Source organism: Rhizobium sp. R634, assembly GCF_002211305.1.
In the GTDB taxonomy this organism is placed as follows: domain Bacteria; phylum Pseudomonadota; class Alphaproteobacteria; order Rhizobiales; family Rhizobiaceae; genus Rhizobium.
This window is the reverse complement of sequence record NZ_LOKW01000013.1, coordinates 1-43599: the sequence shown is the minus strand read 5'-3', so window position 1 is coordinate 43599 and position 43599 is coordinate 1. Positions and strand designations below refer to the sequence as shown.

At 61.6% G+C, this 43599-nt stretch carries 45 protein-coding genes and 1 pseudogene; 27 read left to right on the top strand and 19 right to left on the bottom strand.

Annotated features, from left to right (window positions below):
• Nucleotides 1-274: 274 nt before the first annotated feature.
• Nucleotides 275-1696, bottom strand: a complete 1422-nt coding sequence (locus ATY77_RS17190) for a PLP-dependent aminotransferase family protein (RefSeq protein WP_088688290.1) — start codon at nucleotides 1694-1696, stop codon at nucleotides 275-277.
• 170 nt (nucleotides 1697-1866) lie between these two features.
• On the opposite strand from ATY77_RS17190, the gene ATY77_RS17185 reads away from it, so the two are divergent.
• Together ATY77_RS17185 and ATY77_RS17180 are read left to right on the top strand one after the other, a co-directional pair.
• Nucleotides 1867-2730, top strand: coding sequence for a DMT family transporter (locus tag ATY77_RS17185; RefSeq protein WP_088688295.1), 864 nt, complete (start codon nucleotides 1867-1869; stop codon nucleotides 2728-2730).
• 159 nt (nucleotides 2731-2889) lie between these two features.
• On the top strand, nucleotides 2890-3342 hold the full coding sequence (locus ATY77_RS17180) for a DUF4168 domain-containing protein (protein ID WP_088688294.1): 453 nt from the start codon (nucleotides 2890-2892) through the stop codon (nucleotides 3340-3342).
• Between the two features lie 105 nt (nucleotides 3343-3447).
• Here the strand turns inward: ATY77_RS17180 and ATY77_RS17175 are convergent, their stop codons facing one another.
• Complete coding sequence (locus tag ATY77_RS17175) at nucleotides 3448-4062, bottom strand: 3'-5' exonuclease (protein ID WP_088688289.1); 615 nt, start codon at nucleotides 4060-4062, stop codon at nucleotides 3448-3450.
• A 56-nt stretch (nucleotides 4063-4118) separates the two neighbouring features.
• The gene (locus ATY77_RS17170; RefSeq protein WP_141103945.1) at nucleotides 4119-5549 is read right to left on the bottom strand and encodes a hypothetical protein; all 1431 of its coding nucleotides are present in this window, start codon (nucleotides 5547-5549) and stop codon (nucleotides 4119-4121) included.
• Nucleotides 5550-6305: 756 nt separating this feature from the next.
• Between ATY77_RS17170 and ATY77_RS17165 the strand changes: the two genes are divergently transcribed.
• Nucleotides 6306-7112, top strand: coding sequence for a dienelactone hydrolase family protein (locus tag ATY77_RS17165; protein ID WP_245314355.1), 807 nt, complete (start codon nucleotides 6306-6308; stop codon nucleotides 7110-7112).
• A 15-nt stretch (nucleotides 7113-7127) separates the two neighbouring features.
• Here the strand turns inward: ATY77_RS17165 and ATY77_RS17160 are convergent, their stop codons facing one another.
• From ATY77_RS17160 to ATY77_RS17145, 4 genes are all read right to left on the bottom strand, one after another.
• Complete coding sequence (locus tag ATY77_RS17160; RefSeq protein ID WP_088688286.1) at nucleotides 7128-7514, bottom strand: cupin domain-containing protein; 387 nt, start codon at nucleotides 7512-7514, stop codon at nucleotides 7128-7130.
• A 121-nt stretch (nucleotides 7515-7635) separates the two neighbouring features.
• Nucleotides 7636-7902: a DUF2277 domain-containing protein gene (locus ATY77_RS17155; protein WP_088688285.1), complete on the bottom strand. Its 267-nt coding sequence runs from the start codon at nucleotides 7900-7902 to the stop codon at nucleotides 7636-7638.
• Nucleotides 7903-8016: 114 nt separating this feature from the next.
• Complete coding sequence (locus ATY77_RS17150) at nucleotides 8017-8931, bottom strand: ankyrin repeat domain-containing protein (protein WP_088688284.1); 915 nt, start codon at nucleotides 8929-8931, stop codon at nucleotides 8017-8019.
• 132 nt (nucleotides 8932-9063) lie between these two features.
• Nucleotides 9064-10272: an ROK family protein gene (locus tag ATY77_RS17145; protein WP_088688283.1), complete on the bottom strand. Its 1209-nt coding sequence runs from the start codon at nucleotides 10270-10272 to the stop codon at nucleotides 9064-9066.
• A gap of 202 nt (nucleotides 10273-10474) precedes the next feature.
• On the opposite strand from ATY77_RS17145, the gene ATY77_RS17140 reads away from it, so the two are divergent.
• The 5 genes from ATY77_RS17140 to ATY77_RS17120 all read left to right on the top strand — a co-directional run bounded on the left by ATY77_RS17140 (nucleotide 10475) and on the right by ATY77_RS17120 (nucleotide 17280).
• Nucleotides 10475-11761 (top strand): ABC transporter substrate-binding protein, encoded by a 1287-nt coding sequence (locus ATY77_RS17140; RefSeq protein WP_088688282.1) that lies wholly within the window; start codon nucleotides 10475-10477, stop codon nucleotides 11759-11761.
• A 453-nt stretch (nucleotides 11762-12214) separates the two neighbouring features.
• Nucleotides 12215-13099 (top strand): sugar ABC transporter permease, encoded by an 885-nt coding sequence (locus ATY77_RS17135; protein WP_088688281.1) that lies wholly within the window; start codon nucleotides 12215-12217, stop codon nucleotides 13097-13099.
• On the top strand, nucleotides 13099-13950 hold the full coding sequence (locus ATY77_RS17130) for a carbohydrate ABC transporter permease (RefSeq protein ID WP_088688280.1): 852 nt from the start codon (nucleotides 13099-13101) through the stop codon (nucleotides 13948-13950). Before ATY77_RS17135 ends, ATY77_RS17130 begins: the two co-directional genes overlap by 1 nt.
• 37 nt (nucleotides 13951-13987) lie before the next feature.
• Nucleotides 13988-15133 (top strand): ABC transporter ATP-binding protein, encoded by a 1146-nt coding sequence (locus ATY77_RS17125; protein WP_088688279.1) that lies wholly within the window; start codon nucleotides 13988-13990, stop codon nucleotides 15131-15133.
• A gap of 14 nt (nucleotides 15134-15147) precedes the next feature.
• Entirely contained in the window at nucleotides 15148-17280 is a 2133-nt protein-coding gene (locus ATY77_RS17120) for a beta-galactosidase (RefSeq protein ID WP_088688278.1), read from the top strand.
• Between the two features lie 251 nt (nucleotides 17281-17531).
• Here the strand turns inward: ATY77_RS17120 and ATY77_RS17115 are convergent.
• From ATY77_RS17115 to ATY77_RS17100, 4 genes and pseudogenes are all read right to left on the bottom strand, one after another.
• Nucleotides 17532-17768, bottom strand: a pseudogene (locus ATY77_RS17115) (SDR family oxidoreductase); the annotation flags it as partial.
• A gap of 287 nt (nucleotides 17769-18055) precedes the next feature.
• Nucleotides 18056-19015 carry a hypothetical protein gene (locus ATY77_RS17110; protein ID WP_141103944.1) on the bottom strand — a complete coding sequence of 320 codons (960 nt, stop codon included), beginning with the start codon at nucleotides 19013-19015 and terminating at the stop codon, nucleotides 18056-18058.
• A 6-nt stretch (nucleotides 19016-19021) separates the two neighbouring features.
• Nucleotides 19022-20173: a DUF3696 domain-containing protein gene (locus tag ATY77_RS17105; protein WP_088688276.1), complete on the bottom strand. Its 1152-nt coding sequence runs from the start codon at nucleotides 20171-20173 to the stop codon at nucleotides 19022-19024.
• Nucleotides 20142-21335, bottom strand: a complete 1194-nt coding sequence (locus tag ATY77_RS17100) for a DUF262 domain-containing protein (protein ID WP_088688275.1) — start codon at nucleotides 21333-21335, stop codon at nucleotides 20142-20144. The genes ATY77_RS17105 and ATY77_RS17100 overlap by 32 nt, the downstream gene beginning before the upstream one ends.
• Before the next feature lie 449 nt (nucleotides 21336-21784).
• Between ATY77_RS17100 and ATY77_RS17095 the strand changes: the two genes are divergently transcribed.
• The 8 genes from ATY77_RS17095 to ATY77_RS17065 all read left to right on the top strand — a co-directional run bounded on the left by ATY77_RS17095 (nucleotide 21785) and on the right by ATY77_RS17065 (nucleotide 29716).
• Entirely contained in the window at nucleotides 21785-24568 is a 2784-nt protein-coding gene (locus tag ATY77_RS17095) for an EAL domain-containing protein (RefSeq protein ID WP_088688274.1), read from the top strand.
• Nucleotides 24565-25374 carry a hypothetical protein gene (locus tag ATY77_RS17090; RefSeq protein ID WP_245314354.1) on the top strand — a complete coding sequence of 270 codons (810 nt, stop codon included), beginning with the start codon at nucleotides 24565-24567 and terminating at the stop codon, nucleotides 25372-25374. Before ATY77_RS17095 ends, ATY77_RS17090 begins: the two co-directional genes overlap by 4 nt.
• A 280-nt stretch (nucleotides 25375-25654) precedes the next feature.
• Nucleotides 25655-25789, top strand: coding sequence for a hypothetical protein (locus ATY77_RS33390; RefSeq protein WP_280950748.1), 135 nt, complete (start codon nucleotides 25655-25657; stop codon nucleotides 25787-25789).
• Nucleotides 25790-26083: 294 nt separating this feature from the next.
• The gene (locus ATY77_RS17085; RefSeq protein ID WP_088688273.1) at nucleotides 26084-27106 is read left to right on the top strand and encodes an NAD-dependent epimerase/dehydratase family protein; all 1023 of its coding nucleotides are present in this window, start codon (nucleotides 26084-26086) and stop codon (nucleotides 27104-27106) included.
• 84 nt (nucleotides 27107-27190) lie between these two features.
• The gene (locus tag ATY77_RS32910; RefSeq protein WP_088688272.1) at nucleotides 27191-27433 is read left to right on the top strand and encodes a hypothetical protein; all 243 of its coding nucleotides are present in this window, start codon (nucleotides 27191-27193) and stop codon (nucleotides 27431-27433) included.
• Nucleotides 27421-27645, top strand: coding sequence for a hypothetical protein (locus tag ATY77_RS17075; RefSeq protein WP_141103943.1), 225 nt, complete (start codon nucleotides 27421-27423; stop codon nucleotides 27643-27645). The genes ATY77_RS32910 and ATY77_RS17075 overlap by 13 nt, the downstream gene beginning before the upstream one ends.
• Nucleotides 27646-27760: 115 nt before the next feature.
• Complete coding sequence (locus ATY77_RS17070) at nucleotides 27761-28897, top strand: glycosyltransferase family 2 protein (RefSeq protein ID WP_088688270.1); 1137 nt, start codon at nucleotides 27761-27763, stop codon at nucleotides 28895-28897.
• A gap of 126 nt (nucleotides 28898-29023) precedes the next feature.
• Nucleotides 29024-29716, top strand: a complete 693-nt coding sequence (locus ATY77_RS17065; protein ID WP_088688269.1) for a type 1 glutamine amidotransferase domain-containing protein — start codon at nucleotides 29024-29026, stop codon at nucleotides 29714-29716.
• Between the two features lie 38 nt (nucleotides 29717-29754).
• Here ATY77_RS17065 and ATY77_RS17060 read toward each other — a convergent pair whose 3' ends face one another.
• Nucleotides 29755-30624 carry an SDR family oxidoreductase gene (locus ATY77_RS17060; RefSeq protein WP_088688268.1) on the bottom strand — a complete coding sequence of 290 codons (870 nt, stop codon included), beginning with the start codon at nucleotides 30622-30624 and terminating at the stop codon, nucleotides 29755-29757.
• Nucleotides 30625-30681: 57 nt separating this feature from the next.
• Nucleotides 30682-31251: a TetR/AcrR family transcriptional regulator gene (locus tag ATY77_RS17055; protein WP_088688267.1), complete on the bottom strand. Its 570-nt coding sequence runs from the start codon at nucleotides 31249-31251 to the stop codon at nucleotides 30682-30684.
• A 175-nt stretch (nucleotides 31252-31426) separates the two neighbouring features.
• Between ATY77_RS17055 and ATY77_RS17050 the strand changes: the two genes are divergently transcribed.
• A complete protein-coding gene (locus ATY77_RS17050) occupies nucleotides 31427-31870 on the top strand; it encodes an SRPBCC family protein (protein ID WP_088673451.1) in 444 nt (147 codons plus the stop codon).
• 415 nt (nucleotides 31871-32285) lie between these two features.
• Nucleotides 32286-32795, top strand: coding sequence for a cytochrome P460 family protein (locus tag ATY77_RS17045; RefSeq protein ID WP_088688266.1), 510 nt, complete (start codon nucleotides 32286-32288; stop codon nucleotides 32793-32795).
• Nucleotides 32796-32808: 13 nt separating this feature from the next.
• Here ATY77_RS17045 and ATY77_RS17040 read toward each other — a convergent pair whose 3' ends face one another.
• Together ATY77_RS17040 and ATY77_RS32905 are read right to left on the bottom strand one after the other, a co-directional pair.
• A complete protein-coding gene (locus ATY77_RS17040) occupies nucleotides 32809-33738 on the bottom strand; it encodes a hypothetical protein (RefSeq protein WP_088688265.1) in 930 nt (309 codons plus the stop codon).
• Between the two features lie 399 nt (nucleotides 33739-34137).
• Nucleotides 34138-34311: a hypothetical protein gene (locus tag ATY77_RS32905; RefSeq protein ID WP_088673453.1), complete on the bottom strand. Its 174-nt coding sequence runs from the start codon at nucleotides 34309-34311 to the stop codon at nucleotides 34138-34140.
• A gap of 127 nt (nucleotides 34312-34438) precedes the next feature.
• Here ATY77_RS32905 and ATY77_RS17030 point away from each other — a divergent pair, with 127 nt between their 5' ends.
• The 3 genes from ATY77_RS17030 to ATY77_RS17020 are packed head-to-tail and all read left to right on the top strand — an operon-like array spanning nucleotide 34439 to nucleotide 35495.
• Nucleotides 34439-34639 carry a hypothetical protein gene (locus ATY77_RS17030; RefSeq protein WP_088688264.1) on the top strand — a complete coding sequence of 67 codons (201 nt, stop codon included), beginning with the start codon at nucleotides 34439-34441 and terminating at the stop codon, nucleotides 34637-34639.
• A 1-nt stretch (nucleotide 34640) separates the two neighbouring features.
• A complete protein-coding gene (locus tag ATY77_RS17025; RefSeq protein ID WP_088688263.1) occupies nucleotides 34641-34850 on the top strand; it encodes a hypothetical protein in 210 nt (69 codons plus the stop codon).
• A gap of 60 nt (nucleotides 34851-34910) precedes the next feature.
• Nucleotides 34911-35495 (top strand): hypothetical protein, encoded by a 585-nt coding sequence (locus ATY77_RS17020; protein WP_141103942.1) that lies wholly within the window; start codon nucleotides 34911-34913, stop codon nucleotides 35493-35495.
• Nucleotides 35496-35870: 375 nt separating this feature from the next.
• Here ATY77_RS17020 and ATY77_RS17015 read toward each other — a convergent pair whose 3' ends face one another.
• The gene (locus ATY77_RS17015; protein WP_088688261.1) at nucleotides 35871-36761 is read right to left on the bottom strand and encodes an SDR family oxidoreductase; all 891 of its coding nucleotides are present in this window, start codon (nucleotides 36759-36761) and stop codon (nucleotides 35871-35873) included.
• Between the two features lie 91 nt (nucleotides 36762-36852).
• On the opposite strand from ATY77_RS17015, the gene ATY77_RS17010 reads away from it, so the two are divergent.
• The 4 genes from ATY77_RS17010 to ATY77_RS16995 all read left to right on the top strand — a co-directional run bounded on the left by ATY77_RS17010 (nucleotide 36853) and on the right by ATY77_RS16995 (nucleotide 39509).
• Nucleotides 36853-37677: a helix-turn-helix transcriptional regulator gene (locus tag ATY77_RS17010; RefSeq protein ID WP_088688260.1), complete on the top strand. Its 825-nt coding sequence runs from the start codon at nucleotides 36853-36855 to the stop codon at nucleotides 37675-37677.
• 51 nt (nucleotides 37678-37728) lie between these two features.
• Complete coding sequence (locus ATY77_RS17005) at nucleotides 37729-38049, top strand: DUF1778 domain-containing protein (RefSeq protein WP_088688292.1); 321 nt, start codon at nucleotides 37729-37731, stop codon at nucleotides 38047-38049.
• Complete coding sequence (locus ATY77_RS17000; RefSeq protein WP_088688259.1) at nucleotides 38046-38888, top strand: SDR family NAD(P)-dependent oxidoreductase; 843 nt, start codon at nucleotides 38046-38048, stop codon at nucleotides 38886-38888. The genes ATY77_RS17005 and ATY77_RS17000 overlap by 4 nt, the downstream gene beginning before the upstream one ends.
• Before the next feature lie 303 nt (nucleotides 38889-39191).
• Nucleotides 39192-39509: a hypothetical protein gene (locus tag ATY77_RS16995; protein WP_141103941.1), complete on the top strand. Its 318-nt coding sequence runs from the start codon at nucleotides 39192-39194 to the stop codon at nucleotides 39507-39509.
• A gap of 69 nt (nucleotides 39510-39578) precedes the next feature.
• On the opposite strand, the gene ATY77_RS16990 is transcribed toward ATY77_RS16995, so the two are convergent.
• Nucleotides 39579-39953 carry a hypothetical protein gene (locus ATY77_RS16990; RefSeq protein ID WP_245314353.1) on the bottom strand — a complete coding sequence of 125 codons (375 nt, stop codon included), beginning with the start codon at nucleotides 39951-39953 and terminating at the stop codon, nucleotides 39579-39581.
• A 149-nt stretch (nucleotides 39954-40102) separates the two neighbouring features.
• Between ATY77_RS16990 and ATY77_RS16985 the strand changes: the two genes are divergently transcribed.
• A complete protein-coding gene (locus tag ATY77_RS16985; RefSeq protein ID WP_141103940.1) occupies nucleotides 40103-41266 on the top strand; it encodes a hypothetical protein in 1164 nt (387 codons plus the stop codon).
• 188 nt (nucleotides 41267-41454) lie between these two features.
• Here ATY77_RS16985 and ATY77_RS16980 read toward each other — a convergent pair whose 3' ends face one another.
• Together ATY77_RS16980 and ATY77_RS16975 are read right to left on the bottom strand one after the other, a co-directional pair.
• Nucleotides 41455-42300 carry an NAD(P)H-binding protein gene (locus tag ATY77_RS16980; RefSeq protein WP_088688255.1) on the bottom strand — a complete coding sequence of 282 codons (846 nt, stop codon included), beginning with the start codon at nucleotides 42298-42300 and terminating at the stop codon, nucleotides 41455-41457.
• 209 nt (nucleotides 42301-42509) lie between these two features.
• Nucleotides 42510-42983, bottom strand: a complete 474-nt coding sequence (locus tag ATY77_RS16975) for a VOC family protein (protein WP_088688291.1) — start codon at nucleotides 42981-42983, stop codon at nucleotides 42510-42512.
• Nucleotides 42984-43200: 217 nt separating this feature from the next.
• On the opposite strand from ATY77_RS16975, the gene ATY77_RS32900 reads away from it, so the two are divergent.
• On the top strand, nucleotides 43201-43341 hold the full coding sequence (locus ATY77_RS32900) for a hypothetical protein (RefSeq protein WP_190233579.1): 141 nt from the start codon (nucleotides 43201-43203) through the stop codon (nucleotides 43339-43341).
• The last annotated feature ends 258 nt before the right edge of the window (nucleotides 43342-43599 follow it).

The window sequence follows — 43599 nt, the reverse complement described above, 5'->3', positions numbered from 1 at the left end:
CCAAGCGACTATTCGGTCGTACGTGACGATGACGAAGATCCCAGGCTCATTCACGGTTGTAACCGGAGGGAGGGCGGGCGACTTCGTCACGCCTCTGGCCGGGTGGCCACCCGGCCAGAGGCGCAATCGCTTCCATCGCACAAAATCTCTAACGTGCAGATACAAGGGAGGAAAGGTTGGGCGCCAGACCATGAGGGAGGGAAGGTTGGGTGCCAGACCATGAAGGAGGAAAGGTTGGGTGCCAGACCTCAAAGATTCCGCAAATGGCTACCTCTCACCCTCTCTGCCTCCCCAACACATCCCCCAGCACCTCGAACACGCGCCCATCCAGCGTCTGAGACACATTGAACCGCATGAAACCCGTCGCGGTCTGCGACAGGCTGAAGGCATTGCCGGGCGCCAGCACGATCCGTCTTTCCAGTGCCGCCCGCGCCACATCAGCCGCGTCGATGCCCTCCGGCAGGCGGCACCAGAGGAACATGCCGGCCTGGGGTTCCAGCCAGGGCGTGATGCCGAGGCCTTTCAATTTGGCCGAGACCTCCGTCATCGCCCGGGCGAGGCGCTGCCGCAGCGTCTCCACGTGCTTGCGGTAGCCGCCGTCGCTCAGGACGGCGAGCACCAGCTCGGCGGTCATCCGGCCGCCGCCGAAGGAGGTGGCGATCTTGAGGTCGGTGAGGCCGTCGATCCATTCCGGCTTCGCCGCGACGAAGCCGCAGCGGGCCGACGCCGAAAGCGTCTTCGAAAAGCTGCCGATATGGATGACGCGGTCGAGCCCGTCGAAGGCTGCGAGGCGAGGGGCCGCCGCATATTCGAAATCGGCGAAAATATCGTCCTCGATGATGGTGAGATCGAACTGGTCGGCGAGTTTAAGGACGCGATGGGCCGTGACGGGAGAGAGCGTGGCGCCGGTCGGGTTGTGGATGGCGGAGTTGGTGATGTAGAGCCGCGGCCGCTGTTCGGCGACGACCTGGGCGAATTGCTCGATGTCGGGACCGGAGGGCGTATAGGGCACGCCGACGATCTTGGCGCGGTGGGCGCGCAGCAGCGCATGGAAGTTGAAATAGCAGGGGTCGTCGACCAGTACGGTATCGCCGGGTTCGAGCAGGAAGCGGCAGATGAGGTCGATCGCCTGCGTGCCTGACTCGGCGAGCATGATCTGATCCGGCGAAGCCTCGATGCCGTGTTCGCCCATGCGCCGCGAAATCAGCTGGCGCAGCGGCGGCAGGCCGAGCGGCGAGCCGTAATCGGCGAGGGCCGCCCCATCGCTGCGGGCAAGCGTTCGGAGCGCCCGGCGCATGCCGTCGCCCGGCAGCCAGGAGGGCGGCAGCCAGCCGCAGCCGGGCTTGAGATCGGCGTCGCCCGCCTCCAGCGATTGCCGCGAGATCCAGAAAGGATCGACGGCGCGGTCGAGCTTCGGACCGGCCTCGGCCAGCGCGAAGGGTGCCGCCTGGTTGGCGACATAAAAGCCCGAGCCCGGCCGCGACACGATCGCGCCCTCGGCGACCAGCCGCTCATAGGCATCTACGACGGTCGAGGTCGAAAGCTTCATGCTCGCCGCAAGCCCGCGCACCGAGGGCAGCTTTGCCCCGGGCGTCAGGCTGCGCCCGGCGATGCGCTGCCGGATCGTCGCGATCACCATCTCGACGCGCGTGCGTCCCGCCAGTTCTTCGTTCATCCGTACTGCTTTCCGCATCATAACAGTTTTGCGAAATCGTATCAGACCGTCACTGTAATGACCATCCGTACAGGCCGATAAGGGTGAGCAGCGCGCCGCTTGCCAATTTGATTCAAGGGGCGCGCTTAGGTCGTTGTTTTTATGCATGTCGTTCTTCTCAAGGCCGGCATGGACTTTGGAAGGAATGCATGATGGAGCGCATGACGGCGGGATGGATCAATGGTTTGATCGGGGTGGTGATCTTCAGCGGCTCGCTGCCGGCGACCCGTGTTGCGGTGGCGCAGTTCGATCCCGTCTTCCTGACCGTTGCGCGCGCGGCAATCGCCGGGCTTCTTGCGCTCTGCCTGCTGATCATCTTTCGCGAGAAGCGGCCGTCCGGGCGCGATATCCTCTCGCTTGCCGTCGTCGCGCTCGGCGTCGTGGTGGGCTTTCCGCTGCTGACGGCGCTGGCGCTGCAGCATGTCACGTCAGCCCATTCGATCGTCTTCGTCGGCCTGCTGCCGCTCGCGACCGCGACCTTCGCCGTGATCCGCGGCGGCGAGCGGCCGAAGCCGGCCTTCTGGCTTTTCTCTGTTCTCGGCAGCGCGCTGGTGGCGGGTTTTGCGCTGGCGCAGGGGCTGACCGCATCGCCGGTCGGCGACCTCCTGATGCTGGCGGCGATCCTCGCCTGCGGCCTCGGCTATGCCGAAGGCGGCCGGCTGTCGCGCACGCTCGGCGGCTGGCAGGTGATTTCCTGGGCGCTGGTGCTGTCGCTGCCGCTGATGGTCGCGGTCGCGTTTCTCTATCGTCCGGCCAGTTTTTCCGGCATCGAAACGCCGGCACTCGTCGGCCTTGCCTATGTCTCGCTGTTCTCCATGCTGATCGGTTTCATCTTCTGGTATCGCGGCCTCTCCCAAGGCGGCATCGCCGCCGTCGGCCAGCTGCAGCTGCTCCAGCCCTTCTTCGGCCTGGCGCTCGCCGCCACCCTGCTGCACGAGCCGGTGACATGGGCGATGCTCGGCGTAACGGTCGGCGTGATCGTCTGCGTGGCCGGGGCGAGGCGGTTTGCGCGGTAGCGGCCGAACTCCCGCCGCCGGTCACAAAGCAGCCGCTCAATCGTCAGCAAATGGCCCCGTTACCGCCGCATCGTGCCCTTTTCAGGCTTCATCGTCGCGACCTCGCCAGCCTTTTCAGTCGCTGAGCGATCGACCGAAATCACCGGAAAAGGAATGAAGATGATCACTCGTTACACATCCCTTGCAACGATGACCGCTGCGGTTTTCAGCCTGCTTGCTCTCAGCCCGGCATCCGCTGTGGAGATGGCCCAGGCGCAGCAGCAGCCCGCACAGGGCGAGGCGCCGATGCAAGGACAGGGCGGGGGCAGCGGTGCGGCCGCACCCGTCAGCGATAAGAAACTCGAAGCCTTTGCCGTCGCCTACGTGCAGGTCGACAAGGTCCGGCAGGAATATTCGGCCAAGATCGACGCGACGAAGGATCAGGCCGCAAAGCAGAAGCTGCAGGAGGAGGCCAAGAAAGAGATGGTCGACACCGTCCAGGCCTCCAAGGATATTTCCGTCGAGGAATATTCCTCGATCCTGACGGCGGCGCAGAGCGACCCGGCCCTCGCCAAGAAGGTTCTGGAAAAGGTCGGCAGTTCGTCGCCGGCGCAGCCGCAACAGCAGCAATAGGCATAGCGCCCAGGCGCCGCGAAGGCGGCGCAGCGGACGCGCTGCGTTCGCTCCCGCAATGCCCGCCTGCTGGCAGGGCATTGCTCCGGCTTGTGCGATCTTCCCTCAGAGCCGGTCGAAAACCTCGGGGCTCAGTTTCCCGATCCTCAGCAAATGCTGCAGCGTGTAAGACACTGAAAGCGCATCGTCGAGGCCGTCGTGGCCCCTCAGCGGCGGATGTTCGACGCTGTAGTAGTCGGCCAGTTTGCTGCTTGGCGTCCTTGCCAGATCCTCGATCGGCATGCCGGCGGCCAGCAGAAGCTTGACGGCGTTATCGAACCTCTGGGCCGGAATGGGGGGCTGGATGCCGGCGACATAGCAGCTGATCGCCATCATGTTCATCTCGTCCTTTCCCCAGGACCAGAACCGGGCGCCCTCCGAGAAGCGGTCCATACTCGACAGAGCATCCTCCAGCGCCACGCCATGAGCGTCGATATCCGCTTCGGTAATGCCCGTCAGATCGGTGAAGTAAGGATCGAGCGGATATCGTCTGCCGAAACGGTCGATGGGCCTGATGTAGATCCTGCGCGTATCGAGGATCGGAAATTCGCCTTCGAGGCCGAGCTTGACTGCGCCGATCTGCGCTATGACGGGATCGGGGTCGTGTGCTGCAGCCCAGAATCTGCGCTGCGATCCTTCGCGGCAAACATATTCACAGTCGAATAAGATGGCGGTCTTCATCTTCAGTTCTCCGAGGATTTGTCAGGGGCGACCGTTGCGGGCTGTATTAGTTGCCCTCACTCCGTATCGAATTTGAAGATCGGCCGGCCGCTGAGCGTGAAGGCTTCGCCCGGATGGTAGAGATAGGCGGCACAGGCGCGGTCGAGGCGCATGGCGAAATCATTGGCGACGGAGAGGCGGGCTTCACCGCTCGGCGCCTGCCGGACGAAGGCCTGCAAAGCCTCGGGATCGCCCTTGGCAAAAAGCAGCTCCGTCACGATGCCGAAGGTTTCCAGATCGGCGGCGAGGATCGGCGAGACGGCGCCATCGCGCACCTTGGTCGCCATTTCAGTCCAGCGTGGCCAATCGATCTTGTCGGATAGATCCTCGGGTTTGGACGGCATGGCGTCCGTCTTGCCTATCACATAAGGCTGCAGCGCCGCGACGGCGAGCAGGCGATCCATGACGTCGCCGATGGTAAAGACGTCGGATGTCCTTACATAACGGTCGCCGGAGTAGGCCCTAGTCAGATCCTCTTCCAGAGCCGGTCGCCCGGCCAACTTTACGGCAGCTCGATAGGAAAACAGCCAGGCGACGTCCATCGTGCCGCTTCTGTTGATCGCACCGCTCTTGACCTGCTGCGTCAGTTGTTGGGCAACGAGATCGCCGATCTCGAAACCACTCTCGAGCATCAGAATATGCTCTAGAAAACTCTGCTCCGGTTCGAAAGACGTGCCGATAACGTTGCTGTGGAGTTGCGCCTTTTCAGGCGATCCGCCTCCCTTTACTCTGGGTTGGCCCACCATGGCTCGCGCAAAATCAGCGTTGAACTCCGGCCGAAGTTTGCTGCCTTTCGTACTGCCGCGCTGAATGAAGCGGTCCCATGCCGCAGGGTCGTTTTCGCTGGCTGCCACATAGTTTGCGATATCGGGCAAGCCATTGGCTTCCGCGGCGCGGACGAGCCGCTCCTTGAATTCGTCCGATTGGTCGACGATCGATGCCGAAATCACGCCGCCGGCATTGGTGAATGGGCCGGCGGTACTGTCGAGCGGCACAAAGGGAAAAGCGGCGAACCGCTTCATCAGCAGGTCCTCGCCACCATCCAGCAGCAGTGCGCGGATGCCGGATATGCGAAGCCCCGACATTATCTCATCGAACTTTTCGGCGCCGGCCGCGCCACGGAGCGCCTTATGGCCCAAGCGGTGGAGATACCAGGCTGACACAAGGTCGTTCGCAGCCTGAGACTTGGGACTCCGTTTAAGCACCGTCGCCAGCAGAATGCGGGTTTCGTCATCGCCAAGCCCAGCATAGCGGATCTTGAGATAGGCCGCCTCGGGCCCAAACCTATCGGCAACCGACGGCGTCAAGGCGTCGTGGCCGTCAAGCACGATATCGCTGAAAGCGAGGATCGTTTCCCTCTGCGGGCAGGACTTATCCGCAGCAAGGGCCGGTGCGGCGAGGCAGGACAATAGAAGAAGGCTGAAAAATCCGGTCACTCTGCGAAGCATCGTCATTCCTTTGCGATGCATAGCATCGTCAAATCCTTGGCGGTCCCCAACGCAGCCCCTGACTCGGAGCCCTGCCGCGGCCGGAGGATAGGCGGCGGCTGGGTGCGCGGCAAGGGGATGACACGGGAAGGTGGTGGGTTTCTTGCGGTTCAATAAGCCTTTGCCGGAGGCGGTGGCTCTTTCAGCAAAGGGTATCGCTACGATAGGGAAGCGGCTTCAAATTTTCTGTTCCAGGCGGATTTCGCCGCAGCAAAAACACAAAGACTTCTATGAGTTGGAGAGGGCAATGCGGCGCTGGCCGGCGGCCAGTGGGATGAGTTCTGACGGTGTGGTTTGGGCCGGATGAGTTTGGGCTAGGTTCTCATTCGCGGACCGTTAGGCAGGGTGATAGCCATGGGGTGCCGTGTGCCCCTCATCCGCCTGCTGGCACCTTCTCCCCGTCGGGGAGAAGAGACTCGCGGCAGCGCCGATCGCATATCCAAGCAACGGCACTGATAAAAAAGCGAGGCATCGCCACGGGTCTCTTCTCCCCTCGGGGAGAAGGTGGCGGCAGCCGGATGAGGGGGCTGCACGGCATCCCTTTGCGGATGATATTAGGTCGCGGCCGCGTCACGGCCGCTCCTGGCCAATAGCGCGTTTGCGGATATTCGGCTAACCTGCCGCAAGGCGATGTCGAACGCACCTTCGCTCGCCGCGCGATACATTTTGGTCGAGGGTAGTTCAGTGCAGATCGCGAGATTTTGCTTCTGTTTTGCCATTTGTCTCGGCATCGTGCCGCAGGCCGGCCCGGTGCATGCCGAGGAGTTGGTGCGCTTCGAAGGCGCCCCGGTAAAGCTCAGCCCGTTTCGGATACGCAAGGCGAAAGAACAGGCGGAAACGCTCCCTCAACCGCAAGGGACGCCATTGCTCGGTTACTTGTCTCGCCCGCGAGGGGACGGCCCATTCCCGGCAGTCGTCCTCCTACATGGATGCGAGGGCATGCGGTCGAGCGTCAAGGATCTTTGGCCGAAGCGGCTGGTTTCCTGGGGTTACGTCGTGCTCGTCGTCGACAGTTTCACCACCCGCAACATCAAGGACGCGTGCCAGAGCTTTCTTCCCGATCGTGTCTTCGACGCCTATGGAGCCCTGGATTATCTGGCGAAATCGCGCTTCGTCGATATCAGCCGCGTCGCCTTGATGGGGTTTTCGACGGGCGGCACCGTCACGCTGGACGGGACGAAAATCCGGGGCAACGAACAGCTGATGGACCGCAAATTCAAGGCGGCGGTTGCCTATTATCCGCGCTGCGCGGCAACTCAGGGCGATGCGACGGTGCCGACCCTGATCCTGACCGGCGATCGGGACAATTGGAGCCCGGCCGACCAATGCCGCAAGAGGCTCGCCTCGCTTGGCGACGACGGCGCGCCAATCGAGCTTGAGATCTATCGGGGCACCTACCACAATTTCGACGCGCCGGAATTCAGGGCCGGAAAGAGAGTGCTGGGCCATATCGAAAAATACAATCCGAACGCCGCCATAAAATCCATCGGCAGCGTTCGCACCTTCCTGCGAAACTATCTCTAGCACGCCGCCCAAGGCTCACTTGGCGGGCACGACCAGCGCCTCGTCCTTGCGCACGATATAGGTCGCCAACTCGGACGCCTTGCCGCTGCCGACGTTTTTGGCCGAGTGGACCACGCCGGAGGGAATGAACAGCGACTGGCCGGTTTGAAGCGTCACCGGCTCCCTGCCGTCGAGCCGGTATTCCAGCGTGCCTTCCAGAACGTAGGCGATCTCTTCGCCAGGATGGGCGTGTCTTGGCGCCAGAACGCCGGGCGCGAAATCGACGCGCACCTGCACGGCCGCGTGGCCGGGCACATCGATATCGCTCTTGACGAGATCGGTTCGCTGCAGCGGCTGCTCCGCATGCGCTGCGGCAGCAGTGCCGAGAGCAAGGGCGAGCGCCATAGCCTGGATCATTTTCATCGTGTCATCCTTCCTGAACTGACCATTGCCGGCTCGTTGGCCGCGATGACATTTCAGCCGATGATTGAACCAGGGATGTGTCTGGAAACTCGCATTTTTGTAAGCGAGTGTATCTGGCGGGTCAGGCGAACCGGACCGCGCTTTTCGCCCGCGCCTTCGCCGCCACTTCCTCGCGATCGCGCGGCGGTTGGGAGGTCTCCAGGGAATCGATCAGTTCGCGGGCGCAGGCGGCGATCGAACCGACCGCCTGCTCGAAGGCGGCCTCGTTGCGCTTCGACGGCTTGGTGGTGCCGCTGAGCTTGCGCACGAACTGAAGTGCGGCATCATGAATCTCCTCGTCCGTTGCCGGGGGATCGAAATTGAACAGAGGTTTGATGTTTCGGCACATGGCTTGCTCGCGGTTGTTTTTCATTGCCGCCGAAGGGAGAGCGGCTTTGTCTGAAAGGTAGTCGGGCGGGCGCGAAATGCAACGGGGGGCCACGGAAATGGGCGGCCCTGCCGCTCAGGGTAGCGGGGCCGGCGTGTCGCTCAGCGTTTTGAGATAGGCGATGACGTTCAGTCGGTCGGTTTCGTCGGGTGCTCCGCGGACGTCCATGTTGACGCCGGGCGTCGTGAGGGTGGGGCCGGCGATGAAGATGTTGAGGTCCTCGTAGGTCCATGTGCCGTCCCACGCCAGCAGGGTCTTGGAATAGCCGCCGTATTTGGTCGATGCCTTGTCTCGTCCGACGACGTTCCACAGGTTGGGGCCCTTGGAAGAGGGGATGTCCTGCGGGCGTTTGCCGTGACAGCTGGCGCATTTGGAGGCAAAGAAGGCTGCGCCTTTTGCTGGATCACCGTTTGCCAATTTGGCGGAAATCGGCTCGGGCTTTTCAATGATAACGCCGTGGGCCAGCAGATAGTCGGCGATATCGGCATGATCGTCGTGTTTCGCAAGATGATAGGGCGTGACGATGGCGGCGTTGCGGGCGGGATCACCGCGCACCCAGATGGCGTTGACGTCGGCGCCGGCTTCCACGAACAGCTTGACACAGTCGAGACAGTTGCCGGCGACCGCGAAGTGCAGCATGTGCTCGCCCCTTACAACGGTATTGGGGTCGGCGCCATGCGCCAACAGCAACCGGATGAGATCGGCGGAATTGTTGAGGACGGCCGCCGTCAGCGGCAGGCCGAGGCCGGATTGCTTGTTCACGTCTGCCCCGCGCGCGATCAGCAATTCCGCCGCTTCGCGATTGCCGCTGCGGACTGCGAGCAGGAGAGCGGTGGCTCCCTTGTCCTGCTCCTCGATGTCAGCGCCTTGATCGAGCGCCGCCGCAAGCGCGGTCAGGTCGCCGCTCTTGGCCGCCTCGTGAAGCTGACCGGCGTGCGAAATCGCAAGAACGCTCAAATAGACGAATATGCCCCCTATCAGCCCGCGCATCTCGCTCTCCCCCGGCTAATTTGGCGGGAGAATTATATACCCGTTCCCTTTGGCTGGACAGTCCGCAGCGCGCCCGACCGCGTTCCACGAAGGGCTGCAGGGCATCCCTGTCTGGCAGAGCAACAGACATCCTCAAGCCGCCGAAGTCGAACCTCTCGCCCCAAGCGTCGCAATGTCCGTCACCCCGCCGGAGGATTCGAAGTCGAAGATCTTTTGCGTCACCAGCGCGGCCGCACCCCTTGCCCAGGAATTGTCTTCCCAGTCGGGCAGCAGCGGTGGGGCGGTGCGGAAGGTGCGGGCGGTGAGGGCTTCGCGCAGGGGGGTGAGGAAATGGTCGCCGAGGGAGACGGCTTCGCCGCCGGCGACGATGACTTCGGGGTCGGTGACGTTGACGAGGTTGGCCAGCGCCGTGCCGATGCCGCGGCCGGAGTCTCCGACGAGGGCGGTGGCGGTGGGGTCGTCCGAGGCGAGGGCGGAGCGCAGTTCGGGCAGGCCGAGGTCGTCGCGGCCGGTCGCCTCACGCCAGCGGCGCAGCATCGAGAGCTCGGAGTGATAGGCCATGAGACAGCCGCGCTTGCCGCATTCGCAGAGGCGGCCGCCTTCCTCGAACAGCGTGTGGCCGAACTTGCCGGCCGCGCCATTGGCGCCGCGATAGAGCTTGCCGTCGATGACGAGGGCGCAGCTGATGCCGACGCCGACGGCGAGCACGGCCATGTTGCGGTGCTGGCGGCCGAGGCCGAAGAGCTGCTGGGCGATGGCATAGGCGTTGGTATCGTCCTCCAGCCAGACCGGCACGTGGACGCGGGCGGCGACCAGCGAGGCGAGCGGCACGTTGTCCCATTGGAAGCGGTGGCTGCGCACGCAGGCGGTCTGTTCGTGGTTGATGACGCCGGGCATGGAGATGCCGATGCCGGCGAGCCTGGCCTTCGGCCGGCCGGCGAGCTTGACCAGCTCGGGCACGGTGCCCGCCAGGAGATCGGCGACATAGTTAGGATCGTGGCCCTCCAGGCCGACGCGCATGGCGGCGACGGGGTTGGTGGCGAGGTCGGTCGCGACGCACTCCACCGAATCCACCATCAGCTTGAAGCCGAGCGCGAGCGAATGCTCGTAATTGATCTCGACGGGGATCGGCCGGCGGCCGGCGGGGCCGGGCACGGCCTTGCCCTCGGTGACGATGCCTTCCTCCAGAAGGTCTGAAACAACGAAGGTGACGGCGGCCGGGGAGAGGCCGATGACGGTGGCGATATCGGCGCGGCTCCTCGGCCCTTCGCGTCTGAGAAGGTTGAGGATGAGGCGTCGGTTCATGGCTCTCGCCGTGGTCTGGTCGCCTTTCAGCTTCACGATGCATTCCTTAATTTTGTAAATTAATTATTGCGGGCTCGCTCAATCTATGCATAAGTTCGCCCGCCGATCAACTGAAGCCGGGGCGATTGTACGCCAGGCATCGCAGGGCGAACGGCGCGTTGAATGCCTGATCGAGCGCGTTCCAAGGAGGGGGCGGCTTGGGCCGGGCGGTGTTGATCGATCAACTGGGAGGAATTCAATGGCATTTTCGAAGCAATTTCCCGAGACCACCCGCAGAAGCTTCCTGAAAGGGGCGGGCGCCGTTTCCGCGGCCGCGGTCACCGGTGTGGCCACCGGCGGCTTTCCGATCCCGGCGATCGCGCAGGCGCAGGAGGTCACGATGATCTCTGCCGAAAACAACGGCGCCGCACTCGACGCGCTGAAGGCGATCGCGGCGGGCTTCACCAAGGAGACCGGCGTCAACGTCGTGATCAACAATATGGACCACGAGGCCCACAAGACGGCGATCCGCAATTATCTCGTCGCCGGCGCGCCGGATGTTTGCTCCTGGTTTTCGGGCAACCGCATGCGCGCCTTCGTCAAGCGCGGCCTGTTCGACGATATTTCCGACCTGTTCGAGAAGGAAAAATACAAGGACGTGCTGGGGGCGACGGCCGGCGCCGTCACCGAGGACGGCAAACAATACGGCCTTCCCACCGGCGGCACGCTCTGGGGCATGTTCTACCGCAAGGATGTGTTCGAGCAGTACGGCTTGACGGTGCCGAAGACCGCCGAGGACTTCATGGCCTATGGCGAGAAGTGCAAGGCGGCCGGCATCACGCCGATCGCGATCGGCACCAAGGAATTGTGGCCGGCGGCCGGCTGGTTCGACCAGATGAACCTGCGCATCAACGGGCTCGACAAGCACATGGCGCTGATGAACGGCGAGATGAGCTATCTCGATCCGTCGCTGACTGATGTCTTCGACCAGTGGGAGGCGATGATATCAAAGGGCTTCTTCACGCCGAACCACACCTCCTTCGGCTGGCAGGAGGCCGCGGCGCTGCTGGCGCAGAAGAAGGCCGGCATGATGAACCTCGGCGCCTTCCTGCGTTCCGCCTTCACCGAAGCGGACCTGCCGCAGCTCGGCTACGCCACCTTCCCGGTGCTCGACGCCAAGGTCGGTCATTTCGAGGAGTTCTCGGTCAATTCGATCCACATTCCCGCCAAGGCGAAGAATAAGCAGGGCGCGCGCGATTTCCTCGCCTATTTCTACAAGCCGGAGAATCTGGCGGCCTATCTGGAGCCGGGCGGCAACGTGCCGCCGCGTCACGACCTGCCTGCGAGCAAGGATCCGCTCGTCAACGTCGCCGTCGAGACGATGAAGACGGCGCAGGGCACCTCGCAATATTACGACCGCGACAGCGACCCCGACATGGCCCAGGCCGGCCTCGTCGGCTTCCAGGAGTTTATGGCCAAGCCCGACCGGCGCAAGGCGATCCTGACGCGGCTCGAGGGGACGCGGAAGCGGATTTATAAGATTTGATGGGTGTGCCAGTTTGCTGACGGAGCGCGCTCCTTGCTCGACGTCATCCTCGGCCTTGTGCCGAGGATCTGTTGCCCTATCGAACGGGGCAGATGCTCGGGACAAGCCCGAGCATGACGAAGGAGGGGTGGTGGGCTTTGCCGGCAGTCCGATACGTTGCCCTTCACTCGACGTCATCCTCGGCCTTGTGCCGAGGATCTGCTGCCCCATCGAACGGGGTTAGATGCTCGGGGCACAAGCCGAGCATGACGGGAGGAGGGGTTGGTGGCCTTCGTCGGAAGTCCGATACGTTGCCCTCCACTCGACGTCATCCTCGGCCAGGATCTGCTGCCCTATCGAACGGGGGCAGATGCTCGGGACAAGCCCGAGCATGACGAAGGAGCGAGTGGCCCGATCTTGTTAGCGGTGTTGGCTGGCATCAGCCCGCTCCCGAAATAATTTGAGGCTCCAGAGATGCAGACATTATGGCGCCGCCAGCGTTGGTGGCTTACCCCGACTTTGCTTATCGCGCCCGGTATCGTGCTGTTCTTCACCGTCATCCTGCTCTCGGCGGTCAGGAGCGTGTGGATCAGTTTTCACGAGTGGGACGGGTTCGGGCCGATGGTGTGGATCGGGCTCGGCAATTACGTCGAGCTCTACAACGATCCGCAATTCTACGTGTCGCTGAAGAACAATCTGATCTGGCTTGTCATGTTCATGGCGGCGCCGCCGATCGGGCTCGCGATTGCGCTTCTGGTGAACCAGAAGATCGCGGGCATGCGCTTCCTGAAGTCGCTGTTCTTCATTCCGCTGGTGCTGGCGTCCGTCACGGTCGGGGTCGTCTTCACCTGGGTCTATACGCCGGAGTTCGGGCTGCTGGCGCTGATCTTCCGGGCTTTCGGGGCGGTGGCGCCGGCGGTGCTGTCGGACGAGCATTTCGTCACCTTCGCGATCGTCATCGCGGCACTCTGGCCGCAGATCACCTTCTGCATGGTGCTTTATCTCGCCGGCCTCAATAATCTGAGCGAAGAGCTGATCGGGGCAGGGCGCGTCGATGGGGCGCGGGGCTGGAACATGCTGCGCCACATCGTGCTGCCGCAGCTGACGCAGGTCACCTTCATCGCCATCGCCGTCACCGTCGTCGGCGCGCTTCGCTCCTTCGACATGATCTCGGTGATGACCTCGGGCGGGCCGTTCGGCTCGTCTTCGGTGCTCGCCTACCAGATGTACGAGCAGTCGATCTTCTCCTACCGCTTCGGCTACGGCGCGGCGATCGCCTCGGTGCTCTTCGTGATCATGGCCGTCTTCATCGCCTGGTATCTCACCCACATCATCCGCAGCGAAGAGAGGGGAGGCTGATGTATCCTCGTCCCATTCCCGAAAGTGCCGTCTGGCAGCGCCGGTTCTATGTCTTGACCGTCGTCATCGTGCTCATCCTCTGGCTCTGCCCGCTCTTTGCCATCATCCTCACCTCCTTCCGCTCGACGGCTGACGTGATGGGCGGCAATCTCTGGGGCTGGCCGACCGAGATCGGCCTCATCGACAATTACCGGGCCGTCTTCACCGACACACCGATGGCGCGCTATTTTCTGAACAGCCTGATCATCACCATCCCTTCCGTGCTCGGCGTGCTGGTGCTGTCGACGCTCGCGGGCTTCGTGCTGTCGCGCTACCGCTTTCCCGGCAACATGCTGATCTTCGCGCTCTTCGTCGGCGGCAATTTCCTGCCGCACCAGATCATGATGATCCCGGTGCGCGACCTGATGGTGAGGCTCGACCTGATCGATACGACGATGGCGCTGATCATCTTCCACGTCGCCTTCCAGACGGGCTTTGCGACGCTCTTCATGCGCAATTTCATCGCGGCGCTTCCCGACGAGCTGTTCCAGGCGGCGCGCGCCGAGGGCGCTTCGCCCTTCCAGACGCTGATCCATGTGGTGATCCCGCTGGTGCGGCCGGCGCTCGCGGCCCTTGCCATCCTGATCTTCACCTTCGTCTGGAACGATTATTTCTGGGCCGTGGTGCTGACCGTCAGCGACAGCGTCAAGCCTGTGACGGCGGGCCTTGCCAATCTGCGCGGCGAATGGGTCTCGGCCTGGAACCTGGTTTCGGCCGGCACGATCATCGTCGCCGTGCCGCCCGTCATCATGTTCTTCCTGATGCAGCGGCATTTCATCGCCGGCCTCACCATGGGCGCGGTGAAGGGATGAGCCGGCGTCTTCCGTTTCAACAAGAGAGGGCCAGGATATGACCAGTCTCGAACTCCGAGAGATCAACAAGAATTACGGCGCCTATCATGCGCTGCGCGGCATCGATCTCTCCGTCGCGCAAGGCGAGTTCATCGTCATGGTCGGCCCGTCCGGCTGCGGCAAGTCCACGCTCTTGAAATCCATCGCCGGGCTGGAGACGATCTCGTCGGGCCAGATCGTGATCAACGGCCGCGATGTCAGCCGGCAGGAGCCGGGCGATCGCGGCATCGCCATGGTCTTCCAGTCCTATGCGCTTTATCCGCATATGACGGTGGCGGAGAATATGGGCTTCGGCCTGCGCATGGCCAAGCGCCCGAAGGCCGAGATCGATGCGGCGGTTGCGCGCGCCGCCAAGATCCTGCGCATCACAGACCAGCTCGACAAGCGGCCGAAGCAACTATCAGGCGGCCAGCGCCAGCGCGTGGCGATCGGCCGGGCGATCACCCGCTCGCCGGAGGTTTTCCTGTTCGACGAGCCGCTGTCGAACCTCGATGCGGCGCTGCGCACCCAGATGCGCGTCGAACTCAGCAGCCTGCATGCCCAGCTCGGCGCCACCATGGTCTATGTCACCCACGACCAGGTGGAGGCGATGACCATGGCAAGCCGCATCGTCGTGCTCAATCAGGGGATCATCGAGCAGGTGGGATCGCCGCTGGAGCTTTACCGCAACCCCGACAATCTCTTCGTCGCCGGCTTCCTCGGTGCCCCGCGCATGAATTTCCTCGGCGTCACCATCGATGCCGTCTCCGGCCGTCATGTCACGGTTTCCGCGCCCGGCCTCTCGCCGCTGACGGTGGAGCTGTCGCAGCCGACGACGGTGGCCAAAGGTACGGGGCTCACGCTCGGCGTGCGGCCGGAGGCGATCTCGGTGGTCGCCGAGGGCAGCGAGAGCGGGGCTGTTCACGGCGAGGTGCGCCTCGTCGAGCATCTCGGCCGCGAGACCATTCTCTATGTCGATGCCGGCAATCTCCAGACCATCGCGTCGGAAAGCGGCACCGGCAACATCACCGCGCAGCTCAGCTACGTCGCGCCCTTCGCCGCCGGCCAGAAGGTGGCGCTGAAGCTCGATGCCGGCGAGCTCTATCTCTTTGCTCCCGATGGCGGCCGCACGATCAGCGCCCGCAAGACCATTCTCGACAAATAGGAAAGACCAGCCCCGTGTCCGACAAGACCCTCTCCGTATGGAACACCGTCAAGACCGACCGCTTTCTCGTCGGCGTCCCGCATTATCCCGAGCATGTCGATGAAAGCTATTGGGAGCGCGATGCCGAGCGCATGGCGAAAGCCGGCTTCAACGTGGTGCGCATGGCCGAATTCGCCTGGCATATTCTCGAGCCGAAGCTCGGCACCTACAATTTCGATCTCTTCGACCGCGCCATAGCAATCCTCGGCCGCCACGGCATCGATACGATCATGTGCACGCCGACGGCCACCCCACCGCGCTGGCTGACAGCAGCCCACCCTGAAATTTTAAGGGTCGACGGCAAGGGCCGGCCGATGAGCCACGGCTCGCGCCAGCACTGCGATACGGCAAGCCCGGTCTTTCGCGAGCACAGCAAGCGCATCACAAGGGCGATGGCCGAGCACTACCGCGACAATCCTTTCGTTGTCGGCTGGCAGACAGACAATGAGCTCAACACCAGCATGCCGGAGAGCTTTTCCAAGGCGACGCTCAGCGAATTCCAGCTGTTCCTCGCCGACAAATACCGCGAGATCGCCGAGCTCAACCGCGCCTGGGGCGGCGATTTCTGGGCGACGGCCTATGACAGCTTCGATCAGGTGGTGCTGCCGATCGAGTTCGGCCCGACCTTCCCGAGCCCTGGCCATCTGCAGGATTACCACCGCTTCCTCGCCTTCTCGACGGCGCGCTTCCAGCACGACCAGGTGGAGATCCTGCGCGCGGTGAAACCCGCCTGGTTCGTCTTCCACAATCTCGGCGGCTTGCGGGACATCGATTTCCGCGGCCAGTTCAGCAAGGATCTCGATTTCGTCGGCTACGACATCTATCCCATGCTCTATGACGAGTTCATGCGGCTCGGCAACCACGCCAAGGTGCAGGCGCTGCATCTCGATATCTGCCGCGGTTTCTCAGGCAATTACATCGTGCCCGAGCAGCAATCGGGCTTCGGCAGCCAGCCGGGATTCTGCACGCTGACGCCGGAGCCGGGCGAACTGCGCCGCATGGCGCTCTCCTCGGTCGCGCACGGCGCCGACGGCCTGATGTTCTTCCGCTGGCGGCCGGCCCATTTCGGCGCCGAGATCTACTGGATGGGCATCATCGACCATGACGATATCGGCCGCCACCGCTATGAGGAGGCCAGCCGCTTCGCAAGCGAGATGATCGCGCTGCAGCCGAAGATCCTCGGCACCTATGTGCGCATGGATGTTGGCATCGCCGGCTCCGATTTCGACAATCAGGAAGCCCACAAGACCTATCCGATCGGCCTGCCGAGCCCGCAGGACGATGCGATCCTCATGCACCAATATTGCTACGACCGCGGCATCGCCTGCGGCTTCATCCATCCCGAGGACGATCTTTCCAGGCTGAAGCTCTTCTATGTCCCCCACTGGGTGATGTGGAAGGACGAATGGACGGCGAGGCTCGAAGCCTTCGCGGCCTCCGGCGGCACCGTCGTTATCGGCGCGCGCACCGGCACCCGCAACGAGGATAACCACGTCATCCGCGAAACTGCGCCGGGCACGGCACTTTCGAAGCTCACCGGCGTGCGCGTCGAGGATTTCGGCCGCCTGGCCGCACCGGGCGCCAACGGCCTGTTCGACGTGATGGAACGCTCCGGCGGCCTCGTCATCCCGCCGAACAGACCGGCCGAAAGCAACCGCCGCCAGCGCCGCTTCAAGCTCGGCAACCGCGAACTGACCGCCGGCCACTTCTACGAAAACCTGACCGTCGATCCCGACGTCGAAGTGATCGCCGCCTGGTCCAACCGCTACGCCGAAGGCCAGGCGATGGCGACCTCGCGCAAGGTCGGCAAGGGGCAGGTGGTCTATCTCGGCACCTACCTCACGCCTGAGCTGACCGAAGCGCTGACCGAACGCCTGTTTACGCCCGCCGGCGTGGAACCGCTGGTCGGCAAGCTGCCCGAGGGCGTGGAGGTGACGATGCGGATGAACGACGCGCGGCGGCTGCTGTTTGTGCAGAATTATACGGATCAGGCTGCGGTGGTTGGCGGCGTGCCGGCCGGGCGGGATCTGCTGGATGGGGAAAAGGCGGTGAGGGGGACGCTGGAGCTTTCGGGGTATGGGTGTGCGATTGTCGAGGTGGAAGGGTGAGGGCGTAGAACAGAGATAATGTAGGCAGTGCCGGTGGCCCCCTCATCCGGCTGCCGCCACCTTCTCCCCGGCGGGGAGAAGGGGAGTCGCAGCGGCGTCACACGCCCATTCTCTGCAGTTTTAGGGATTGGCGGCATCGCGGCATCCCCCTTCTCCCCAGCGGGGAGAAGGTGGCGGCAGCCGGATGAGGGGGCTGCCATAGCTGACGTCAAAATCGAACTTCACGTCACGGCCGGCGCCGCTCTGCGGTCTCAGCGGGCGCTATCGATGATCAAGCCGCCATCGGGCGTGAGGGTGTAGCCCGTCAGGAATTGCGTGTCCTTGCTCGCGAGGAAGAGAACGTCCGGCGCGATGTCTTCTTCCGGTGAGCCGTAACGGCCGAGTGGGTTTGTCGGTGGGGGAACATTGGCTTCCGGTCCCCATGTTTCAGCTACCGGCAGGACGTTATTGACGGTGATCTTGTCCGCAGCCCACTCGCGCGCGGCCGTAAGGCCAGTGCTGCAGCCGCCTCGGCAAGCAGGCTGAGGTAGCGGACGAACACGCTGATGGGAGCGGTGTTCAGTTTGAGCGAGTCATCCCGCCGTCCATCGCTGACAGCGCCGCTTCAAGATCGGCAACCGCGAAATGTGGCCGGCCACTTCTACGAAAACCTCAATATCGAGCTCGACGTCCGCAGTCGCGCCGCACCCGGCGCAAATGGCCTCTTCGATGCCAGGAAAATGCTCAATCCCGAAATTATGTCTCCCGGATAACCCGGTCGCCTTCCAAAATGCCACTACGTCCGATGTTTTATCGTTGGTAGATGTCGTCCAATATATCCGATCTTTATAGTTTTGGTTTTTGGTTCTTTTAAAAGATGTATCCTATGTAGGCTGTCTACCCAAATATGTTCTTCAAATATTTCGATATCTCCTGCTTCATCTTTAAACTTCCGAGTATCTCCATACTTAGCCATTGTAGGCCCGCTTTCTCCCGTTATCGGAGGCATCGCGTCTGGAAAGGTGCCGGTTGTCTTCCAGTCGGAGGTTCGTTTGTCCAAGTCCGCTAACCGTAAAAAGAGCAGTTTGAGCATTTGGCCACTGAATTTTTTTAGGTTGTCTTCAATTTGTGTTCCAAACGTAAGATTAGGAAAAGCCAGCGCTTTGTTCTCCCAAAATGTACGAGCGGTTAGGTGGCTTCGTGCAGTGTTTCTGCTGCGCTCGATAAAAGCCGTTGCGTGTTCGATTGTTGCAATGTGATCGACAACGAAATCTTGCCCGCCCGAGTGGAAGGCTAGATGATCCAAACTCCATTCACCATCGCGCAAAAAGCCGACGAGAATATTTGAGCCGACAGTGCAAAGAACTGCATCATCCTTAGCGATCACCGCCTTCGGGAAGCAATTAGCGTGGCCGTCGGCAGGTGATTCAACGTCGATGTTCAAAATTAGATTAACGGTTTCATCGTCGAAATCGGCGTCTGAAGGCGTCATTCTCTGCAATGCGGTAAAATATTCACCAAGTTCATAATCAACCTCATAGAGCGAGGTAGCAACGTCTCCTAGACTCTGAAAGACGCCTCCTTGCTCGGCAATTTGAAAAGCCCACGGATCGTCGTGGATGCGCAGCAAGGGAAGTTCGCCCTCTGTTGCATCGACCGCCGCCAATGCCGTCAATAACCTCGATAAATCGCTTTGTGCTGCTGTCGTGGATGAGAATCTTGGCGTCACAGAGGCGCGGTTGAAGATGTAATTCACGTGTCCTCACAGCGGCTTTACGAGTTTCGCTGCATTGCGGCGATGCTGATCAAAAAAGCCCTGAGGCCATGATGAAAGCCTTCCATTTTTGTCCAATTCGGGCGAGCTTATTTCGGTGCGGGTACCAATTCTCTCAAAGTAGTGGAAGGCACACGCTTCTGGGGCGAGGATGCCTTTTCGCACAGCAATGCGAATGCCGTCCATGAAGTGGTCGGAATGGGTTTCGACTATTATCTGTACGCCAGCGGCCGCAGCGAATGCGCAAAGTTCGCCGAGCCGAGTTTGACCGCCGGGATGAATATGCGCCTCCGGGTTTTCAAGGAGCACAACACCACCGCTCTCGCAGCTAAGGAGTGCAACAATCACCGGAAGAACATAGCTGAGCCCAAAGCCAACATTAGTCGAGCGAAATTGGCGGCTTCTCAAAGTGCCTTGCTCGGCGAACGAGAACGTTCCGACCATCAAGTCTGCCTGCTCGAAGGGAGATAGATTCAGACGTGCGCCTGGACTAATTTCAGCAAGCCAGGCTTCAACTTGGTCATCGAGCCTAGCACTATTCTCGCTGATCCGCCTCAGATCATCTGGTTCCCCAACGGTTTGCCCCAGATGTTCATAGAGCGCGTGCAAAGTGAATTCGCCTCGCGTCCCGAGGTAAAACTCTCTCCGTTGTGTAGCCGACATTGGACCGTACTTTCGAGGTCCAACTCGTTCCGCGTTTAGGTAGTGAAATAGTTGCTGACTCGGTGCTACATCCAGTAACACAAGCCCCAGAGTAGATAGCGATGAGGCGATGTTCAGGGCGGTCGTATGTTTCACGAAATCTGCGGCCTTAGCGAAGCCACTCTCGCCAAAGACATCGAATTGGAAGCGCGCTGGTCCATTCGCTCCGTCGCCGCTGATCTCGATCTCAATTGAGTCTTTGTCGGCGTCCTCGTATAAAACATCTGTTGGCGTGCCAAGGTCGACAAGCTCTCCAGAGGTTCTCAGGTAACCGCGCGCCAAATCTCCAGATCGAGCAGATTGTCTGAGCGTTAATAAGGACTGAATTACACTGCTTTTTCCGGCGCCGTTTAAGCCAGCTAGAAGGGTTATTGATCCCATCCTTATAGTCGCTTCGGCGATACATTTAAAATTTCGGATCGATAATTGTTCGAGCATCAGCCCCTCCTACAGCTTTATTCAGCAATTGTTCCACGGAGTTAAAGCGTTTGAAGACGCGCCCGGGAACACCTGTCGAATAAGAGATTGCTGTAACAAACTCAGGGTCCTTTTTAACCAGATCATAAAATTGAACACGGATAGCCTCTGCTTTAGAAATTGCAGCCTTCGCTTCATTGGCGTTCAAGGCGCTGAGAGCTACTGCCCAAGCTTCGAAGAGCGGCTTACTTATGGGATTGCGTGACGAAAGAGCGTTTCCATGCTGATCGAAGCGAGGCTTACGGAAGGCATACTCGCCAAAGATAGTACGAGCGAGACTCATCGATCGTAGAAATATTTGGACGAGTTCCTCTCGCTGTTCTATGTACATGGCATTTAATTTTCTCATCGCATCATTTAAGAACGTATCAAGATCATTCACTCTATAGTCTTGATACGGTGTCATGGTGAAAGCTAGGAATCTCAGGACCATTTCTTGCCCCTCCATGCGTGCATCGGAGATGGAGTTATCTGTCGCCGAGACGAATAAGGGAGTTGACGCCAGAGTCTTCAGGTAATCTCTCACAGGCCCTTTATTCAACGCGTTCCTGATTTCTTGACCGTTGAGCGGAATACCCCCGGTATTGATCCGCTTAAATATGTTGATCATTACCTCTTCGGGGGTTCCGGGTTGGATCACGTTGATTACGAGTTCCGTCTCCTCGATTCTTCTTTTCATGGAGCGATCAAGATCGGTGAACCCTTTGCCTTCCAACGCAGTAAGATACTCAAGCCCCGATAGGACAAAAGCACCCTTTACGAAGTCATATATAGTCGTAATTCGTTGGAGGCCGTCGACCACAGCCCAGTTGTCAATTGCGTCCGCCGATACGTAAAATACAGGAAGAGGAATTCGCAAGAGAAGTGACTCAATAAGTTGGCTTCGCCTGTGAATAGGCCAAACCCTTGCACGCCTTTGAAATTCAGGGGCGAGATCAATCTCTCCGTGATCAATTCTCCGCACCAAAAGATCGACGTTTTTTTTGTCCGTCGTAACTTTGATCTTGCTTGGATCAAACGGTCGCTCAATTACTATGGTGGAATCGATTTCTTCGGCTTCGGTTTCCGAAACCAAATCGCTTTGCACCGGCGGATCTGCCATGTAAGCCGTAATAGTGGTCATCAAGCTATCCCAAGAGAAACGAAGCGAATTTCTCTCATTACTGAGACACCTGCAACACCAAAACACTCCCGTAGACGCTCATGCACTCCTAAATTGAGGTGGAGCCTAGGAGGCTTTCGTGAAAGGTGCGCGTTTCGCAGCCGCCCCCGGCCGTCGCAAATCGCGCATGGTCGATTGCAGCTTTCGTCGTTCTTTAATAGTGATATCGGCAAGCCTCTTGAAGGCGCCAGCGCTTCTTTGCGCGGGCGATCGAAAAATTCTGGAGTCGCATTCGCCTCAGCCCATCGCCCCCACACCAATCCATTCACCATACCCAAACACCGCCCATAAACCCTAATCCCACAACCCGCCCCAACCCCGGCATTTCCACACCCCCACACCCCACCCATTTCAACCTTCCTTAAGCGACCGCTGATTAGCGTGGCCCCCGAATATCGAGGGCTTGTTCCATGTACACCGTTCTGACGTGCATCACCGAGCAGCATGATCTTACGCTGGTCGGGCTTGCGGGTTTGATCTGCTTTCTCGCCAGCCATTGCGCGATGGTTCTGCTCGATCGGGCGATGTCGTCGGATGGGGCGGTGCGCCTGACATGGCTTACGACGGCCGGGGCGGCTGGCGGGTTTGGGATCTGGGCCACGCATTTCATCGCCATGCTCGCTTATGACCCCGGCGTCGTCGTCGGTTATCATGCCGGGCTGACGCTGGTTTCGCTGTTGATCGCGATCGTGGCGACGACGGCGGCGGTTGCGGCGAAGATCGTCTATGGCAGGTGGATGGCGAATGTTCTGGCGGGCGCGTTTTTCGGCGCCGGCATCGGGCTCATGCATTTCAGCGGCATGCTGGCGATCGAATTTCCGGGCGAGATCTCCTGGGATGCGTGGTTCCTGGTGGCCTCGGTCGCGCTCGGCATCGGCTTTTCGGTCGCCGCCTTCCGCTTTGCCGGCCGCAGCGGCCGCTCGACGCTCGGCAAGTTCACGGCGACGGTGCTCTTGACGCTCGGCGTCGTGGCGCTGCATTTCACGGCGACGGCGGGTGTGACCGTCGTGCCCGATGCTTCGGCGTTCAACCCCTCGATGCTGCTTTCGCCGGCGATGATGGTGGTGACGATCGTCGCCGTGACCTTCTCGCTGCTGACGGCGGGCTTTGCGGCGGCGATCTTCGCCGTGCGCTCCGGCGCCAAGACCGAAAGGGCCGAGCGCAATTTCAAGCTGCTCGTGCAAGGCGTGACCGATTACGCGATCTATATGCTCGATCCCGACGGCAAGGTCAGCAATTGGAATGCGGGGGCCGAGCGCGCCAAGGGCTATAGCGCGGATGAGATCGTCGGCAAGGATTTCTCGCTGTTCTATTCGGCCGAAGACCGGCGCAAGGGCCTGCCGCAGCGGGCGCTTCAGGCCGCCCGCACCGAGGGCAAGTTCGAAGCCCAGGGCTGGCGCTATCGCAAGGACGGCTCCTCCTTCTGGGCCCATGTCGTCATCGACCCGATCTATGACGAGACCGGCGCGCTGATCGGCTATGCCAAGATCACCAAGGACAGCAGCAAGCAGAAGGCGGATGCCGACCGGATCGAGGAGGTCACCCGCAACCTCGATGTCGCGCTCGAAAACATGGGGCAGGGCATCTGCATGTTCGACAGGAACGAGCGGCTGGTGCTCTGCAACAAGCGCTATCTCGAAATCTTCCGCTTTCCCGAGGGCTCGGTGCGCCCGGGCATGGCCTATCGCGAGATCGTCGATATCGGCTATGCCGCCAATACCGACGATGCGGCGGAGGCCGCGGCACTCGCCGAGGCGCATTATATCAGGAACATGGCGTTGATCCGCGCCGGCTCCGGCAGCGCCGTCCATAAATATGCCAGCGGCAATTCGATCCAGCAGCATGTCAACATGCTCGCCGATGGCGGCTGGGTCGTCACCTTCGAAGACATCACCGACCGGCTGAAATCCGAAGAGCAGGTGGCCTTCCTCGCCAAGCATGACGGGCTGACCGGCCTGCCGAACCGGCTGCAATTCGGCGAGAGCGTCTCGGAAGAGATGATGATCGCCGACCGGGTGAGGGGCAATGTCGCCGTCATCGGCATCGATCTCGACAAGTTCAAGGAGGTCAACGACCAGCACGGCCACGCCACCGGCGACAAGGTGCTGGTCGAGCTTGCCCGGCGTCTCGATGCCGCGCGGCAGGAGGGCGAGTTCATCGCCCGCTTCGGCGGCGACGAATTCGCGGCGACCAAGCGCTTCGACGAGCTGAGTGCGCTGCACGATTATATCGGCCGGCTGGAAGGGGCGCTGGCCGGCACAGTCTCCATCGACGGCTTCGAGATCAAGACCGGCGCCAGCCTCGGCGTTGCGATCTATCCGAGCGATGCGGCAAGCGTCGACGGGCTTCTCGCCAATGCCGATCTTGCCATGTACCGCGCCAAGCAATCGCTGCTGCAGCGGGTCTGTTTCTATGAGGCTGATATGGACGAGATGGCGCGCCGGCGGCGGGCGCTCGCCAACGATCTCTGGGCCTCGATCGAGCGCAAGGAGCTGCATCTGCATTACCAGGTGCAGAAATCGGTGCGGACGGGCGAGATCACCGGCTACGAGGTGCTGCTGCGCTGGCGCCATCCCGAGCGCGGCAACATCCCGCCGATGGATTTCATCGGCCTTGCCGAGGAATGCGGCGCGATCCTGCCGATCGGCGAATGGGTGCTGCGGGAAGCCTGCCGGGAGGCGGCGAGCTGGAACAACGGCTACAAGATCGCCGTCAACCTCTCGCCGATCCAGCTCGGCCATGCCGACATGGCCGCGGTGATCGCAGGCATTCTTTTGGAAACCGGGCTGAACCCGCGCCGCCTCGAAATCGAGATCACCGAAAGCTCCATCATCGTCGACAAGGAGAAGGCGCTGCGGACGATGCGCGAGATCAAGGCGCTCGGCGTCTCGATCGCCATCGACGATTTCGGCACCGGCTATTCCTCGCTGGAAACGCTACGCTCCTTCCCCTTCGACAAGATCAAGCTCGACAAGAGCTTCATGGCCGAGGTCGAGACCAGCCCGCAATCCAAAGCGATCGTCCGCGCCATCCTGGCCCTCGGCCGCAGCCTCGAGGTGCCGGTGCTGGCCGAAGGCGTGGAGACGCAGGCGCAGCTCGATACGCTCTCGGAAGAGCAATGCGACGAGGCGCAGGGCTATCTGCTCGGCAAGCCGCAGGCGATGGGCGAGCCGGTGGTTGGGAAGGCGGCTTGACCGAAACCGGTTCAGTGAAAAATGGAAAGATGCCGATGGACAAGCGGGATTTTGACAGGGTGCTGCAGCTTGCGATTCAGCGGGGCAGATCTCCGAGACCGTTCGAGCCAGTGCTGCGGTATCGGCCGGCCTCTGTCGAACGCCCCAACTATAAGGGTCTCTCGGAACCTGAGATAAAGGTCTTCGAAAGTGCAATCGAGGTATTATTGTCAGCGGCCTTTCAGGGCAACGCTCCTGATCATCTTACGTTCGATGGTTGGCAGGAAGCTCGCAGCCCGGACCTTATCGATAGGATAGAGATTACAAGAGCAGCTCATCGTTTCAATGATCGCTTTTATGAGTGCGATATTCCAGGTCACGATCCGGATTCCAAAATGAGGCGATTTCAGCATATACGTTCGGTATACGGAGCAACGCCGCATCCTCAGAGCGAACCGGGCTCGCATTGCCAATACAAACTACACATTCATCCAGACATCGACGAAGTGTTCATTCAAACCGTCGGAGGAGAATATGTCGGGATTTTCATGGGACGAAAATTCGTGCCGGCCGCCCTCATCGGACTTCAATGTGAGTTCATCAAAAACCGTTTCACGAACCCGACCTGTGAACAGTCAAGCAGTTACAGTGTCGAAAGAGGTGGAAAGAAAATCTCAGGCTCGCTCAAACGACACGCCAGAGATACGTTCGATGACTACCAGTTTGAGGCAAGGGTTGGTGACAGTTTTCCCTCCGGCTTTGACAGCATGAAAGAACAGTTTTTTGACGTGTTTGCGGAGATGCGAACCATCATGCGCTCTGTCTGAGCGATTCAGATAGTCTTGCTGAGCTGCAAGCTATCGTCGCCCCAAGCTAGTGCCGTATTCTCAACGCTGTGGCGAGTGCTGGAAGTCGAAAATGCACTTCTGACCCAGCAAAACCCCTCCCCAACCCCTCCCCACAAGGGGGAGGGGCTAACCTGCCGGCCTCTCTCCGCTCTCGCCGCAACCTCTCGTCCGCAAGAACGCTCACTTTGGCATGAGGCGGTGCCGCGAGTTAAGTCCCTCCCCCTTGTGGGGAGGGGTTGGGGAGGGGAGACCATCCACCATGGCTGACGTCGTCGCACTGCCGACCGAAGAGGAAATTTTTTGCTGCGTCGCGAAAGATTTCTGGCCGGGGCGAGGGCGATCAAAACGGCCGAATGTACGTGTGGTTGCGGTTCTTTGCCGCCAAAAGGCCTGATAAGGCGGCAGATTCATACATTCGCGCATTGAGATCAACCAAGTTTCTCAATCGTCGCGACATCAGACTAACGTCTGACGACAGCGCCTGTCGATACTATTATTGTCGCGCTCGGGTAAGCAATTTCCCATTCGTCTGATTTTATCTTGCAGCGGTTGCAAATATCCCTGAAGAAAATATGTCATCAGCGATATTATACCATGTTAAAGCTAATCCTTCAGGCGTATGACTGCTTAATTCGGCATTGTTTTATATTTGCACGAGGTTCGGCAAATGAAGAAACAGGGGCATGGAATGAAAAAAGTTCTGGTGGCAGGCGGAGCCGGGTTCATTGGCTCGCATATGTGCGACAAGTTGTTGCTGCGCAGCAATATCAGCAAACTTGTGGTCGTCGATAATCTCTGGACCGGCCGGGCGGAGAATCTGGCCCACATCAAGGATCCGCGGCTGCATTTCGTGCGGTCCGACGTCGAAACACTTCAAACCTCCGACACGTTCGACGAGATATACCATTTCGCTTCTCCGGCCTCGCCGCCCTGGTACATGAAAGAACCGAAGCGGACGATCTCGGCCAACCTGCTCGGCGCCTTCCGGCTGCTCGACCTCCTGAAGAAGGGCGGCCGCTTCTGCTTCACCTCGTCATCGGAGGTCTATGGCGATCCGCTGGTGTCGCCGCAGCCGGAAAGCTACAAGGGCCAGGTCGATTGCACCGGGCCGCGCTCTTCCTATGACGAAAGCAAGCGCTGCACCGAATCGCTGCTGTTCGAATTGCAGCGCACCCAGGGCCTCGATGTCCGGGTCGTGCGGCCCTTCAACTGTTATGGGCCGCGGACGCGGCCGGATGACGGCCGGGCCGTCTCCAACTTCATCACCCAGGCGCTGACCGGCCGCTCGATCACCGTCTTCGGCGACGGGCTGCAATCGCGCAGCTGGGGTTATGTCGACGACATCACCGAGGGCTTCGCCCGTTATTTCTGGATGAACGAGACCGATTACCGGGGACCGCTCAATGTCGGCAACGACCGCGAGATCTCGGTGCTCGACGTCGCCAAATATGTCTCCAGCCTGATGGGCGGCGTGCCGATCGTCTTCAAGCCGTCGCCGCCGCAGGATCCGACCAACCGCCGGCCGGACCTGACCAACGCCAAGCACGTGATGCCGGAATGGTCCTGCAAGGTCAGCTATGAAGAAGGCGTGCTGAAGACGCTCGACTGGTTCAGGGCGGAGATGGAACGCGCCGCCGCCAAGCCGCGCAAAGCTGTGGCGCGCCCGCGCCCGCAGAAGAACACGGATATCGGCAGCTTCTCCGGTCTATGAGGACAGAGTGGCGATAGAGGAGAGGGTTCCAGCGTGCTGCGTTATGGGTGGCGACACGACGTTCGCCCCTCGGCATAACCGCCCATGCCCGCTGAATCCGCGCCCTTGGTATCCGTCCTCATCCCGGCCTACAATGCCAGCACGCCGCTGATGCCGCGGGCCGGGGTGCTCGCGTGCGGCGGCTACGATCCGTCGCTGCGCGACCGCGGCGCCGAGGGCTGCGAGGACCTGAAGCTCTGTCTGGCGCTCGCCGAATGGCTGTCCTTCGCGGTGGCGCCGCGGTTCTCGCCGGGGACTGCGACCAGATCAGAAAAGTGGCGCTGTTGATCGCCGCCCGCTTCCCGATGGCGCTCGCCGCCTTCGGCGCCGACCGGCTTTGGCGGTTGCTGGGGTCATCCTTTAGGTGCAGGGGGCCTTCGCCCTGCTTGCCGAATGGCGGGACTTCGGCGAGTGTAGAGATTCCCGAAAGCGGCACGCCGTTTGCCGATCGTTTCGCGGCGATGCCGGCCGGCATCATCGAGCCGCGAACGGCCGGCTGATCGGGAAGACATGGAGACCGGCTGAGCATATCGCCGGTCGGTGACATGGCGTTGCTCTGGGAAAAAACGGAAATGCGCTGACGGGCGGCTTGGCCGTGCCTTTTGGGAGGTAGTCGTGGAGTCGATCGGAGCAACGCCGCATTTGCAGCCGCTGGTCTCGGTGGTCGTTCCGGCGTTCAATGCTTCGCCCTTCATCGAGCGCACGCTTGCCTCCGCCACGTCTCAGACCTATCGGGCCCTGGAGATCATCGTCGTCGATGACGGTTCGACCGACGATACGGCGCGTCTCGTCGAGCGGGTGGCTGCGAACGATCAGAGGATCCGCCTGCTTCGCACGGCAAACCGCGGCGTCGCCGCCGCGCGCAACACCGGCATCGAGGCCGCCTCGGGGGCCTATGTCGCCTTTCTCGATGCGGACGATCTCTGGCATCCCGCCAAAATCGAAAAACAGGTGGGGGCTCTCGACCGCCTGCCGGATCAATGGGCCGCGGTTTATGTGCTGCACCATTTCATCAATCGGGACGATGAGCTCAACGGTCTGGGACCGTCTTTTTTCGCGCGAGGCTATATCTATGCCAGGCATCTCACATTCAAATATATCGGCAATGGCAGCTCGCTTCTGGTGCGCCGGCAGGCGGCGCTCGAGATCGGCGGTTTCGACAGCTCCTATGCCGCGGCCGGCATCGGCGGCTGCGAGGATCTCGATTTCGAGCTGAGGCTGGCGGCGCGCTATTGCATCGAATATGTGCCGGAGCGGCTGCTCGGCTACCGAAAATATCCCGGAAACATGTCTTCCAACTATGTCAGGATGGCGAGCGCGCTCTCCGAAGTGACGCGGCGTTCGCTCGCCGCTGGCCCGCAGCTGTCTTCCTATGCGATCCGCAGCGCCATCCTCGCCGCCCATAAATATGCGGTGAACCAATATATTCTCGCAGGCAATTACCGCCTGGCCGCCGCGTCGGCCCGGGCGGTCCTCAAGGCTGATCCGGGATTCCTCATCAGGCTGATCCTGCGCAGCTCGGCGGGCTATGCGAAGCGCAAGCTGCTGCTGGCGATCATCGGCCGGGAGCGCCTGGCCCGGCCATGCAGCAAGCCGCGCTTTCAGGATCTGGCGTCTGCGTCGAGGCCGGAAATGCCGAAGAGCCCGAGGATGCGCCGCCGCGCCGCCCGCCTGGCCGAAACCGACGCGGCGCTGAGTTCCGCCCATGCCGTCCCCGTCAGGGAGAAAGCGGCGCTCGAAAGCCGCGTCTGATCGCTTGTACGGCACGGATGACGGGTCTATGGTCTCTCTCGTTCTAGCATGAGATCTGCAGGCAGTATTCACCGTAAAACCGGACGCCGACGGCTTGTCCGCGATCCGGGACGAAGGAGCTGAGCAATGAAAATTCTCATGGTTCTCACATCGCATGATCAACTGGGCGATACCGGCCGGAAGACGGGTTTCTGGCTGGAGGAATTCGCCGCCCCTTACTTCGTCTTCCGCGACGCAGGCGTCGACATCAGCCTTGCCTCGCCGAAAGGCGGCCAGCCGCCGCTCGATCCGAAGAGCAACGAGCCGGGCTTCCAGACGGATGATACGCACCGTTTCGAGGCCGATCCGGCCGCAAAATCGGCGCTCGCCAATACGATGAAACTCTCCGAGGTCCGCGCAGGCGACTACGACAGCGTCTTCTTCCCCGGCGGGCACGGCCCGCTCTGGGACCTGACGAACGACCGCCACGCGCTGTCGCTCATCGAGACGATGCTGGCGGCCGGAAAGCCGGTGGCGCTCGTCTGCCACGCGCCGGGCATCCTGATGAATGTCAAGGCGCCGGATGGAACGCCGATCGCCAAAGGCCGCACCGTGACCGGCTTCACCAATTCCGAAGAGGATGCCGTGCACCTGATCGATGTCGTTCCCTATCTGCTGGAGGACGAACTGAGAGACCAGGGCGCGACGTTTTCCTCGACGGCGGACTGGGGCGTGCATGTCGTCCAGGACGGTCTGCTGATCACCGGCCAGAACCCGGCCTCCTCGAAGGAAGGCGCCCGCACCCTGCTCAACGCCTTGAAGAAGAAGGCCGCGGCTTAGAGAGCCAAAGGCTCCGGCTGCCGCCGCGGCGTCCGTCATTAACGGGCCTTGGCCTGCGCGCAGAGCGTCTCGCTCAGCGCCCACAGATCTTTCGCCAGCTGCGCATCCACTGCTTGTTTCTGCGGGGTCAGCGGGCGGCGGTTGGCGATGTATTGACCCTTGAGCGAGGCCGCTTCCGGGGCGGTGGCGAGCCAGATGAGGGAATCGGCGCCTTGTTCCGGAGATTTGGCGAAAGGTTTGGCGAGCGTGAATGCCAGGCCAATCCAGAAGCCGACATCGGCGCCGAAGCCACCGAACTGGCTGCGGATCGTACCGGGATGGAAACAGTTGGCCGTTGCGCCGGTGTCATCCAGACGGCGCTGCAATTCTTTGGTGAAGAGGACGTTGGCAAGCTTGGATGTCGCATAGGCGCGCATGCCCGATCCCTCCGTCGAAGTCGGCGTCTTCCCGAGATCCAATGCTCCCCGGGCCTGCATGGCGCTCGATGTCGAGACCACGCGTGCGCCCGGTGTCTTGCGGATCAGGTCGAGCAGGGAGGTGGTGAGCTGGAAATAGGCGAGGTGGTTCAGCGCGAAGGTCAGCTCGATGCCATCGGGGCCGATCAGCGGCGTCTTGAACATGGCGCCGGCATTGTTGACGAGCACATCGAGACGGTCGTGCCTCGCCTTGAACTCTTCCGCCGCGCGGCTGATCTCCGCCATGCGGGAGAGGTCGCAGATGAGGTAATCCAGATGCGGGTTGCCGGTGGCGGCCGTCAAATCCGCGATCGTCCGTTCCGTCTTTGCCCTGTTGCGGCCGACGAGGGTGAGGGATGCGCCGCGCTTTGCGAATTCTGTTGCGGCCGCCTTGCCGATCCCGTCCGTTCCTCCCGTTACGAGAAAGATTTTGCCGAGAAGATCATGTGTCATCGTCTGTCTTTCTGTTATAATGAGTGAGTGCTCACGCATTTATTTGGCGCAAGAAGATCAGTCATGGCTGATGGCATTCCAGAAGGCGGAGAAGCCGTCCCGGCAGGTGATGTCGCCATCGGTTGGGGAATTGCGGATGAAATCGACGGTCGTGTCGGCCATGCCGGACATCAGCGCGCCGACGAAGCCCGGCGATTGCTGACGCAGCGCGCCGAGCCCCATTGCCTGCCGCAGCACGTCGGCGACGTCGCCGAAGGCATCGAGCGCCTGCGCTTGGGCGGCGTCAGTGATCCGGCCGGAGAGCGCGAGGACCGTGAGCAGTTGATGTTCCCTCGGGTGGGCCACCCCCCAGCTCACATAGCCATGCCATGCTTTCCAGAGGCATTCCCGGAGATCCGCCGTATCGGGCGGCAGGACCACGGCGGCGCGCAGCTGGCCTTTGAGTTCCAGGTAAAGCTCATTGATCAGCTCGTCCTTGCTGGCGAAATAGGTGAAGATGCTTCCTTCGGCGACGCCCGCCGCCTTGGCGATCCGTACGGTCGGCGCGTTCAGTCCCTCATCGGCGAAGAGTTGTCCCGCCGCTTTGAGGATGACGTCACGCTTGTCTGGGCTGCGCGGCCGGGCCATGTTCGCTTTCTGAATGACTGAGTGCTCACTCATTTAAAAATGGCTGCACTTTCTGTCAAGCAGGCCGGGGGAGCGCAGCAATTTTTCTTGAAGAAAAGATCGATCCGGTGTCGGATCGCTCGGGTCCCGCCCGTCCTAGGCTCGTCTATTCCAACAGGTCAAAAGGATCACGACCATGCCAAGCACCATTCGCCTGCACCGCGTTTTCGCTACCAGCCCGGAGAAGGTCTATCGGGCGTTCATCGAAGGGGATGCGCTTGCCAAGTGGCTGCCGCCGAACGGCTTCCTTTGCACCGTGCATCATATCGAGCCGAGCGTCGGCGGCACGTTCAGAATGTCGTTCCGCAACTTCACCACCGGCAACAGCCACGCCTTCGGCGGCGAATTCCTCGAGCTCGTGCCGGGCGAACGCGTCCGCTACACCGACAAGTTCGAGGATCCGAACCTGCCCGGTGAAATGGAAGTCACCGTCGAGCTGAAGAAGGTCTTGGTCGGCACCGAGGTCAATATCACCCAGGCCGGCGTGCCCGATATGATCCCGGCCGAAGCCTGCTATCTCGGCTGGCAGGAATCGCTGCGCAACCTCGCCAAGGTGGTCGAGCCTGAGATCAACGAGTAGCGCCGCAGCACTGGCGCGAGTCGCCGCAACATCCACGAGAGCCTCATCCTGAGGTGCCCCGTAGGGGCCTCGAAGGGCGAGGCGGGTGTGCCGGCGGCTGAAGATGCAAGAAGCAATGTTGTGCGCGTGCTTCGAGGCTCCGCCCTTGGGGCTGCGCACCTCAGCATGAGGGAGCGTTGGAGGATGCCGCGCCTCATTGGCAAAGGAAGAGGGTGTCGCGGCAGCGCCCTGGTGCGTCGCCGCTGCATCCACGAGAGCCTCATCCTGAGGTGCCCCGCAGGGGCCCCGAAGGGCGAGGCGGGTGCGCCGCTCCGGCCGCATATACATTTCGATACATTTCGGCCGGCTGCCGACATCTGCCGGATACAATCCGGAACGATCCTGCCGCGGACCATCAGCCCGGCAGGAGTTACTCATGAAATTCGCTCTCCTCGGCATCTTTGCCGCTTCCAGTCTCGCCCTCGGCGTCGCCGTGTCCCATTCCGCCGCCGAGGAGGCGCCGGCGGAAAATGCCTCGCCGATCTATGGCGTCACCATCCCCGAGGGCTACCGCGACTGGAAGTTCATCGCTCCGGCCCAGGAAGCGCCGCCGCTCGATGAGCTGCGCGCCGTGCTCGGCAACGATATCGCGGTCGATGCCTACAAGAAGGGCACACTGCCTTTTCCCGATGGATCGATCCTCGTGAAGCTTGCCTATAAGCGCAAGCAATCGACGGAATTTGCGCCGGCGACGGTGCCGGGCGCGCCGACCACGGTGCAGGTCATGGTCAAGGACTCGAAGAAATATCCCGACAGCCATGGCTGGGGTTTCGGACGGTTCGTCGATGGCAAGCCGGTCGATATCGCACAGCATCAGACCTGTCTTTCCTGCCATGTCGGCAATGTGAAAGACCATGACTACGTCTTCACGCGCTATGCGCCGTGAGGAGCGTGTCTCCTCAGAGTTCGATCCCGCGTTTGGCCAGCGCCAGGCGCGCCGCCGTCGCGCCCCAGTCCTCGCCGGGGTCGCTCCCGTCGATCTCGGCTTCGGCGATTGCCGTCGCCCGGATCAGCGGCACGGAGCCGAAAGGCATGCCGTCGATCCGGCCGGGATCGCGGCTGAGCACGATGCGGGTCAGCGGCGCGTAATCCTCCGTCAGCCGGCAGAACAGGACGGCGCCGTGTTTTTCGACATCGCGGGCGATGCGGTGGCCGTCGGCGACGAGATCGCCGAGGTTGATCAACAGGTTTCCCCAGTCGCCGATCGTCGTCGCCACCAGCGTCGCGGCGCCGAACTCCATGAAGAGTTCGCATTCGACGCCGTTTTCGGGCTCGGAAATGCCGGCCCAGGGGGTGGAGAGGCCGTCGGTGGCGAGGATCATCCGGCCGGGCGCATCGATGGCGAGGATGTGGCGGTGCGGGCCGAACCATTTGGTCTGGGCGTAGCTATTGGCCGAGGCGCGCTCGGCGGCAAAACCTTCGCGCACGCTGCCGCGGCCCTGCCAGAAGGCGCGGCGGGCGCTTGCGGCGCGCTCGTAGATCGGGTCGTCGGGGCCGCGCGGCACGATTGACGGGTCGAAGCTGGTTTCGATCGTCACCTGCGCCCGCATGAAGGGCAGGGCCGGCTTCCTCCAGCGGACCACCACCCGGTTGAAGCGCTCGCTCGAAGCCGCATCGAGCTTTTCGACGACAGCGCCGATGGCGCGCAGCGGATCGCGTGAATCGTCCGGCACCTGCTTTCCCGCCGCATCGCGATAGCCGCCGGTGCTCGAGGAATGGCCGGCCTGCATGGTCGTGGCGGTCCATTCGCCGCTGACCGCACCCGCCGGCGCCCGGGAAAGGACCGGGACAAGCTCCCGGATCGCATCGTCAATCGAACAGGATGCCACGTCGCCCTCGCTGCCGGATGTGCCCCCACGGCCGGCCGGCCGCCAGCATAAGCTAGGGCAGGGACGTTGCCGTTCAATGAGGGTGGTGCGAGGGTTTCCCTGGGCGTTTCGGCGTGGAGCCGCCCCGATGAGAGACTGTGGAGGATGCTTACGGCAAGGAAGCGGCGCTGACGGGGTTTGACACCCCCTCTCCCCTGCCGGGCATCTCCCCCACAAGGAGGGAGATCGGCAAGAGGTTGGATCACCTGTTCCTTTCCATCATATCGGAATAAGGATGCACTCGTTGTTTGGGCAGGCCATCTCGCCCAGCCGATCTCCCTCCTTGTGGGGGAGATGCCCGGCAGGGCAGAGGGGGTGTCCCATGGCACGCCTCTCGCGGATCTTCTAGAAGCGCGCCGCTCAGTTGCTGCCGTCGTTCGGCCGGGCCTTGGCGCTGTCGTTGGTGGTGTCCGAGGCGGTTTTTCCGTCCGGCTGCTGGCCGAAATAGGTGCCGCCGAGGTGGCCGCCGGCGCTGGTGTTCTTCACCTGCTGTTCGGCGCGTTTCTGGATTTCACGAACGTTGGTCTTGCTCATTTTCGGCTCCCTGTTTGAGGTTCAGGACCTTTGAGCAACCGATTGAACCCGGGAGGGTTCCATATTTTCTGCCGGAACACTTCCCGGCCTTGGTGGTTTTTCTTCACTCAACCAAGGAGAAACGACGATGGGCATGACGACACCCAGGGACGGCGCCCCCGGCACCACCGACCAGTCCCCCCGCTGGGAAGGGCCGAAGGGCAACCGGCCGCGCGGCTACCTGAAACCCAAGGACGATCCGGACAAGAACCGTGACGCCAACGGCGAAAACAACCGCGATCCGGAGACGAGCGACATTTCCGACGCGGTGAAGCAGAAGGGCGAATGACATGGCCGACCCCAAGAAGGACGCAGCCGGCCAGTTCGCCAAATCCCGCGCCGACCGAAAGGCAAGCGGCGTCGCCAGCGCCAAGCCGACCGTCATCACCGGCTCGGAGGATGCGACGGTGCACAAGCACCCGCCGGGGAAGAAGAAGCCCGAAAAGGACTGGGATATCAATTATGATCCTGCGGAGATGAACGAGGGGCGGACGCGGTAGGGGAAGACGTTTCGAGAGGCGGTTTAAGAAGAGAGGTAGCCGGTCTCCGGCTGCCTGAGGTTGGCGTTCGTCAATTTCAGTGTCTTCCAATTAGGGTTTTGGATTGAAATTAGTCAAGCGTTTTTCAACCTGCGTTATGTCAAGGCAGATGGAACTGGTTCCGCCGCGGGAGAAACGACCATGAGAAATCGATGTGCAGTGCTTGTCTTGGCATTGCTCTCGTCTTGCTCGGAAGAAGAGCAACTTTCGATGATCGCCAAGATGACGAGCAAGGACCTCTATGAAAAAGGAGCGAATTGCCAGGGCTTTCATTTTCGCATCGAAAACAAACAGATGATCATGTTCGGCGACAAGGAGCCGCGGGCCATCGGTCGCGATATAAGCCTGTCCGAAAAAGACAATACGGTCGTGATGACGGACAATGGTTGGGGAAAATTGTCCTTGATTTCGGTTTATACATTCTCTGACGATAGAACAACGGTGACATTCACAGATCTGCACTATAGCCCTCAACCCACCGAGGAAGAGTGGCGGATGATGGATCAGCAGGCTGGCGGAAACGCGAAAGCGAAATTCCAAGCCTTTCGCGACTCCCTGAAAGACATGCCGCCAATGGAATTCTGCCAACGGGCAAACGCGTCTTAAGGTCCATTCCAGAGACGCCAATCAGCCTTCATCCTGATAACGTGCGCAAGCTGAAATCCGAAGCCTCGAAGGACGAAGGCGATGAGGCTGGAGAGAAGGCAAGGCTTGGCGCACCGGAGCTGTGCAATGGATGTGCCGTGTAGCCCCCTCATCTGCCTGCCGGCATCTTCTCCCCGCTGGGGAGAAGCCGAATCGAGGCGACGTCTCGCCCTTCTTGAACGCTCCTGTGGAGCATGAAGCTCACCACCTGCCCGCTTCTCCCCTCGGGGAGAAGATGCCGGCAGGCAGATGAGGGGGCCACACGGCAGGACCTCCATTGGTCGTCGCTTCGCCTTGAGCGGCAAGCGAAGGCAGATGATTTCTTCAGCGGCAGGCTCACCCGCCAAAATACGCCGGATGATCGATATCGGCGAGCAACCCTGGCTCGGTCGGCTGCCAGCCGAGCAACGCCTGCGTATGCGCGCTCGAGGTCGGCACGTCGAAGCCGGCGAACATCGCGAACCAGCCGAAATGCTCCGCCGCCTCTTCCCGCGACAGCGAGGCGGCCGGCACATTGAGCCGCCGGGCGATCACTTCGGCGATCCGGCGGAAAACCACGCCCTCTTCGGCCACCGCCAGGAACGGGCCGCCGGTGGCGCCGCGTTCGATTGCCAGGCGGTAGAGGCGGGCGGCGTCCAGCCGGTGGACGGCGGGCCAGCGGTTTTGCCCTTCGCCGATATAGGCGGAGATGCCCGTCCGTCGTGCGGTCTCGATCAGGATCGGCACGAAGCCGTGGTCACCATGGCCGTGCACCGAGGGTGGGAGGCGGACGGTGGCGGCGCGCACGCCGCGGGCGACGAGCGATATTGCGGTGATTTCGGAGGCGCGGGGATAGGTCTCGCTGGTCGGCATCGGCGGGTCCTTCTCGATGCCGATGCGGCCCGGCGCATGGCCGAGTCCTGCCGTCACCAGAAGCGGGCGGCCGGAGCCCCGGAGGGCTTCGCCGAGCGCCTCGCTGGCGCGCCGGTCGAGGGCGCAGTTTTCGGCAAATTTCGAGAAATCATGGTTGAAGCCGGTGTGGATGACGGCATCGGCTTCGGCCGCGCCGCGCGTCAGCCCCTCCAGATCTTCGAGCGTGCCGCGCTGGACGGCGGCGCCCGCGGCCTCCAACTCCGCTGCTCCCTTCTCCGAGCGGGCAAGGCCCAGCACCTCGTGGCCGGCGGCGAGCAACTCCCTGACGACGGCCGAGCCGACCCAGCCGGTGGCTCCGGTGACGAATACGCGCATGTCGATATCTCCTGATGAACTGGAGACAGATATCGGCGAGAGTGCTATCATGGTAAAGTAGTGATCTTATCATGGTATAAAAGCTAACAGGATGAGCGAATTCGTCAGCACCGAAAACCGGCTCGGCGCCTATCTCAAGGACCGCCGCGCCAAGCTCGATCCGGCAGCGCTGGGCTTTGCGGGAGAGCGGCGGCGCACGCCGGGGCTTCGCCGTGAGGAGGTGGCAAGCCGCGCCAATATCAGCCCCACCTGGTATACCTGGCTGGAGCAGGGCCGCGGCGGCGCGCCCTCCGCCGACGTGCTCGACCGGATCTCGCGCGCCCTGATGCTGACCGATATCGAGCGCGAACACCTTTTCCTCATCGGCCTCGGCCGTCCGCCGGAGGTGCGCTACCGCAACGAACAGGGTGTGACGCCGCGCCTGCAGGGCGTGCTCGATGCGCTGGACCCGAGCCCGGCGCTGATCCGCAACGCCATCTGGGACGTGGTCGCCTGGAACCGGGCGGCGACCGTGCTGCTGACCGATTACGGCGCGCTGCCGCCCGAGGAGCGCAACGTGCTGCGCTTCATCTTCCTCGATCCGCGCGTGCGCGCCGCCCAATATGACTGGGAAAGTGTCGCCCGCTTCGTCGTCGCCGCCTTCCGCGTCGATGCCGCCCGCGCCGGTGCTGCCGCTGAAGTCGAGCCGCTGGTCGACGAACTCTGCCGCAGGAGCCCGGAATTCCTCGCCATGTGGCGCGACAACGACGTGCGCACCCACGGCGAGGGCGCCAAGCACATCAAGCACCCGGTGCTGGGCCTGCTCTCCTTCGAATATTCCGCCTTCCAGGTGGACGGGCGGCCGGACCTCAGCATGGTTGTGTATAATCCGGCGACGGCGGAGGACGCCGAGAAGATCAGGCGGGTGGTGGGGTGACATGCGTCACCATCATGCTTACGCTTCGAATAAGCACAGATGGAGCATGCCATGCCGAGAGTGCCCGTTGAAGACAATGAGCGTATGAGCCTGCGGCCTGCCTCACCAGCCGAAGCCGAGCTGCTGCCGGAGGTGGCGCCTTGCAATACGGATCCAGTGAATTTCACGACGCAATCAGCATTGCACGAGGCCGATGCCATCATCGCCGAAGCGGAGGTCATTGAAGCATCGGAACGCGATTACGCGCGCATTGTCGAACTCCTGGAAAATCCCCCTCGGCCGAATGAAAAGCTGCTGGCGGCGGCCGGAGCAATGCCGACAGCTCCAATGCATGCCGCTGCAAATAGCCATCGGGGAGGCCAGCTGACATGAAGGATGTCGTTGTGTTGGTGACGGGCGCGAGCCGCGGTGTCGGCCGCGGGATTGCGCTTGCTCTGCTCGCCGAGGGAGCCACGGTGCATGTGACCGGGCGGACCCTTTCCGAGGCGAAGGCAAGTGAGGGAGGCAAGAGCGCAGGATCGCTGGAGGGGCTTGCGCGCGAGGCTGCGGCGCTCCCCGGAACCGTCGTTCTTCATCAATGCGACCACGGCAGCGATGCCGAAACCGAGCGTGTGGCCGAAGAGATCCGAGCCGGCAACGGGCTGGATATTCTGGTCAACAATGCCTGGCCCGGCTATGAAAACATGGTCGAGAATGGCGATTTTACCTGGCCCCGGCCTTTCTGGGAGCAGCCGGTCTGGCGGTGGGACGCAATGATCGGCACCGCGCTGAGGGCGGCTTTCATGACATCGCGCGCCGTCGCCCCGATGATGATCTCGGGCCAGCGCGGCCTGATCGTCAATATTTCCTTCTGGGCGGCGCAGCTCTACGAGGGCAATGCCATCTACGGCATCGGCAAGGCTGCCACGGACAAGATGGCCGCCGATTTCGCCCATGAGCTGCGTCCGCACAATGTCGCCGCCGTCTCGCTCTATCCCGGCCTGGTCCGCACCGAAGCGGTGCTGGAGAATGCCGAATATTTCGACCTGTCCAACTCCGAATCTCCTCAGTTCATCGGCCATGTCATTGCCGGACTTTGGCGAGATCCCGCGCTGATGTCGAAATCCGGGCGGGTGCTGGTGGCGGCAGAGCTCGGCCGCGAATACGACATATCCGACGTCAACGGCTACAGGCCCGTTCCCCTGACGGCGGCGGACTTTGCGAAAAGCTGAAATTCTGAGAGTGCGAAGGGCTGATCGTCGTGACAGCTAGATCGTACGGTTTCTCTCCACCATCGCGAGAAACCGGCCAGCCCTTCGCCTCAATCCCGACAAATCTCCGGTGATGCTGTCGATGACCGCGCAAGATTTCAGCCGCGCGGGAGGGGGATTTCAATGAATTCATATCGTGCCGTGGCCTTCGTCGCCGCGTCGGTTCTGATGGTGCTGCCGGCCTCGGGGGCATCCGCGTGCAGTTGCGGGCGATCGTCCGCGAAGGAAAGATTTGCGAAAGCGGATTTGATCGTCAGAGGCCGCATGAAGCTCGTGACCTTTGGCGTGGAGCTGCCGGATTCGCAAACCGATCGCGAGCCGCCACGGCTGACGCGCGGCGACTTTGAGGTCGACAAGGTGGTGAAGGGGACCTTCAAGGGCAAAACGCTATCGGTCTATACGGGCGCTGGCATGGGGGACTGCGGACGTCTGGGAGAGTTCCTCTCCGCAGCGTTTTACTATCACAGTGACAAATTCGCCGTTTACGAATTCGGATTGTCGAAGGCGGAGTTCGCAGGGCAGACACGCTATTTCACGTCGATCTGCGACTACGCCAAGGGGCCGAAGGATGGCCAAGAGTAGACCGTGGCCTACTATGAAAAGGCGTGGCGCCCGGCGGCTGCATTTGGACCGCCGGCACCGTGTTGATCTTTATTTCACCACCGTCACGTTCAGCACGCCTTCTTCCGTCTTGCCCTCTTCATAGGGCGAGCGGATGACGAGTCGGTCTTTGCCGGTGTAGCCGGGGTCGGGCGTGTAATAGCCGACGACGCCGTTGACCCTCGTCTTTTCGCATTTCGAGGCTTTCCCGTCGAGCTTGGGGAAGAGCGGTTCGTGGACGATTTCGAGGCGGCCGTGTTTGGGCCGTTCGACGATGTCGATGGCGGGGTAATCGATGTGGCGGCAGTCGTCGTCGATATGCCAATTCTTGGCCACCAGCGTTCTGACGCCGCTGCGGGCGGTGATCGACTCCGACTGCCGGCGGAGGCCCTCGGAGGTGGTCGTGCAGGCCGAAAGCGGAATCAATGACGTTGCTAAGAGCAAGAATATAAAGGCGTTTTTCATATAAATCCTCAACTTCGGCTTGAATGAATATTGATTTTCTCTTCAAGTCAATCAGAGTGGCAAGAGGGATTGCCGTTGCCCGGCATTTGGAGATCGGCGAGGATTTTATCGTGACAAGACGTGCAGCGGCCTTGGTCGTCATAGCAGGCGCGGTGCTGTTGGCGGCCGGCGGCGGCAGGGCCGATGATATTCCCTTCTTCGCCAGCCGCGATGTGCCCGACTACAAGGCTTCCATGGTCATCCGGGAGACCTGGTTCGAGGTGAAAACCTTCGCCCGTACCGTCCTGCATCACAAGGGATGGACGAAGGTCGAGGAGGTCAAGACGCCGGTCACGACCGTCGCCTACGGCAATTATTTCGACAATCCGTTCTTGCTGTGGCTGGCAAAATCGGAAGACGACGAAGATTTCGCCACGGCAATCATCGAGAAAGTCACGCCGCCGGAGGCGAAGGACACCGGCGTGGTGCGCGTCAAGGCCGGTGAGGTCTGCCACTGGTGGGAGCTGAGCGAGAAGGCCGAGACGGAAGACCGGGTGCAGCCGCCGTGGCGCAGCTGCTTGTCGCGCGACGGCATCGAAGTCGCCACCAGCCAGCCCTTCGGCGAAATGACGGCCAATGACGGGACGGATCTGGTCAAGCTCGAGCGCGGGCCGGTGGCGGAATCCGATGTCCGGCCGCCGAAGAGGATCTTCGAGCCGGCCTTCTGGCTGAAGCCGCGGCGCGATTATCCCGAGAGGCCGGCAGATCGTGCCGATTTCGACGTCAGGATGAAAACAGCTGACGGCCGGACTGAGATCAGGCTGCTCAGGCATTATCCATGGCGGCTCGAAGACCGGCGCGGGCCTGATGGAGCGGTGCAGTTCAAGGTTTGGAACGAGCTCGAGAACCAGGGCATGGCGGTCTCCACGGTCGACGACCTGCATCGCTTCGAGGCCCGCCGTTCGCCGCGCGCGTCCAGCTATCCCTACACCGCCTTCGACAAGACGTTCGAGCGGGTCGACATGAACCTGCCGTCCTCGTCGCATCGCGGAGAAGATTGCACCTGGTTCGATATGAAGCCCGATATTCTGAGGCCGGCCGTCAAAAATGTCCTGAGAGCCGAATGCGTCACCAGGGATGGCATGCCGCTGAAACTCATCGGTCGCGATGCATCCGGCGCCATCGAGACCTTCGCCGCCGTCGAGGTGGAACGCCGGCCGGTCGATATCAAGGAGATGATGCCGCCGCGCGAGCTGATCGATCCGTCGTTGTGGGGATTTACGATCGGCGATTGACGGGAGGGGCGGTGCGCCCGCCTCGTCCTTCGAGGCGATCCTGTGGATCGAACCTCAGGATGAGGCTCTCTTGAGGGTTGCCGGCATCCATGGCAACGTTTGAAAACCCGTGGCGCGATGATGTCAGCAACAGGTCGCTGAGAATTTGATTCAGCCGATGCGCCTTAAGTCGCTGTTCCCAGGGCAGATCATCCAAGCGCTGCGATATGATCTTCAAGCCTGATCGTGCCGCGATGCGGCGCCGGCGGCAATTCGGGGCCGTCGAGCGTCGCCTCGGTCATCCGGGCATAAGAGCGGGCGGCGGCGGGTGAAAAACCGAGCGCGCGGAAGCTCTCCTCCAAACCGCTGCGCGGCGTCGTCGCGACGCGGACGGGTTTGGCCACGAGCGAGGAGAAGGCAGCCGCGACATCCGCGAAATCATATCGCTCGGGCCCTTCCACATAGTGAATGCCGGTGTCGCTCACCGGACTTGCCAGGCGCGCGGCGGCGGCCTTGCCGAGATCGGCGGGCGAGACCATCGGCAGGGTGAGGTCTTCGGGAAAGGCGGTCGGGATGGAGCCCTGCCGGGCCGGTTCCAGCAGCATGTCGAGATTGGTGTAGTAATAGGCGCCGCGGTTGATGGCCGTGGCAATGCCGCTCGCCTCAGCCAGCCGTTCGAATTGGTAAAGCACGGAGAGATCGCCGATGCCATCGCCTTGCCTGGCGCCATAGGTCGATTGCACCACGAGTTTTTCGAGGCCGGAATTCTCGAGCGCGGCGCCAATGCTGCGTGCGGTCTTCAGCTCTTCCCTGTTGGTATCGGTCTCGGGATCGGCCGACGGATTGAGGAGAAAGGCACGCCTGCCGCGCCGGAAGACGGCCCGCAACCCCGCCGCATCCGAGACATCCTGCACCACCGCCTCGACATTGCCGCCGCTGATCGCGCGCGCCTTTTCCGCGCTGTGGACGACCGCGATGACGCTCTCGCCGGACGCTCGCAGCGCCCCCAGGAGGCCGGAGCCGACATTGCCTGTTGCACCGAGAACCACATACATGTTTCACCTCGCTGTTTTCCGGGAAACGAAGCGGGTCACGGGTGGTTCCTGTGGTGGCGCAAGCTTGGCGCCAGCCTGGCCTGCCAGAAGGCAGGCATTGATTCTCCCAGGATCTATAGCGAAGCGATTTTCAGCAAGGACAGCCCCGTCAATGATTGGCGGGGCTTTTTGCTTTCTGGCGGTATAAGAGGACTTTGACGGCCAGCGCCTCAGCCGCGCCGCGCCGCTTCGATGGCGGCGATGTCGATCTTGTGCATGGTCATCATCGCGTCGAAGGCGCGTTTTGCCTCGGCGGGCTCGGCTTTCAGCGCTTCGCTCAGCGCCCTTGGGGTGATCTGCCAGGAGACGCCCCACTTGTCCTTGCACCAGCCGCAGGCGCTTTCCTGGCCGCCATTGCCGATAATGGCGTTCCAGTAGCGGTCGGTTTCCTCCTGATCTTCGGTGGCGATCTGGAAGGAGAAGCATTCATTGTGCTTGATCGAGGGGCCGCCGTTCAGCCCGATGCAGGGCACGCCGGCGACGGTGAATTCGACGACCAGCACCTCTCCCTGCTTGCCTTCGGGATAATCTCCAGGCGCCCGGATGACCGCGCCCATGGCGCTGCCGGGAAAGACCTCCGTGTAAAAGCGGGCGGCCGCCTCGGCGTCCCTGTCGTACCAGAGGCAGATGGTGTTCTTGTTCAGCATGGCATGGTCCCTTCGCTCGTCGTTTCCGATCTCATGCTTGACATAAGAGGCGAGGCGGCTTTCTCCAGCCCATGCCAGCCATTTTGACCCAGCGCGCTTGCCTGCCGGTGTTATGCAATCTTAAGGTTGAATAATTCTATTTGCGTTTGTGAAATTTATATAGTAAACATTTCTAATATAAAATAAGTCTAGCTGTATCAGAAAGACGTCTTGCGTGAAGTTCTGGGCCTTCATTGCAGCTTTTTTTCTCAGCGTGCTGCTGTGGGCCAGCTTTTATTACGGCGGCCGTGGAATTTACGGCGCGATTAATACTTTGCAGCTCCTTGCCGACCGCGCAGTCGGCAGCGTGTTTTAGGCGGGGGGAGGCAGCCTCCAACGGACCTCATCCTGAGGTGCGGAAGCCGAAGGCTGGAGCCTCGAAGGATCGTGCCGCAGCGCTGCTTCTTGCATCCATTCTGCCTCCATCGGCAACTTACCTTTCCTCCGTCACCAAGTCAGTTATGCAGAGATTGGCATTATTTCGTTTTTCTGTCGCAAGGCGTCTCTGACGCGGGCGTTTGCGATGGTGATGATCTTGCGCATGAGGGCGGTGAGGGCCAGACGTTTGGGTTTT

What these genes read in the sequence shown, in the direction of transcription:
- ATY77_RS17125 (WP_088688279.1), top strand. Translation starts at nt 13,988, where the DNA reads ATGACCAGTCTCGAACTCCGAGAGATCAACAAGAATTACGGCGCCTAT.
- ATY77_RS16980 (WP_088688255.1), bottom strand. Translation starts at nt 42,300, where the DNA reads ATGTATGTGGTTCTCGGTGCAACAGGCAATGTCGGCTCCGGCCTCCTG.
- ATY77_RS17135 (WP_088688281.1), top strand. Translation starts at nt 12,215, where the DNA reads ATGCAGACATTATGGCGCCGCCAGCGTTGGTGGCTTACCCCGACTTTG.
- ATY77_RS17160 (WP_088688286.1), bottom strand. Translation starts at nt 7,514, where the DNA reads ATGAAAATGATCCAGGCTATGGCGCTCGCCCTTGCTCTCGGCACTGCT.
- ATY77_RS17130 (WP_088688280.1), top strand. Translation starts at nt 13,099, where the DNA reads ATGTATCCTCGTCCCATTCCCGAAAGTGCCGTCTGGCAGCGCCGGTTC.
- ATY77_RS32910 (WP_088688272.1), top strand. Translation starts at nt 27,191, where the DNA reads ATGCCCGCTGAATCCGCGCCCTTGGTATCCGTCCTCATCCCGGCCTAC.
- ATY77_RS32905 (WP_088673453.1), bottom strand. Translation starts at nt 34,311, where the DNA reads ATGAGCAAGACCAACGTTCGTGAAATCCAGAAACGCGCCGAACAGCAG.
- ATY77_RS17030 (WP_088688264.1), top strand. Translation starts at nt 34,439, where the DNA reads ATGGGCATGACGACACCCAGGGACGGCGCCCCCGGCACCACCGACCAG.
- ATY77_RS17055 (WP_088688267.1), bottom strand. Translation starts at nt 31,251, where the DNA reads ATGGCCCGGCCGCGCAGCCCAGACAAGCGTGACGTCATCCTCAAAGCG.
- ATY77_RS17105 (WP_088688276.1), bottom strand. Translation starts at nt 20,173, where the DNA reads ATGCTCGAACAATTATCGATCCGAAATTTTAAATGTATCGCCGAAGCG.
- ATY77_RS17190 (WP_088688290.1), bottom strand. Translation starts at nt 1,696, where the DNA reads ATGATGCGGAAAGCAGTACGGATGAACGAAGAACTGGCGGGACGCACG.
- ATY77_RS17170 (WP_141103945.1), bottom strand. Translation starts at nt 5,549, where the DNA reads ATGCTTCGCAGAGTGACCGGATTTTTCAGCCTTCTTCTATTGTCCTGC.
- ATY77_RS17155 (WP_088688285.1), bottom strand. Translation starts at nt 7,902, where the DNA reads ATGTGCCGAAACATCAAACCTCTGTTCAATTTCGATCCCCCGGCAACG.
- ATY77_RS17005 (WP_088688292.1), top strand. Translation starts at nt 37,729, where the DNA reads ATGCCGAGAGTGCCCGTTGAAGACAATGAGCGTATGAGCCTGCGGCCT.
- ATY77_RS17095 (WP_088688274.1), top strand. Translation starts at nt 21,785, where the DNA reads ATGTACACCGTTCTGACGTGCATCACCGAGCAGCATGATCTTACGCTG.
- ATY77_RS17015 (WP_088688261.1), bottom strand. Translation starts at nt 36,761, where the DNA reads ATGCGCGTATTCGTCACCGGAGCCACCGGCTGGGTCGGCTCGGCCGTC.
- ATY77_RS17140 (WP_088688282.1), top strand. Translation starts at nt 10,475, where the DNA reads ATGGCATTTTCGAAGCAATTTCCCGAGACCACCCGCAGAAGCTTCCTG.
- ATY77_RS16995 (WP_141103941.1), top strand. Translation starts at nt 39,192, where the DNA reads ATGAAGCTCGTGACCTTTGGCGTGGAGCTGCCGGATTCGCAAACCGAT.
- ATY77_RS17065 (WP_088688269.1), top strand. Translation starts at nt 29,024, where the DNA reads ATGAAAATTCTCATGGTTCTCACATCGCATGATCAACTGGGCGATACC.
- ATY77_RS17000 (WP_088688259.1), top strand. Translation starts at nt 38,046, where the DNA reads ATGAAGGATGTCGTTGTGTTGGTGACGGGCGCGAGCCGCGGTGTCGGC.
- ATY77_RS33390 (WP_280950748.1), top strand. Translation starts at nt 25,655, where the DNA reads ATGGCTGACGTCGTCGCACTGCCGACCGAAGAGGAAATTTTTTGCTGC.
- ATY77_RS17050 (WP_088673451.1), top strand. Translation starts at nt 31,427, where the DNA reads ATGCCAAGCACCATTCGCCTGCACCGCGTTTTCGCTACCAGCCCGGAG.
- ATY77_RS17060 (WP_088688268.1), bottom strand. Translation starts at nt 30,624, where the DNA reads ATGACACATGATCTTCTCGGCAAAATCTTTCTCGTAACGGGAGGAACG.
- ATY77_RS17045 (WP_088688266.1), top strand. Translation starts at nt 32,286, where the DNA reads ATGAAATTCGCTCTCCTCGGCATCTTTGCCGCTTCCAGTCTCGCCCTC.
- ATY77_RS17025 (WP_088688263.1), top strand. Translation starts at nt 34,641, where the DNA reads ATGGCCGACCCCAAGAAGGACGCAGCCGGCCAGTTCGCCAAATCCCGC.
- ATY77_RS17150 (WP_088688284.1), bottom strand. Translation starts at nt 8,931, where the DNA reads ATGCGCGGGCTGATAGGGGGCATATTCGTCTATTTGAGCGTTCTTGCG.
- ATY77_RS17175 (WP_088688289.1), bottom strand. Translation starts at nt 4,062, where the DNA reads ATGAAGACCGCCATCTTATTCGACTGTGAATATGTTTGCCGCGAAGGA.
- ATY77_RS17085 (WP_088688273.1), top strand. Translation starts at nt 26,084, where the DNA reads ATGAAAAAAGTTCTGGTGGCAGGCGGAGCCGGGTTCATTGGCTCGCAT.
- ATY77_RS17010 (WP_088688260.1), top strand. Translation starts at nt 36,853, where the DNA reads ATGAGCGAATTCGTCAGCACCGAAAACCGGCTCGGCGCCTATCTCAAG.
- ATY77_RS17180 (WP_088688294.1), top strand. Translation starts at nt 2,890, where the DNA reads ATGATCACTCGTTACACATCCCTTGCAACGATGACCGCTGCGGTTTTC.
- ATY77_RS17100 (WP_088688275.1), bottom strand. Translation starts at nt 21,335, where the DNA reads ATGACCACTATTACGGCTTACATGGCAGATCCGCCGGTGCAAAGCGAT.
- ATY77_RS17185 (WP_088688295.1), top strand. Translation starts at nt 1,867, where the DNA reads ATGGAGCGCATGACGGCGGGATGGATCAATGGTTTGATCGGGGTGGTG.